48 protein-coding genes and 1 pseudogene are annotated in these 57,671 nt (G+C 48.6%); 32 read left to right on the top strand and 17 right to left on the bottom strand.

The genetic code is table 11. The features are described 5' to 3' along the window. Positions 1-329 precede the first annotated feature (329 nt). From pgk to FTO70_RS11250, 3 genes and pseudogenes are all read left to right on the top strand, one after another. Positions 330-1,568 (top strand): phosphoglycerate kinase, encoded by a 1,239-nt coding sequence (gene pgk / locus FTO70_RS11240; protein WP_255335853.1) that lies wholly within the window; start codon positions 330-332, stop codon positions 1,566-1,568. Between the two features lie 355 nt (positions 1,569-1,923). Beyond that, complete coding sequence (locus tag FTO70_RS11245; RefSeq protein ID WP_255335854.1) at positions 1,924-2,523, top strand: TIGR00296 family protein; 600 nt, start codon at positions 1,924-1,926, stop codon at positions 2,521-2,523. A 169-nt stretch (positions 2,524-2,692) separates the two neighbouring features. Continuing rightward, positions 2,693-2,870, top strand: a pseudogene (locus FTO70_RS11250) (ISH3 family transposase); the annotation flags it as partial. Between the two features lie 30 nt (positions 2,871-2,900). Here FTO70_RS11250 and FTO70_RS11255 read toward each other — a convergent pair. Both FTO70_RS11255 and FTO70_RS11260 read right to left on the bottom strand, forming a co-directional pair. After that, a complete protein-coding gene (locus FTO70_RS11255; RefSeq protein ID WP_255335855.1) occupies positions 2,901-3,884 on the bottom strand; it encodes an alpha/beta fold hydrolase in 984 nt (327 codons plus the stop codon). Between the two features lie 198 nt (positions 3,885-4,082). Next, a complete protein-coding gene (locus FTO70_RS11260) occupies positions 4,083-4,709 on the bottom strand; it encodes a cysteine hydrolase (RefSeq protein ID WP_255335856.1) in 627 nt (208 codons plus the stop codon). A gap of 233 nt (positions 4,710-4,942) precedes the next feature. On the opposite strand from FTO70_RS11260, the gene FTO70_RS11265 reads away from it, so the two are divergent. Further along, positions 4,943-6,211, top strand: a complete 1,269-nt coding sequence (locus FTO70_RS11265; protein ID WP_255335857.1) for an MFS transporter — start codon at positions 4,943-4,945, stop codon at positions 6,209-6,211. A 615-nt stretch (positions 6,212-6,826) separates the two neighbouring features. On the opposite strand, the gene FTO70_RS11270 is transcribed toward FTO70_RS11265, so the two are convergent. The 5 genes from FTO70_RS11270 to FTO70_RS11290 all read right to left on the bottom strand — a co-directional run bounded on the left by FTO70_RS11270 (position 6,827) and on the right by FTO70_RS11290 (position 12,282). After that, a complete protein-coding gene (locus FTO70_RS11270; RefSeq protein ID WP_255335858.1) occupies positions 6,827-7,285 on the bottom strand; it encodes an Hsp20/alpha crystallin family protein in 459 nt (152 codons plus the stop codon). Between the two features lie 763 nt (positions 7,286-8,048). Next, entirely contained in the window at positions 8,049-8,303 is a 255-nt protein-coding gene (locus FTO70_RS11275; RefSeq protein WP_255335916.1) for a type I restriction enzyme endonuclease domain-containing protein, read from the bottom strand. A 975-nt stretch (positions 8,304-9,278) separates the two neighbouring features. Beyond that, a complete protein-coding gene (locus tag FTO70_RS11280) occupies positions 9,279-10,226 on the bottom strand; it encodes a hypothetical protein (RefSeq protein ID WP_255335859.1) in 948 nt (315 codons plus the stop codon). Positions 10,227-10,561: 335 nt separating this feature from the next. Next, on the bottom strand, positions 10,562-10,984 hold the full coding sequence (locus FTO70_RS11285) for an N-acetyltransferase (protein ID WP_255335860.1): 423 nt from the start codon (positions 10,982-10,984) through the stop codon (positions 10,562-10,564). Between the two features lie 875 nt (positions 10,985-11,859). Next, positions 11,860-12,282: a nucleoside 2-deoxyribosyltransferase gene (locus FTO70_RS11290; RefSeq protein WP_255335917.1), complete on the bottom strand. Its 423-nt coding sequence runs from the start codon at positions 12,280-12,282 to the stop codon at positions 11,860-11,862. Between the two features lie 250 nt (positions 12,283-12,532). Between FTO70_RS11290 and FTO70_RS11295 the strand changes: the two genes are divergently transcribed. The 7 genes from FTO70_RS11295 to FTO70_RS11325 all read left to right on the top strand — a co-directional run bounded on the left by FTO70_RS11295 (position 12,533) and on the right by FTO70_RS11325 (position 20,197). Further along, a complete protein-coding gene (locus FTO70_RS11295; RefSeq protein WP_255335861.1) occupies positions 12,533-13,012 on the top strand; it encodes a type IV pilin in 480 nt (159 codons plus the stop codon). A 124-nt stretch (positions 13,013-13,136) separates the two neighbouring features. Then, positions 13,137-14,150, top strand: coding sequence for an N-acetyl-gamma-glutamyl-phosphate reductase (gene argC, locus FTO70_RS11300; protein ID WP_255335918.1), 1,014 nt, complete (start codon positions 13,137-13,139; stop codon positions 14,148-14,150). A gap of 254 nt (positions 14,151-14,404) precedes the next feature. Then, positions 14,405-14,869 (top strand): CBS domain-containing protein, encoded by a 465-nt coding sequence (locus FTO70_RS11305; RefSeq protein WP_255335862.1) that lies wholly within the window; start codon positions 14,405-14,407, stop codon positions 14,867-14,869. Positions 14,870-14,891: 22 nt separating this feature from the next. Further along, positions 14,892-16,079 carry a bifunctional ornithine acetyltransferase/N-acetylglutamate synthase gene (gene argJ, locus FTO70_RS11310; RefSeq protein ID WP_255335863.1) on the top strand — a complete coding sequence of 396 codons (1,188 nt, stop codon included), beginning with the start codon at positions 14,892-14,894 and terminating at the stop codon, positions 16,077-16,079. A 324-nt stretch (positions 16,080-16,403) separates the two neighbouring features. Further along, positions 16,404-17,879, top strand: a complete 1,476-nt coding sequence (gene pfkC / locus FTO70_RS11315; RefSeq protein WP_255335919.1) for an ADP-specific phosphofructokinase — start codon at positions 16,404-16,406, stop codon at positions 17,877-17,879. An 82-nt stretch (positions 17,880-17,961) separates the two neighbouring features. Further along, positions 17,962-19,362 (top strand): ADP-dependent glucokinase/phosphofructokinase, encoded by a 1,401-nt coding sequence (locus tag FTO70_RS11320; protein WP_255335864.1) that lies wholly within the window; start codon positions 17,962-17,964, stop codon positions 19,360-19,362. Then, positions 19,349-20,197, top strand: a complete 849-nt coding sequence (locus FTO70_RS11325; protein WP_255335920.1) for a DNA-3-methyladenine glycosylase — start codon at positions 19,349-19,351, stop codon at positions 20,195-20,197. Before FTO70_RS11320 ends, FTO70_RS11325 begins: the two co-directional genes overlap by 14 nt. Positions 20,198-20,322: 125 nt before the next feature. Here FTO70_RS11325 and cca read toward each other — a convergent pair whose 3' ends face one another. After that, positions 20,323-21,702, bottom strand: coding sequence for a CCA tRNA nucleotidyltransferase (cca, locus tag FTO70_RS11330; RefSeq protein WP_255335865.1), 1,380 nt, complete (start codon positions 21,700-21,702; stop codon positions 20,323-20,325). 449 nt (positions 21,703-22,151) lie between these two features. Here cca and FTO70_RS11335 point away from each other — a divergent pair, with 449 nt between their 5' ends. From FTO70_RS11335 to FTO70_RS11345, 3 genes are all read left to right on the top strand, one after another. Then, on the top strand, positions 22,152-22,871 hold the full coding sequence (locus tag FTO70_RS11335; RefSeq protein ID WP_255335866.1) for a queuosine precursor transporter: 720 nt from the start codon (positions 22,152-22,154) through the stop codon (positions 22,869-22,871). A 585-nt stretch (positions 22,872-23,456) separates the two neighbouring features. Continuing rightward, positions 23,457-26,060: an S-layer protein domain-containing protein gene (locus FTO70_RS11340; protein WP_255335867.1), complete on the top strand. Its 2,604-nt coding sequence runs from the start codon at positions 23,457-23,459 to the stop codon at positions 26,058-26,060. A 380-nt stretch (positions 26,061-26,440) separates the two neighbouring features. Continuing rightward, positions 26,441-26,902 carry a YqaA family protein gene (locus FTO70_RS11345; protein WP_255335868.1) on the top strand — a complete coding sequence of 154 codons (462 nt, stop codon included), beginning with the start codon at positions 26,441-26,443 and terminating at the stop codon, positions 26,900-26,902. Between the two features lie 389 nt (positions 26,903-27,291). Here the strand turns inward: FTO70_RS11345 and FTO70_RS11350 are convergent, their stop codons facing one another. Next, positions 27,292-27,429: a hypothetical protein gene (locus FTO70_RS11350; RefSeq protein ID WP_255335869.1), complete on the bottom strand. Its 138-nt coding sequence runs from the start codon at positions 27,427-27,429 to the stop codon at positions 27,292-27,294. A gap of 299 nt (positions 27,430-27,728) precedes the next feature. On the opposite strand from FTO70_RS11350, the gene FTO70_RS11355 reads away from it, so the two are divergent. The 4 genes from FTO70_RS11355 to FTO70_RS11370 all read left to right on the top strand — a co-directional run bounded on the left by FTO70_RS11355 (position 27,729) and on the right by FTO70_RS11370 (position 31,044). Next, the gene (locus tag FTO70_RS11355; protein WP_255335870.1) at positions 27,729-28,424 is read left to right on the top strand and encodes an energy-coupling factor ABC transporter permease; all 696 of its coding nucleotides are present in this window, start codon (positions 27,729-27,731) and stop codon (positions 28,422-28,424) included. Continuing rightward, entirely contained in the window at positions 28,421-28,765 is a 345-nt protein-coding gene (locus tag FTO70_RS11360) for an energy-coupling factor ABC transporter substrate-binding protein (RefSeq protein ID WP_255335871.1), read from the top strand. Before FTO70_RS11355 ends, FTO70_RS11360 begins: the two co-directional genes overlap by 4 nt. A gap of 125 nt (positions 28,766-28,890) precedes the next feature. Beyond that, positions 28,891-29,673 (top strand): cobalt ECF transporter T component CbiQ, encoded by a 783-nt coding sequence (gene cbiQ, locus FTO70_RS11365; RefSeq protein WP_255335872.1) that lies wholly within the window; start codon positions 28,891-28,893, stop codon positions 29,671-29,673. Positions 29,674-29,682: 9 nt separating this feature from the next. Further along, positions 29,683-31,044: an energy-coupling factor ABC transporter ATP-binding protein gene (locus FTO70_RS11370; protein WP_255335873.1), complete on the top strand. Its 1,362-nt coding sequence runs from the start codon at positions 29,683-29,685 to the stop codon at positions 31,042-31,044. Positions 31,045-31,137: 93 nt separating this feature from the next. Here the strand turns inward: FTO70_RS11370 and FTO70_RS11375 are convergent, their stop codons facing one another. The 3 genes from FTO70_RS11375 to FTO70_RS11385 form a co-directional block, all read right to left on the bottom strand. Continuing rightward, positions 31,138-31,971, bottom strand: coding sequence for a TIM barrel protein (locus FTO70_RS11375; protein WP_255335874.1), 834 nt, complete (start codon positions 31,969-31,971; stop codon positions 31,138-31,140). A gap of 104 nt (positions 31,972-32,075) precedes the next feature. Continuing rightward, entirely contained in the window at positions 32,076-32,408 is a 333-nt protein-coding gene (locus tag FTO70_RS11380) for a hypothetical protein (protein ID WP_255335875.1), read from the bottom strand. Positions 32,409-32,569: 161 nt separating this feature from the next. Then, positions 32,570-33,034, bottom strand: a complete 465-nt coding sequence (locus FTO70_RS11385) for a phosphopantetheine adenylyltransferase (protein ID WP_255335876.1) — start codon at positions 33,032-33,034, stop codon at positions 32,570-32,572. Between the two features lie 411 nt (positions 33,035-33,445). On the opposite strand from FTO70_RS11385, the gene radA reads away from it, so the two are divergent. The 3 genes from radA to FTO70_RS11400 all read left to right on the top strand — a co-directional run bounded on the left by radA (position 33,446) and on the right by FTO70_RS11400 (position 35,303). Then, on the top strand, positions 33,446-34,423 hold the full coding sequence (gene radA, locus FTO70_RS11390) for a DNA repair and recombination protein RadA (RefSeq protein WP_255335877.1): 978 nt from the start codon (positions 33,446-33,448) through the stop codon (positions 34,421-34,423). Positions 34,424-34,500: 77 nt separating this feature from the next. After that, a complete protein-coding gene (locus FTO70_RS11395) occupies positions 34,501-35,181 on the top strand; it encodes a phosphoglycolate phosphatase (protein WP_255335878.1) in 681 nt (226 codons plus the stop codon). Next, positions 35,172-35,303 carry a hypothetical protein gene (locus FTO70_RS11400; RefSeq protein ID WP_255335879.1) on the top strand — a complete coding sequence of 44 codons (132 nt, stop codon included), beginning with the start codon at positions 35,172-35,174 and terminating at the stop codon, positions 35,301-35,303. The genes FTO70_RS11395 and FTO70_RS11400 overlap by 10 nt, the downstream gene beginning before the upstream one ends. A 17-nt stretch (positions 35,304-35,320) precedes the next feature. On the opposite strand, the gene FTO70_RS11405 is transcribed toward FTO70_RS11400, so the two are convergent. From FTO70_RS11405 to FTO70_RS11415, 3 genes are all read right to left on the bottom strand, one after another. Continuing rightward, positions 35,321-35,845, bottom strand: coding sequence for a GrpB family protein (locus FTO70_RS11405; protein WP_255335880.1), 525 nt, complete (start codon positions 35,843-35,845; stop codon positions 35,321-35,323). Positions 35,846-36,406: 561 nt separating this feature from the next. Beyond that, on the bottom strand, positions 36,407-36,661 hold the full coding sequence (locus tag FTO70_RS11410) for a PRC-barrel domain-containing protein (protein ID WP_255335881.1): 255 nt from the start codon (positions 36,659-36,661) through the stop codon (positions 36,407-36,409). 133 nt (positions 36,662-36,794) lie between these two features. Further along, positions 36,795-39,122, bottom strand: coding sequence for a CDC48 family AAA ATPase (locus tag FTO70_RS11415; protein WP_255335882.1), 2,328 nt, complete (start codon positions 39,120-39,122; stop codon positions 36,795-36,797). A gap of 355 nt (positions 39,123-39,477) precedes the next feature. On the opposite strand from FTO70_RS11415, the gene FTO70_RS11420 reads away from it, so the two are divergent. Continuing rightward, the gene (locus FTO70_RS11420) at positions 39,478-40,266 is read left to right on the top strand and encodes an NAD+ synthase (RefSeq protein ID WP_255335921.1); all 789 of its coding nucleotides are present in this window, start codon (positions 39,478-39,480) and stop codon (positions 40,264-40,266) included. Between the two features lie 64 nt (positions 40,267-40,330). Here FTO70_RS11420 and FTO70_RS11425 read toward each other — a convergent pair whose 3' ends face one another. Beyond that, the gene (locus tag FTO70_RS11425; protein ID WP_255335883.1) at positions 40,331-40,483 is read right to left on the bottom strand and encodes a hypothetical protein; all 153 of its coding nucleotides are present in this window, start codon (positions 40,481-40,483) and stop codon (positions 40,331-40,333) included. 578 nt (positions 40,484-41,061) lie between these two features. Here FTO70_RS11425 and FTO70_RS11430 point away from each other — a divergent pair. Further along, positions 41,062-44,901, top strand: a complete 3,840-nt coding sequence (locus FTO70_RS11430; protein ID WP_255335884.1) for a nitrous oxide reductase family maturation protein NosD — start codon at positions 41,062-41,064, stop codon at positions 44,899-44,901. A 60-nt stretch (positions 44,902-44,961) separates the two neighbouring features. Here FTO70_RS11430 and FTO70_RS11435 read toward each other — a convergent pair whose 3' ends face one another. After that, positions 44,962-46,248, bottom strand: coding sequence for a tRNA(Ile)(2)-agmatinylcytidine synthase (locus FTO70_RS11435; RefSeq protein WP_255335885.1), 1,287 nt, complete (start codon positions 46,246-46,248; stop codon positions 44,962-44,964). A gap of 154 nt (positions 46,249-46,402) precedes the next feature. On the opposite strand from FTO70_RS11435, the gene FTO70_RS11440 reads away from it, so the two are divergent. The 9 genes from FTO70_RS11440 (at position 46,403) to cofE (ending at position 57,474) form a co-directional block, all read left to right on the top strand. Continuing rightward, positions 46,403-47,377, top strand: coding sequence for a transcriptional regulator (locus tag FTO70_RS11440; protein ID WP_255335886.1), 975 nt, complete (start codon positions 46,403-46,405; stop codon positions 47,375-47,377). A gap of 247 nt (positions 47,378-47,624) precedes the next feature. After that, positions 47,625-48,233, top strand: a complete 609-nt coding sequence (gene purN, locus FTO70_RS11445) for a phosphoribosylglycinamide formyltransferase (protein WP_255335887.1) — start codon at positions 47,625-47,627, stop codon at positions 48,231-48,233. 752 nt (positions 48,234-48,985) lie between these two features. Beyond that, positions 48,986-50,224 carry a bifunctional serine hydroxymethyltransferase/L-allo-threonine aldolase gene (glyA, locus tag FTO70_RS11450; RefSeq protein ID WP_255335888.1) on the top strand — a complete coding sequence of 413 codons (1,239 nt, stop codon included), beginning with the start codon at positions 48,986-48,988 and terminating at the stop codon, positions 50,222-50,224. A gap of 26 nt (positions 50,225-50,250) precedes the next feature. Continuing rightward, the gene (locus tag FTO70_RS11455) at positions 50,251-51,114 is read left to right on the top strand and encodes a bifunctional methylenetetrahydrofolate dehydrogenase/methenyltetrahydrofolate cyclohydrolase (RefSeq protein WP_255335889.1); all 864 of its coding nucleotides are present in this window, start codon (positions 50,251-50,253) and stop codon (positions 51,112-51,114) included. A gap of 929 nt (positions 51,115-52,043) precedes the next feature. After that, positions 52,044-53,270: a dihydropteroate synthase gene (gene folP / locus FTO70_RS11460; protein ID WP_255335890.1), complete on the top strand. Its 1,227-nt coding sequence runs from the start codon at positions 52,044-52,046 to the stop codon at positions 53,268-53,270. Positions 53,271-53,272: 2 nt separating this feature from the next. Beyond that, complete coding sequence (locus FTO70_RS11465; RefSeq protein ID WP_255335891.1) at positions 53,273-53,887, top strand: methylenetetrahydrofolate reductase C-terminal domain-containing protein; 615 nt, start codon at positions 53,273-53,275, stop codon at positions 53,885-53,887. 24 nt (positions 53,888-53,911) lie between these two features. Beyond that, positions 53,912-54,790, top strand: coding sequence for a methylenetetrahydrofolate reductase (locus FTO70_RS11470; protein ID WP_255335892.1), 879 nt, complete (start codon positions 53,912-53,914; stop codon positions 54,788-54,790). An 828-nt stretch (positions 54,791-55,618) separates the two neighbouring features. Next, on the top strand, positions 55,619-56,464 hold the full coding sequence (locus tag FTO70_RS11475) for a DUF1638 domain-containing protein (protein ID WP_255335893.1): 846 nt from the start codon (positions 55,619-55,621) through the stop codon (positions 56,462-56,464). Between the two features lie 194 nt (positions 56,465-56,658). After that, positions 56,659-57,474, top strand: a complete 816-nt coding sequence (cofE, locus tag FTO70_RS11480) for a coenzyme F420-0:L-glutamate ligase (RefSeq protein WP_255335894.1) — start codon at positions 56,659-56,661, stop codon at positions 57,472-57,474. Positions 57,475-57,671 lie beyond the last annotated feature (197 nt).

Genomic DNA, 57,671 nt, shown 5'->3' on the forward strand with positions numbered 1-57,671 from the left:
ATCTCATAAATTTAAGATATCTGGGCAACGGAAACTCGACGATTTCTGAGTTCCCAAAAAACCGGGCGGGCGGCCCGAAGCATACCCCATCCTTTAGGGTGGGGTGGCCGCCCGCAATTTGATTTTTTTAAGTTGACTGCTTTCCTTTTCCCGAAGTTGCGGCTCGATACTATATTCCTTTTTGCTCTTTTCTTATTAAATCAGAACCCCTCTCGTGAGGATTAAATAAGGACAAACTTATTTATGGAAAAAATCCTATGACAAAGGTAAACACAATTGAACAAACAAAAATGTCTAAAGTTTTATTCACAAAGGTGCGCTGAGGGTACATGACATCCAGAGACTTTCTTACGATCGACGACTTTGACATTGATGGAAAGACAATTCTTTTAAGGGTTGACCTTAACTCTCCCATGGATCCGGACGGCAACATCCTGGATGATATGCGGATCAAGAGCCATATTGCCACCCTGAAGGATCTCGAGAACGCAAAAGTTGTCCTGCTCGCCCACCAGAGCAGGCCGGGGAAAAAAGACTTTACGGTCATGAAGCCCCATGCCTTTCTGATGTCCAAACACCTGGGCAGGGAGGTCCGCTACGTGGATGATATTTTCGGGACCTTTGCAAAGACCCAGATTGCTTCAATGGAAGACGGCGACGTCATAATGCTTGAAAATGTCAGGTTCTATTCCGAAGAAAGTCTCGAAAGAACGGCAGCCGATCATGCCAATACGTACATGGTCAAGAAACTGGCACCTTTTGTGGACATTTTCCTTAACGACGCCTTTGCGGTCTCTCACAGGTCTCACCTTTCCGTTGTCGGGTTCACCGAAGTCCTTCCCACCGGGGCGGGGAGGGTCATGGAAAAGGAGCTCATGTCCCTGGACAGGGGGATTAAAGGAGGGGAAAGGCCCTGCATCTTCGTGCTCGGAGGGGCGAAGGTGGACGATTCCCTGAAAGTTGCGGAAAATGTGCTTGCCAGCGGGGGGGCTGACCGGGTACTCTTAACAGGTGTGGTCGCAAACGTGGCGCTTGCAGCTTCAGGTGTCGAGATCGGAACCGCCAACCTCGAGTTCATCAAATCCCAGGGCTACGAAGACCAGATCCACAAGGCAGAAAACATGCTTGCAAAATTCGGGGACCGGATCGGGCTTCCGAAGGATGTTGCCCTTAACGACGGAAAGAAGAGGACTGAAGTGCAGGTCTCGGAACTTAGGCCGGACTCTCTCCCCATCAACGACATAGGGCTTGAGACCATTGTGGAGTTCACTAACGAAATCGAAAACGCCAAGACCGTTGTCCTGAACGGGCCTGCCGGAGTTTCAGAAATCGATGACTTTGCCCTGGGGACCCATGAAATCATCAAGGCTGCCGTAAAGTCCGAGTTCTCGATCATCGGCGGCGGGCACATCTCCGCAGAAGTCGCCCACCTGGGCCTGGAACACCGCTTCTCCCACATCAGTACGGGCGGAGGGGCCTGCATCGATTACCTTGCAGGGGAAAAGCTGCCCGGAGTCGAAGCCCTGAAAGTTGCGGCCAAAAAATACCAGGAAGCCAAAAAGCTGTGAGGGGTTTTCAAATCCCTTTTTCCCTCAACCCAGCTTTCCCCGTCCGGATTTCTCTTAATTCATATTCACTTAATTCATAGTTTTTGTGCCCATTTTTTGTATCCGCGCAGCTTTTTATCTTCTCCTTGCATATACTGTTCGGGGCATATACTGCTTAACATTCGTACCATACGATACCATAATACTATACAGTACCACAGGTTCGTACCATACGATACCATAATACCATACAGTACCACAGGTTCGTACCATACGATACCGTAGTTTGTACATACTTTCGTACAGTCATTCGTACCACACATTCGTAACTTTAGCACACGAGATTTGTTTTAATATACAAGGGCGTGATCCAGGTATGCTTACAGAATCGGAAGGCAGGACTGCAGTCAAACTCGCACGGGCAACCATCGAATCGTTCCTGGGGGGGAAGGGGCGCATTAAGCCCTCAGAGAAAGGCTTTGAACTCTCCCCGGTTTTTAAGGAAAAGCGGGGGGTTTTTGTCACCCTTACGGAACATGAGCTTCTCAGGGGCTGTATAGGGCACCCATTCCCTGACACCTCCCTTGAAGAGGCGATCCTGGACTCCGCAATCTCGGCGGCGACCAGAGACCCCCGCTTTCCTCCCGTGGAAAATACCGAGATGGAAGAGGTTGTTGTTGAGGTAACGGTCCTGACCCCCCCGGAAAGGATAGATGCCCCTCCCGAAAAGCTCCCCGAACTGATCGAGATCGGAAGGCATGGACTTCTCGTACGGCAGGGCTACTACCAGGGCCTGCTCCTCCCCCAGGTCGCCCCTGAGAACGACTTTGATGCAATCGATTTCCTGAGCCACACCTGCATGAAAGCTGGGCTCCCTGCAGACGCCTGGCTGACAGGGGCTGAAGTCTACTGGTTCGAAGGGCAGATCTTTAAGGAAAAAGAACCCCGAGGCGAGGTTTTCGAGGAGAAGTTCTGAATCTTTGGAAACGGCATCTTCTGAGCTTTTTTTCCCGCGCCGCACAGGGAACCTGAATACCTGGAATACTTCCCCGGTCCCCGAAAACCTTTTTTCAATCCAAATGCGAGGGAGATTCCTCCACCAGCTTGCCTGGCGGCGCCTTTTCAAAAAGAAATGAAAAAGAGATCTGATAACATCGAATGAAAGGACTCTCCTTCAAGAACTTATAAAAACCCTGAAAAAAGGTAAGAGCTACGAATGACATCCTAAAAAAGTCAGCAAACTCCTTTTACTCATACGTTTCTCTTTGCGTCATTAGCAAGAAGGAAAGGTTTACCATATCTGTTTTTCCTGTCGGAAACTCTACCTGAAAAATGTCCGGAAGGCCGTAATACTCAAGTGGTGCTGTTATAGGTGGATTCGTTTAGAAAATCTTTTACAAGCACCCTCGTACTGTTCATTTGAGACAACATCCCATGACCACCGGTATCATATAATACCAGTTGCGATTGGCTTATTTTATTGTGGGCATTTTCCGCATGTTCGTAACTTACCAGCGCATCGTCTTTAGCGTGGATAATCAGTGTTGGTGCACGAAGATTGCCTGCGGGTACGGTATAAAATTCAATCATTTTTTCATCGTTTACGGTGCCTTCATACCTCTGGGACATGGGATGCATTATATCAAGCATTTCCTGTGCCAGTTCTTTCTGTTCCGGATTAAATGCTTCATATACTTCTGTTGGAATTCCCATCAGGTCCAGAATTGTAGCTTGAAAAAATCTTGTGAAGAGCCAGTATGCATAATCAGATTGCTGGATCGTGTGAATGATGCCAACATAAAGCGGATCCTTATCACCCGGTGCCGGACCCATACTTACAGCAGACACCAGTACCAATGCCGAGCACCTGTCAGGATAGTCGTTGGCAAACTGAGTGGCTGACGGACCTCCGGCTGATGCGCCGACAACAATTGCTTTATCAATGCTTAAATTATCCAGAAGAGTTTCGTACGCAGCGGCCTGCGATTCAATCGAAGCATTCTCCGGAATGGATGATCGAAGATAGCCATACCGTGAAACCGAGATAAATTTATACCCGTCCCCGAAAAATACTTTGCCCAGCCAGAGTCCCTGGTCATAGCCGCCTCCTGCACCATGCAGCAATATGACAGGTGTCCCTTCTCCCATTACGGAATACTCAATATCCCCATACTCTGTTTCCAGAATATTACTGTTCGCAAGCAATTGTTTTTGTGCTTCCGTCATCGTATCGTGGTAATTCGGATAAGTTAGAGCGATCAGTATGACGGTTGTGCAGATTAAACATGCCGCTATAATTAGTAAAATCTTCCTGAATCTTCCCTTAACTTCTTTCAAGAATACCACTTCTTATCTGCAACTATATCCCGGGCTTAAGTCCAAAGCCTTTTTGCAACTCCAAAGGCTCTCTGTTTTTGACCCTGTCCGGGATATATTTCTCAACAACTTTCCAACCACTTAGTTGCAGGAATTCTCTCTGTAATATCACATAACTCCAACTTCTTATAATCTTTCAGACTTTCTTCCCCGAATCGTTCACGCTATTTCAAGTTCCTCAGAACTGCAAACCTTACCAAAGAAGGGGAAAATCACATCTACGGCAAAGCTCTGGGCCTCTTCACTGATTGAAGCAACACAGTCACTCAGAACAACACAATTATATCCTCTGTCAAAAGCACTTCTCACTGTACTTTCAACACAGAGGTTCGTTATGGCCCCGGCAAATATCAGGGTATCGCAGTGGAGGGCCCTGAGTATTTTGTCAAGGTCCGTGTTGTGAAAACCGCTCATTGTATGGTGTTTGGCAACCATAAGGTCTTCAGGATGAGGGGTGAACTCATCTATTATCCTCCCCTGGAATTCTCCTTGTTCGGGACTTATTTTCGTGAAGTCCATTTCCCTGAGGTTTTTCCAGAAATCGATGTCCGGTAAGTTATCATTCAGGGCATGTGATATCTGGGGCCGCAGCTCCATTACAACGAAGATTACGGGTATATTTGCTGCCCTGAATCTTTCTATGGCTTTGGCAGTTCTTTTCACCATATCCTTTTCCTGAGAAAATTTCCAGGCACCCCAACCTGCACCAAACCCGTTTTCGTGAAGAACGAAGTTCTGTGCATCCACGATTATGAACGCAGTGCTATCTTTATTTATTTTTGTCACAAGTATCCCCGCCAAAAATAATTTTAATGTATTCCTATAATAGCAACGTTAGTTTTTCAAAAAAATATAATTTTGGAATTCTTTTTTCTAAAATTTGTTACTGATTTGAAATAAGAAAAAGATCGAACAAAACCGATGACTATCTAAACTAGCTTTAAAATATAATATTTAGAACCACCCGACCTTACAGGGTAAAAATCGAACTTACTTTTAAATAAAAATGGGAAAAAAGCATGAAAACCCGCTTCCTGCCCCAAAGCATATACCGTAACTTCTTTGAAGGGATAAAGCCGGAACTTTACGTGCTGTCCTTTTCCAGGTTCTGCGAAGACCTGGGTTCGGGGATGCTGGTGACTTTGATCCCCCTTTATATTGCCGACCTCGGGGCATCTTTTTTCTCGGGCCTCCCGGTGGTTGCAAAAGCAGGGCTTGTGGTGACGGTATTCGGGCTTTTCAGTGCGCTTACCCAGCCCCTTATGGGGAGGCTCTCGGACAGGCTGGACCGCAGGCGGCCTTTCATTGTCCTGGGGCTTATCGGATATACGCTCTTTTCCTTCCTCTACTCCCGGGTGGAAAGCTATGAACAGCTGCTCCTGATCCGACTGCTCCAGGGCATAACCGTAGGCGCAACAATCCCTGCGGTCATTGCAATGGTCACCCATATCTCGACCCCCGATACCCGGGGAAAGGCTGTCGGGGTCTACACCACCATCCGTGGAATCGGTTTTGGGCTCGGGCCTATTGTCGGGGGGGCGATTGCCGGGTACTGGGGCTTCAATGCCGGGTTTTATTTCTGCGCCTTCCTCGGGGTGGTGAGTTTCGTGCTGGTCACCCTTTTTGTAAAAGAAACAAAAAGCTCTCCTGATCCAGTTCCGAAAGATGAGGCCGGAAACGGCTATGTTTCGATTTACCCCCTTGCCGGAGCCATGCTCATGATGATGGTAGGGATCATGATGGTCGTAGCCCTCCTCCCCGAATACGAGCTCAGGCTCAAAGCTTCCGAGCTTTCCCTGGGGGTAGCGGTCTCAGCCTACATCTTTGCAAGGCTGCTTTTCCAGGCCCCCCTCGGCAGCCTCTCGGACAGGATAGGCAGGAAGAAACTGATCGTATCCGGCCTCTTCCTGAGCATCCCTCTTGTCGTGGGCATGGGCTATGTAACAAGCATCAACCAGCTTATCCTGGTCAGGGCCCTCCAGGGGCTGCTTGTTGCGTCCATCGATACCCCTGCCATGGCTCTTGCAGCAGACCTTTCCGACGGCTCTTCCTTAAGCTCCAAACTCAGCATCATCACCACCGCCCAGGCTGCAGGCATGGCTTTTGGCCCCATCTTTGCAGGTTTCCTTGCAGGGTACATGGGCTTTATCACCCCTTTTTACGCCTGCGCCGTACTTATGCTCCTGGCAGGCTTCGTGGTCATGAAAAAGGTGGATGAACCCAGGAAGGCAGCCGAGCCCGGAAATGTGTATGAGCCTCTGGCAGTTAATGAACCGGGCAGGTCCTGAACCTATTTTTCCCGCACCTGGCCTGAGAAATACTTTTCTTTAATACATTTCTTTACCCCGGAAACCATTTTTCAACCCAAAAATTATAAAGTGCCCCCGCCAGCTTGCCTGGCGGCGCCTCCCCAGAAGAAATAAAAAAGGACTAAAAAAGATGTGAAAAAGAGTAGTAAAGATGAATGAAAAAAGGGCGGAGGAAAAAGGTGGAGGAAAAATGTTTTTCTGACACGGGAGTTTTAGGAGTTTTTCTGTGGGTTTTTACTTTTGTTTGAGGATTCACGTTTTGGTTGTTGGTGGACTGGATTGTGGACTGGGGTTGTTGGTGGACTGGATTGGGGACTGGAGTTGAATTTAGTGGACTGGATTGGGGACTGGAATTGAGCTTAGTGGATTGGCCAGGAAGGTTGGCCTGCAGGCCCGGTTGCCTGCAGGTCCTATCGGCACATTTGGTTTTTGTGGCTTAAGAGGTTTTACTGGTACAGGTTTTATCGGGTTTGAGGGGTTGATTGTTTTCATCGTTTTGTGGTATTTAAGGCAGCAGTTTTCTTTGCAGTACCTCTGGTTATGTTTGCATCTTCTATCACTCGATCAGGATTTTATCACTTAAACAGGATTTTATCACTCGATCAGGATCTTTTTCCCTTCCTTCAATTTCAGTTTCGGCAGGGTGACAGTTAATACGCCGTTTTTGAGGCTTGCAGTTGCCCCATCTTCGGTTACGCCTTCAGGGAGGAGGACTTCACGGTAGTAGCGGGTGTAGGAGCGCTCTTTCCTTAGGTAGCCTTCCTTTTCGCTTTCCTCTTCTTTGCCGCGTCCCGCACTGATTACAAGGGCATTGTCCTTCAGGCTCAGTTCGACATCCCCTTTCTCAATGCCGGGCATGTCGGTTGTGACGGTAACTTTGTCTTCCTCTTCCATCACGTCCGTGAGGGGAGATAAGGTCTCGCCGCCGAGCCGGGTTTCCAGCGCCGGGAAGGTCCTGAACATTTGTTCCATGTATTCCTGCATCCTTCTGACCTCTTCAAACGGGTCCCAGTTGTATACATCACGCGGTGTTCTCTTCATCGGCAGTCTCATGTAATGATTTCTCCGTATCTGGTTTCAAGCTTTGTTGGTTTTTGGCATCGGGTTAATTTTTATGTGGTTTTGTTCGGCGATTTCTATCGGCGATAGAAATCGATGACCTGTTTATTTGTAACTGGTTTTGATCTGCAGGTTAAGAGCATTTTTTTCTGTCCCTAAGGAGGTGGCCTGTGAAAAGTCCGGGTTTTGCCGAGGGTGATGATTTGAGAGTGGAGATTTTTTTCTTCCCTTTTCCCGGCTTCTCACTGGCACAATGGCATGGGAGTCTGGATCTTCTTGTCCGCATCTTGAGGAGGCGGAAATGCTCTGTCTTCAGGTGGTACACAATTCCACCTTTTCTTGTAGGTCGCTTGCTAGGGTAACTGATGGTGACTGTCTTACTGGTAATGCCCAATAGTTACTGTAAGGCAGTTATTATCATTCAGTTACTAACCTATAGATAGGGTTTCAAATATTTAAATTTTTCGTTACGTTGGGGATATTTGGGGTTAAATATTCAAAGATGTATGAAAACCGGTATGAGAACAAGCATAAAATAAACAGATTCAGTTAGGAAGAGCAGGTCCGGAAGAACAGATCCGGAAGAACAGATCTGGAAGAACAAATTCGAAAGAGCAGGTCAGGAAGAACAAATTCGAAAGAGCGTATCCGGATAAATAGGTCGGGTAAGCCGGCTCCATAAGGTCCGCAGACATTAAAAATAAGATTCGTGGGTTTATTTGTGGATTCTGTGGGATTTTTGTGAGTTTAGGGGTTTTCAAACTGCTGAAACGCCCATGTCTATGCACAGCAGTTCCGCCTGCTTGAGGATACTCTCTGTCGCAAGTTTCTGTTTGTCGGGTGGGTAACCGTATTTTTTCAGGAGCCGCTTTACGCTGACTTTCATCTTTGCCTGGATGTTTTTCCTGACAGTCCAGTCAACCCCTGCGTTCTTCCTGATGATCCCGACAAGTTCTGCTGCCATGAGCCTCAGGGTCTCGTCGCCCAGAACTTCTACGGCACTTTTTACTATCTTTTTTTCTGTCGGCGTCCCCTCTTCAGATTGACAATAGGTATTTAATTTTGACAGGATACCGAAGATGTCTTATGTTATTGAATTTCCAAAATACTAATCTGGATTAGTACTCTGACTTTCCGCAGATGTCTCCAAAAAATAACATTTTTCCTGTTATCGTTTTTGGAGAATTATTTGAAAATTTGCAGTAATAATCTCAACTGAAGCTTAGGGAAATGGCTGCTGGAAGTTTTCAATGAAGGCAAAAAGCCAAAAATGTTGGAAAATCATCAAAAACACACGTTTGAGTAAACATGGGATTTTTCAGAAAAACGATAGCAAGAAAAATTGTGAAAATTGAAAGGACATCTGCGGAAAGTCGGAGTACTAATTACGATTAGTATTATTTTCCAGCATTTGAGCAATTATCTCTTTTTTCAAATGCGAATGGCGAAGCCTGAACCGCCCCTCCGCCGAAAAGTTCCTCTAAGCCCTGGAACAAAAAGCCCCCCTCGTCCAGTGGCAAAACGAAACTCGCCGCGAAACCTTCGGGCTCCTTACCAGGAAAATAGAAGGCAAAAAAGAACCCCGGAAAAAAGGCTATCTGGTCTTTGACCTGGAGGATTTTGAAAAAGCTCTCTTATGAAACCCGGCGGTCTTTTTGAAGTTTCTCTCAGCTCTGTCCCATCGTGGCTTTTTAAGGCAGGGAGTGGAAAATCAAAGGGGCAGAAAGAAAACGGGGCATGGTTTTTTAATATATTTTTTATGTAGGCAGCCCCTCACCAACTACTCTGAAGAAAGCACAAACAGAGTGAAGCCTCTTGAGAAAACGACTTGAACAAAAAGGGGCAGCCTTATTAGTCGTATTTATGGTGTCCTGGCGATCTCGGATTCCTGCTCGATAGCAGGCTTCTGCTTTCAACCTTTTTGTAACGGGACCAGTTTACGAAAACGGGTCCTGTTCACAACCGTTCACAATAAGTCTTTTTGCAATCAGCTTATTTTCATTATCAGGATACTGAGGCTATCTCTTAATTCCTCTTTCATGGAGTCGGGCAGGTCTTCAAGTTTGTCCAGGACAGCTAACGCCTTTTCATAATAGGACTTTGCAAGGGCAGGGTCCCGATCAAGGTATACTCCACCCATTGCAGCGTAAAGGTAGATGTGTTCACCGTATTTTTCAATGAGCCTGTCATACAGTTCCTGGATTTTTTCGAGTTCGCCTTTTTCCGAAAGTTCAGATATGTAAAGCCCCAGAAGTTCATAGAATTCAGGGCCGTTTTCCAGCAGGAAATCGAATTTTTCGGCGTCTGGCAGTGAAAGGAATTTGCTTTCCATCTCGGCTCTTAGCTCCTCTTCTTCTCCCAACTCTTCGAAAAACTCTAAATAATCCTCCTCTTCTTCCCCTTTCATAAGCATGAGGTCTACATGCTTACTTGAAAGCCCGAGCCTGGAGGCAAGCTTTTTGACACTCTCTTCGTACTCCACCTTCTCCTCTTCATTATAAAAGCCCATCATGTAAGCAGCCCATTTTACGTATGCCTGTTCATCTTCCATCCAGGACCTGTTCTCGATGGTTTCCAGGACATAGTCTATCACAAGCCTGAACTCGTGGTGGGTTATGGGCTCTTCTTCCATGAGCTCAATCATAGTTTCCAGAATTTCTTTTTCAAGGTCCAGTTTAAAAAAAGAGATGTTTTTTCCGAAGTTTTTCCTGATATTCTTTAAAGCCGAAACGACATCTTTGTCCTTTATCTTTCTGTCAGCCTCATAAAAATGCCGGGAAATTGAATATTCCACTTCTCCCAGGTAATCTCCGTATTCGTACTCCTTCTCATGCAGGTCTTCGATTTCCTTTACTTCCGGCGTATCGGGCTTGAGATAGCGGGAAAGTGAGTCATCACCTTCTCCGGTGGATATGTTTTCCCTGTAAGGATTCATGACCTTTGATCTCCAGATTATTTATTCCCTTTCTTAATTCCCTTTTTAATTTCTTTTTAATTTCCTTTTAATTCCCTTTCTTAATTCCCTTTTTAATTTCTTTTTAATTTCCTTTTAATTCCCTTTCTTAATTCCCTTTTTAATCTAGGTTTCTTCGTATACTGTGATAACATTGTTGATTCTAAGCTACGCTCTCTATTTTTCTAGCTAAGGCAGTTTTTCAGTAAACCAGGTTACGGTAAATCAGGTTATTTCCGGGATAAAATGAGTTTTCAGGTACGTATGCCTGTTTTAGGCTTGCTTTTAAATCTTTGAAGGTTTTTAAAATTCAAACCTTATCCCCACTCCATCAAAAGCTGCACGCAGCCGGTATGCCCGTCAATCTCTTCTCCTGCCGCAGTAAACCCGTGTTTCTCGTAAAACCCGGGGGCTTTTTTGTTTTCCCTGTATACCCTGAGGGACAGTTTTCCTTTAAGGGCTTTTGCGTGTTCGAGGAGGGCGCTTCCAATTCCTCTTCCCTGGCTTTCCGGGGCCACGAAGAGGGCGCAGACTCTGGTGCCAACAAGCGATATGAAGCCGGAAACCTTTCCTTCTTCCTCAAAAACCAGGTTCTCGGCTCTCGGGAGGTAAAGGTTCCTCATCGCCTCCCTCTGTTCCGCCCAGAAGTCCGCAGGGACGAAATCGTGGGCAAGGACTGAGGCTTCATACCAGATCTTTACCATATCTTCAAGGTCGTTTTCCAGATACGTTCTAATCAACGGAATCCATTCCCCGGTTTTGCAGTATTTTTCATTTTTATGTTATTTTTCATTTTTATATTATTAAACCCTGCCGTAAGCCGGGAAAAGGCAGTCAGGGGTTAGAAACAGTAGGAAAAATAAACTAGGGAATTTCCATAATTTAAATTAAAGAAAAAAGTTAAAATTGAGTTTAAAAGTAAAAAGTGTCCGAATCAAAAAGACAAATTCGGAAATTCTTTATTTCTTATTTTAGGACTCAATCTGTCGGATTAAGTCGTTAGTATATCTTTCGGATATCCTCACATTTGGACCGCAGGGCACTACCTTGATCATTTCTCCATACTGAGATACGTAGACTCCGGACCCATGTGAAGTTTTTACCTTCATGAAGGTATATCCTTTAGGGTAGGTCATTTTCTTAACCTCGTATATCTAATATGTATGGCTTACCATATAAACATTTTTTAAAGTATTAATCATTATAAATTATGCCTGCAGAACTTGAATTTATAATTTTATTTGTAATCATTGAGGGATAATTTAAATAATAATCATGAAGGGGCTTTGGACCGATCCGAATAAATAAAAGTTATTTTTATGACTATGTTCAATGCCCCTCGATTTCCCTATATCTCAGAAATGTATGAATTTATGAGCTAACCCTCCTATAAATGCCAGAGTAAATGCTAGAGGATGGCATGGAAAACTTGTTAAGAAAAAAATGCCAGCTATGGCTGTGGTATTAACTGTATAAAAATAACTGTAATAAAATGCCTGCAGCTGTGGAAATGACTATGGGAATGACCATGGGAATGACTGTGGAAAAAATGCCAGTTTTATATAGGGCAATGGCTATGGAAATGAAAGAATAGAAGCAGGTAATTATCCGGTAGTTACCGGAATTTTTCCATCACTTCCATAAGCTCTTCTTCGGTCCTGGCAAGGGCATTGGCGGATACTTCGATCATCAGGTTCACAATCCCGTTCGAAAGAGCCCTGAAATCGGTCCGGAGCCCGATTATCGGTTTGCCTTTTGCATAAGCATATCCGATCTCCCAGGCCGTGCCCGAGTCCACGTCCCCGCCGTCCAGGACTGCGACGATGAGGTCCGAACCGTCAACGCCTTCTACACAGCGCCGGAAGATATACTCCTGGTTCTGGCGTTCATGCTCTTCTTTTGCATCCTCGGCGTCTTCCTGGGGTAAAAAGACAGAAAATCCTTTATTGAGGAGCATGTCCCTCAGTTTCCTGTTAAACTCAAGTTCGGCGTGGGTGAAGAGCGGGCCTGCAAGGTAGATTGTCTTTTTTTGATTCAGGTTTTTTCCTCCTGTTGTTTCCGAATTCAGGGCTCATAAGAATTTTCTTACTGGAAAATATGTTTATAAAGATGAAATAGTTTGCCTGCACAGAGCAGCTTTTTCCGGAGTCAAGCTCCTGAACAAAGCCATTATACTGAACAAAGCCATTATACAATATATTTATATATTTAATAAGTCAAGTTTTACTGTCTTAATATTCATAGTTTTAATCTTCATAATATGGCTGTGTTGTTTCGGGAGTGATATGATGTCCAAAAATTTTCCAATACTTAAATCCCTGGACGAAAAGGGTGTGGCTCCGGTTATTGGGACTGTATTGTCAATTGCAATTGTTGTCATACTCACGAGTTTATTGTCCTCTGTTATTTTTTCGGAATCCGCTGACTCTCCAGATGGCGAGGCGCCTTCCGCAAAGCTTGAAATCAGTTTCGCTGATGGAAACCTGATAGAATTCAAACATGGAGGGGGAGATCCTCTCTTTTTTGATAGTGCTTCCATGGCAGTTGTCCTGGGTATCAATGAGACCTCCTATGTGCTCAATTCCTCTTCCCTGGGCAAACTGGAAGTAGGGGAAAGCAAATTCCTTGTATTGAATAATAGCGGCCTGCCTGCAATGGAACTTGAGCCTGAAAAAGAGGTTTCCGTAAAAGTTGTTGATTACGAAAATGGGCTTCTTATCGCATACAGTAAACTTAAGGTTAACGATAAAATAGTCATAACGCCCTGACCTCCTATCCGACCTCAATCCCTGGCTATGAATCAGTGGCCGGACAGTATCCTTTTTTCCTCAGTTTTTTTTCCGATAACAAGCTTAATTATCCTGTGTCAACATTACAATGGCAGTGAATACCATGATCAAGGCAGGAATTATAGGAGCTTCCGGATACACAGGAGGAGAACTCCTACGCTTACTGGTAAATCACCCCGATGTTGAGCTTGAGCTGGCAACTTCCCGGAGTCTTGCAGGCAAGCCCGTGGCAAGCACCCACAGGCACCTGGAAGGTTTTCTCGGCCTCAAATACGAAAATCCCGAGCCCGAAGAAATCAGGGAGCGCTGTGATGTGGTGTTTGTGGCGGTGCCCCACGGGACTGCTATGAACTACGTCCCGCAACTGCTCGACGGCAGCACGAAGGTGGTCGACCTTAGCGCAGACTATAGGCTTGAGACGTCCGTGTTTGAGAAAGTTTATGGGATAAAGCACATCGACCCCAGGAATACCGTGTACGGGCTTGTTGAACTTCACCCCGAAGCCGCAAAAGAAGACCTGGTGGCAAACCCCGGGTGTTTCCCAACAGGAGCGAACCTTGCGGCAGCGCCCCTTGCGGCAGCAGGGCTTATTGATGTGGCGGTCTTCGATTCCAAGACAGGGATTTCGGGAGCCGGCATCGCGCCTTCGGAAACTTCACACTACCCGAACCTGGCAGAAAACATCATTCCCTACAAGCTTACGGCCCACAGGCACAGGGCGGAAATTTTCCAGGAACTGAACAGGCTGGACCCAAACCTTCGGAACATCAGTTTCACTCCCCATGTGATCCCCACCGTAAGGGGCATCCTTACCACGGCCCACCTCTTCACGAAAGAGCCCCTCTCCACCGGGGACGTGCAGGCGCTTTATGAAGAGTTTTACAGGGACAGGCCCTTTGTCCGGCTTCCGGGAGGCGTACCGTCCCTTGCCGCTGTCAGGGGCTCGAACTTCTGTGACATAGGCTTTGAGGCGGATAAGGAAAACAACCGGGTGGTAGTGCTCTCGGCAATCGACAACCTTGTGAAAGGTGCATCAGGCCAGGCGGTCCAGAACATGAACCTTATGTTCGGGATGAAAGAGATCCGCGGGCTCTGGTTACCTGCTGCGGCTCCTTAAGACTCGGTTTAAGTGAGCAGTTAGCTTGATGAGCGCTTACTCCGGTGAACAGTTAGCTTGATAAGCGCTTACTCCGGTGAACAGTTAGCTTGATAAGCACTTACTCCGGTGAACAGTTAGCTTGACGAGCGGTTAGCTTAATGAGTGGCTAAATTTATCTAGTAAGAAAGACTTGCAAGCCGGCAGGCAGGCGAGAACATATAACTCGTGACGTATAAAAATAAAGAATGGAATCCATTTGCAGGGGTAGTCTGATGAAGGTAAGAGATGTCATGAATCCGGACGTTGTTTTCTGCAAGCCCGACGACACCGTCCGCGACACTGCGAAAATTTTGAAAGAAAACGATATCAGCGGGGCTCCGGTCCTCGAAGACGGAGAGCTTGTCGGGATCGTGAGTGAAGCCGACCTGCTGAAACTGCTGGTCCTCCCCGAGAAAGGAGAGCTCTGGCTTCCGAGCCCCTTTGAGGTCATAGAGGTCCCTATCCGGGAACTCCTGGGCTGGGAAGAGACAAAGAAGATGCTCTCGGACGTGGGCTCAAAACAGATCCGGGAGATCATGAAAAAGGACGTGTACACTATTTCTCCCGAAACGTCCGTGGAAGAGGCTTCCGAGCTCATGATCAGGCACAGGATCAACAGGCTCCCTGTTATGGAAGAAGGCCGTCTGGTGGGCATTGTCACCCGCGGGGACATAATCCAGGGGCTTGCAAAAGTCTAAAGGAAGACAGCGGGGGTTTTTCATGAAAATAATTGATGGTGGTATCTGCGCAGTCAGGGGCGTGTCCGCATACGGGATCAAGCCCGGAAAGATGGGGCTTGCAGTCATTCTGGCCCATGGCCCGGCTGCCGGTGTCTTTACAAGGAACAAAGTGATTGCAGCTCCGGTTACACTCAGCAAGGAGCGCATTGAAACCGAACACAAGCTTTCGGCAGTTATTGCAAACAGCGGGAATGCCAACGCCTTTACGGGAGACGACGGTTTCCTGGACGCAATGGAAATGGCTTCCATGCTTTCCGAAAAACTCGGGCTTGATCCCGATCAGGTCGGGGTTGCCTCCACAGGAGTTATCGGCAGGAAGCTTGATGTGGCCTGGATAAGGGACCATCTTCCCGAAGTCCTCGCAGGGCTGGGCGAATCTCCCGAATGCAGCAAAGCTGCTGCAAAGGCGATAATGACCACGGACAAAGTCATGAAAGAGGTGGCCGTGGAGCTCGACTGCGGGATAAGGATCGGGGCGATTGCTAAAGGTTCCGGGATGATCGAGCCCAACATGGGGACGATGCTCTGCTTTGCGTATACGGATGCAAAGGTGCCTGCTGACGTGCTTGACGCAGCCCTTCAGGAAGCAGTTGACAAAAGCTTCAATATGATCGTCGTTGACGGGGACACCAGTACCAACGACATGGTGCTTTTCACAGCCACCTGCAAGTCCGGGGTCAAGCCCTGCCTGGAATGCCTTGACGAGTTTCAGGAAGGGCTCCAGTACGTGCTCACCGAGCTTGCAAAGCTGATCGCAAAAGACGGGGAAGGGGCCACAAAACTGATCGAGGCCCGGGTGCAGGGTGCCAAAAAATACGAAGATGCAAGGCTTGCGGCAAAAGCCATAGTCCGCTCTCCCCTTGTCAAGTCCGCAATTTTCGGAAAGGACCCTAACTGGGGCAGGGTCGTGGCTGCGGCAGGGTATTCTGGTGCCGAACTTGAACAGGAGAGGCTTTCCCTGTCCTTTTCAGGCGGGGGAGAAGAAGTCGAACTCGTGAAAGCCGGGGAAATCACCAGGTCTGCTGACCTTGACCTCCTGAAAAGGATCATGGCAAGCGAGGAAATTTTCGTCACTCTTGACCTGGGGCTGGGAGAAGAGTCCGCGACAGCCTGGGGCTGCGACCTGACCTACGACTACGTCAGGATCAATGCCGAGTACACGACTTAATGGAGTTCGCGGCTTAATTCCGGATAAACAACCGATTGATGCACAACCGATTGATGCACAACCGATTGATGCACAGCTTATAACGGGCTTTGGGACCGGGTTTTACTTCTTGCCGGATTTGAAGCCTGAACAAAGCTAAATAAAATAAGCATGTAATGTGAAGTAATGAAAATCCAGGTGGAATAAAGTCCGGGTCCGTAAAAACCCGGATTTAAAGCCCCTTAATTCCGGAAATGTTCAATTTTTTATTTTTATGTTTCATCCGGTTTCAAATGTTATATGATTTTATAAACCATAAAATTCTTCAGGGGGGTTTTGAAGTCAGTGGACCTCGCAGAATGGGAACAGCGCCACAGGGATGCGTTTAACAGTGTAAAGGAAGCCCTTCCTTATCTGGACGGGATGTTCGTAGCTTACAACAGCAATATCGATGCCATCAAGCACCTCACGGAGGAAGACCTTACCAGGCTTTTCGGGCTTTTTGAGCCGGCTGAAATCCAGGAGAGGATCGCATCTTATCCCCGGGAGGTCGGGGAACCCCTTGATTTCATTGCCCGCCTCATTATCTCAATGCGGGAAGGAAAAGCCGCAGAAGTGCCTGCATACACCGGAGGGCCCCATGAATGGCTGAAGGAGCACCTGGGCTTTGACTATGCCCGCATGGGCGGGCAGGCAGGTATCATCACGAACCTTCTCTCCCGCCTGGGCCTGGAAAAGGTGGTTGCCTACGTTCCCTGGCTTTCGGAAGAACAGGCTGGGTATTTTGCGGAATCAGAAAATCTCCTGCACCCGGCCCTTGAAGGGGGAAAACTCCTCCTGAAACACCCAAGGGAAGCCTTCAGGCCCGGAATCGAGTCCAAGGTCAACTGGATCCTGGAATATTCGAAGGACCTGAACGTAAGCTGCGGGGGAAGCACCTTCAAAGTGCCGAGAGACAACCGCCTGATCATTTCCTCCCGCCCCAAATGGCTCCGCCTGGACATGGACAGGGAGGTCTACTCCCGGCTCGATTCCCTGGGCCCGCTCGATGGTGCGATCCTTTCCGGGTACCAGATGATAAAAGAAGAATACGAGGACGGGTCCACTTATAAGGACTACGTCGAAAGCTCGGTCAGGGTCATTGAAAAGCTAAAAGCCCTGAACCCGGAACTCCGCATCCATGTGGAGCTTACCTCCATCCAGAACCGGGTGATAAGGAAAGCCATCCTTGAAGAAATCGTTGCCGGGCATGTGCATTCCCTGGGCCTTGACACTGTGGAAGTGGCAAACGCCCTTAACGTGCTCGGGTATGAGGAACTCTCATACGCCGTTATAAGGAAAGGGGAAACCGGGATCATGTCGCTTTACGAGGGGGCTGTCCGGCTGCTGGAAGACCTGGACCTTGAAAGGGTCCATGTGCACTGCCTGGGCTATTTCATCTGCACCCTTGCAAAAGGCCATCCCCTCACTCTGAAAGATCACCGTGACTCCCTGCTCTTTTCCTCAGCCCTTGCTGCCACTCAGGCCCTCACGGGCAGGATCGAAAGCCTGGAAGATGTGGAAGCAGGCCTCAAAGTTCCGGTCTCGGACAGGGGGCTTGAAGACCTGGCAAACTTCAAGCTCTACTGTACCGGAAGAAAGTTCTGTTCTCCGGATGAGTTCAGTTACGGTTACATCTACGGGCCTGACCATGACGCGGTCATCATCCCTTCGAAAGTGGTCGAAAAGCCAAAAGCCACCGTGGGAATCGGGGACGCGATCTCGGCCGGGGCTTTTGTTGCCATGCTCGCCAGGATGAAGCAGAAACGGGCAGGGGAATAAATACCCGGAATCGGGCTGTGGGCTCTGCGGCTATCTTCGTGGGCCTGAGCCGTGCCCTGAAAACGAAAAAGGACCTGGTAAGATGAAGATACTTTGCGGTTATAACGTGAACATCGATTCGGTGTACAGGATCAGCGGAACCGAGCTCTCCGAGCTTCTGGAGTCTTTCGAGAGCGCCGAAATCCTGGATAAAATAGAAAACCCTCCGGGCAGGATCGAGAGTGTTTCCGATTTTGTGGCCGGGCTTGCCTATTGCATGAAAAATGGGTGTGGAGCTGAATGGCTGGTTTTTCAGCGTTCAGTTTTTGAGTTCCTGAAAGAACGCTATTTCGAAAAGTCCCTTGTGAGGATGGGGGGAAACGCCGGGATAATGGCAAATGCTCTGTCGGAAATCGGGGCTTCCCTGGTCGTCCCGAATGTTGCCGTCCCTTCGAAAGCTCAGCTTTCCCTTTTTTCCGGAAAGAACATGTATTTCCCCAATAACGTTCTGCCCTCTTCGGGGCCGGAAAGTCCAGGGGGTGGGAATACAGCTGAAGCGGCTTTTCCGGACCAGGACCCTATCCATTTCGTCTTTGATTTTTCCGGAGGGGACAGTTTTTCCCTTTACGGGACCCGGGTCACTGTCCCGCGGGAAAACCGCTTTATAGCGACCTGTGACCAGCTCAATTTCAGGCTTTTTACCAGCCCTGCCTTTGAAGCCTATGCCCTCCGGCATGCCGGAGAGATTGACGGCGCCCTTATCTCGGGTTTTCACCTCCTGCTTGAGACCTACCCTGACGGGAGCAGCTATGAAAAGCTTCTTGATAATGCCCTTGCCCGGCTCCGGGCCTGGAAAGGGGCAAACGAAAAACTCAGAATCCATCTGGAATTCGGGCATTTCGGGAGCAGGGAAATTGCCAGGACCGTTTTTTTGAGGTTTGCCGGGATTTCCTACAGCATGGGAATGAACGAGGACGAGCTTGCAGTGTTCCACGACCTGCACGGAGTTCCGCCTGAGGGAATCCGGCGCATGGAAGCCGAATCCGTGGGAAAAGCAGCTTCAGGCCTTGCTTCCGGGCCCGGGCTCCGAAAACTCCTGGTCCATACAAGGGAATTTGTGCTGTCCGCAGTTGCAGTGGACCCTGGCCGTGTCGAAGCCCCTGCCCTCTTACAGGAGGCTGAAAAGGAACTCGAAGCCCTTGAATTCGGGGTCAGGTGCGCGGGCGTGTATGCTGCAACCGGCAGGCTGGACGGTAGGGAGTTTGTGGAAAACAAATCTGAAAAACTTGAAGAGAGCGTTTTTGGAGGGGAACAGCTTTCCCGCTTCCTTGACGCCTTTGGGGGACAGGCTTTCCGGCGGGGGGCTTTTGCCCTCTATGGAGGGTACATGCTCTGCATGCTTCCCACACTGCTTTCAAAATCTCCGGTGACAACGGTAGGCCTTGGGGATACGCTTACATCGGGGACATTTTTGAGGAGGCTCGAACTTGATGTACAGGTTTAAGCCCGAACTTTTCAACCTGGACTACACCCTTGACTGCGGACAGGTATTCCGCTGGGACAGGGAGGGGGACTGGTGGACTGGCGTTGTCGGAGACCACGTGGTCCGGCTTTCTCAGGAAAAAGACAGCGGGGAGCTGCTTATCGATTCTGAACTCCCTCCTGAGTTTTTTGTGTACTACTTCCGCCTGGATGACGACCTGCCCTCGATCTATGAAAGCATCAACAGGGACCTCCTTATTGACAGGGCAATAAACAGGTACAGGGGCTTGCGCCTTATCCGGCAGGACCCATGGGAATGCCTTATTTCTTACATGCTCGCAACAGCCTCAAGCATCCCCACAATCCAGAAAAGGATTCATCTACTCAGCAAATTTTTTGGAGAAGAGCTCGAAGCCGGATACCGCAGTTTCCCTTCCCCGGAAGCCCTGGCAAATGCGGACCTCTCCATGCTTGACAAATGCAAGCTGGGTTTCCGGACCGAGCGCATAAAATCCGCAGCTCAGGAAGTGCTCTCCGGGGAACTGGACTTTAGAGCCCTCAACCGCCTGGAATACCGATATGCCAGGGAACGCCTCATGAGGGTCCGGGGCATAGGGGAAAAGGTTGCTGACTGCGTCCTCCTCTTCGCTTTCGGAAAAATGGAAGCCTTCCCGGTGGATACCCACATCCGGCAGATCATCCAGCACTACCACATCGATGATAATTTCTTCGATGACTGCTCAAGCCTCAGCAGGATGGGAGACTGGGGCAGGGAATATTTCGGGCATTACTGCGGGTATGCCCAGCAGTACCTCTTTTACCAGAAAAGGGTTGAGGGGTTCGTCTCCCTTTATTAAAACGTAAATTGGCTCAAAAACTGGTAAAAAAGGTTTAAAAACAGGTAGATAATTGATTATAATAGGTAAATTCGGCTCAAAAACCGTAAATAAGGAATTAAGTGAGGAAAGGCTGTTTTCTTTCTTCACAGCCATTTCCTCAAAAAAACCCTGAAATCCGGGTCCTTCAGCCTGCAGATCCCGGCGTCCTCAAGGACTTCGAAGCCCTCTTTTACGCTTTTCTGTATGTGTTTTCCGAGGGAGCAGTTCTTGAGCTGCTTTTCTAATACCTCTTTTGCCGAGGTATACTTGCGCCGGATTTCATAGACGTATTTCCCGTTTTCTATGTAGCCTGCAAACACGTCCCCGTCTTTTTCCTTCATTTCCTTCTCGTACCTGGCCTTGAACCGTTCGGCATGGCTCTCTACCCAGACGGGGGGGCCTACGTGCTTTTTGACGTTAGGGAGGTTGTTTGAGATCAGCTCGAGAATAAGGACGCTTTCGTTTTCCCCTGACCAGACTCCGCTTTTGACCATGGAAAAATCGTGTTCCTTAAGGAGGTTTGAGGCAGCCTCTTCCATCTTGTAGAGCTGAGGGTAAAGTACGTCTTCCACGACGTCCGGGGTTTTGAAGACAATGGCAAGCTGCCCGGTCCCCCGGCGGTTGAGCTTCTCGAGAATTTCGGAGTCTTCCACTGGCAGGGGAGGTTCGGGGAAAAAGAATTCAATTCCGGGGTTTGCAAGGAACTCCCGGCAGTGATCGATGAACATGCAGAATTTGTCCAGGGAAAGGGCGGCTGCAACGTTTCGCTTCGGGTCTGTCGGGTCAACCATGACCAGGGGTTCATCGTGTTCGATTTCGGCATGCTGCATAATGTCGATTTTTTCCCCCGGCTTCCAGGAGCAAGCTGCTTTGATAGTGTTTTCAAAAGAGCCGTAGTGGATGACCAGCAGCTCGGTCAGGTAGCCCGAAAAGCCCCGGGTCCTCAGTTCCGAGCCGTAGACCCCGCCGCCCCGCATGAATTGCTTCATGAGCAGCACATCGTCTTCGCATCCATTTATGCGGGCCTTTACGAATTCATTATGAAACGGGGTCCTGTCCACTGCGGACTTGAGCTGGCAGGCCGAGGCTACCCTGAAGCAGGGGACAAGGTCCACGTCATAGCCCTTGAATATGATGTTCAGGTAGGGGTGTTCGGCGTGGCGGTCTTCGGCATGTTCTGAAAACCTTGCCACATGCCTGGCAATTGCCAGGCCCCGGGTTTCCAGTTCCTGCCTCGACGTTTCCTCCGGAAAACTTATGAATACGTCAATGTCGTGAGTACCCGAAAGCCAGGTGCCCCTGGCAGCCGAACCCACCATCTTTGCAAATACGCCGGGGACGCCCAGTTTCCTTGCGGCTTCATTAACCTCCGAGGCCAGCTCTTCCTGGACAGCCAGGAGCTTTTTTCTTTCAGCTTCGGTAGGTTTTATTTTCTCAAGCACCGCACTTTTCAACTCTTCGGAAATGTTGTTATTTGTTTCCATGCCGGGGACGGCTCCATGTGTTTTTTGACTATACGGGTCTGGTATTGATTCTATGGGACTTTGTTCTTCAGATATTCCAGTTCTACGGATATTTTGTTCTACAGATATTCCGGTTCTACGGAGATTCTGGTTCTGTAGAGATTTTGATCTGTAAGAACTCTTGATTCTACAGGTCAGAAATCATGTCCTGAAACTTATAATTTGTGCATTTTCCGCTGAATTTATAAAGGCAGGAATTTTTTTCACATCTCTGTGTCCTCTGAACCGGTCCTATCCCCGGGCGGTTCAAGGAATCCCTGTGTATGACCCCGGGATTCCTGTACACTTTAAATAAAATGAATAATATCTATAGCTCCCTGATTTGAAGCCCCTCAGTTTATCAGTTTTATTCTTTTTCCCTAATCCCCGATTCCCACTCTAAGTTACATAAAACCCGGTTGTGATTAAAAATGTTTGTCTGGTTATACTGGATTGTCACCCTTACAATTGCCACATATGCATCCGTTTATATTATTAAAAAAATGCCCGAGAACGGCTTTACCGTGCTCACCGCTTTTTATGTGGTCTACCTCCTGGCGTCTCAGGTACTTGCCACCCGCATAATCGTATTTGACCTGGGCTTTTATTCCTTCTTTGCCCCTGCAGCCGTTTTCATCTATCCTTTCATTGCGCAGGTCGTGGACATGATCAACGAGGTCTACGGGGAAAGGAGGACGCATATCTCCATCCTCATAGCCTTTGCGACCCAGGTTCTCTTCGTGCTCTTCATAGGCATGGCAACCACCCTTTCCCCTGCACCGTTTTTCGAGCTTGAAGATGCCTGGATGAGCCTCTTCGGGCTGAGCATCAGGATTACCTTTGCAAGCTGGATTTCCTTCCTGGTCTGCTCAAACCTCGATGCCTGGATCTTTGCATCCCTCAAGAAACGCTTTGCAAAAAGGGAAGAAAACTTCAAGCACGGCACGATGCTCAACCCCTACATCTGGCTGCGCTCAAGTGCAAGCGACATCGTCAACCTGACCCTGGACTCCCTCATCTTCGTCTTTGTCGCATTTTACGGCGTGATGCCTGTTGTCCCCCTTGTCATAGGGCAGCTTATCAGCAAAAACATCATCGGTTTTCTGGACAACCCCTGGTTCGTACTCTACAAGAAACTCCTTAACAAATGAAACTAAGCGCTATAAGAATACCGCCACCAGTTTGCCTGGGAAGTACTATCCCTTGACCCATACCTTGACCCCACAAACCGTATTTCAGTCCAGGTGTCGATAGGAATGCTTCCGCCAGCTTGCCTGGCGGCGCTTCTCCATATTAAAATAAAAAATATGATGTTTCTCTCTAAAAGAAGCACAAAATATAATGGATAAATATATTTTCAGGTTGTGACGGCTAGCGCATTAATTTAAATTGAATCCTGTATTTTTTCCTTAACTCTTCCATTAGTCACCGTGCTAGTCACCGTGCTGCTCTTTTTGGTTGTCCCGGTATATTTTTAAGTCATTCGGGTGCCCTTTTTGGTTATCACAGTGTACTTATCAGTTATCAGACTAATTTTTTTAGCTATCCCAATGTATAATACCTGAAAAAATTATTATAACATTAAAACAATTATTTTGCATATTCTCAGGTTAGGGGGGCAGTTCTAATTCAGGGGAATATCCGGGGCATTCTCCGGGTTTTTGCTTCTGGCATCTTCGGATATCGGAGATATTCTTTACAGCCTCCCGAATTGAAAGTACAAAGGAGGTTTTAGATTGGGGATTAAAAATTATGCAAAAATATTGTGCTTGATTTTTATTTTCGGGTTACTGTGCGGGTCCGCAGCTGCAGCTTCTGGTTCGGTCGGAGACCGTATCTGGGATGAAAATACCGGCCAGAGCCTCAACTATACGTGGACGCCTCAGACCTACTCGGGCTTTTATTACGACCTGGATACCGGAGAAGGGTCGGAAAACCTGACAGTCCAGCTTACTGAAGGGAGCCGGTCCATCGGAAAGGAAAAGCTGCAGTACGAAACAAAACCTATAGAAACAGAGTTCGAATATGGTGATTGGGGCTCTTACCAGGTCATAGGGTTCATGGCGGAGCGCTATTTTGCAGGCTATACGGAAAATTCCGGGTTTGTAAAAGACGACATCAGTGTGATTTCGGACGGGCAGCTTTCGAAGGTCCTGTTTGATGATGATGAGAAACGTTCTTTTTATACGGGTTCCTCCCTCCTGCTTGAAGAGGGCTATACCCTGAATATCCAGGAGGTCGACCTGGAAGGGGACAAGGTCTGGGTCAGGCTTGAAAAGGACGGGGACACTGTTGATGATGCTTTTCTTTCTTCGGGGGATGACTACGTCTATAAAACGGACCTTGGGGACGCTGAGGATGTGCCCATAATTGCGGTTCATTTTGCCACCATTTTCAGCGGCACGGAAACCAATGCAGTCTTCGTTGAAGGGGTCTTCCAGATCTCGGACGAGTACCTCGAAATCGAAGGGGGGGACGAATTCGGAGAGCTTGAGGTAAGTTCCATTTCCAGCTCAGGAATAGAAATGGAGAATAAAAATTCCATATCCCTCAGCAAAGGAGACACCGTCGATGTCATGGGAAAGCTCAGCTTTGTCGTAGCTGATGCCGATGAACTCCGCTTTGCTCCCGTGGTTGAGGTGTCCGAGCCCGGGATATACGAGTTAAGGGGTACGGTCTACGACGAAAACCTTAAGACTCTTGCCTGGACTCCGTTTAACTTCGAAGGTTTCTATTACAGCATTGATGAAAACGTGTCCACGGAAAGCCTGGTAATCGAAGAACTCGATGGCAGGACAATTGATGATGAGATGCTGGTCTACACCACAAAACCTGCACTTGTGGAATTCGAGCGGGAAGCCTGGGGCAGTTATGAGGTCATAGGCTTTTTTGCCGAGAAGTACTTCGCAGGATACCCCGAGGAAACTTTAGGCAATTCCGGGGGGGTAAGTGTGCTTTCGGACAACATCCTTTCAAAAGTCCTGATTGATGAAGACGACAAAAAGTCTCTTTATACAGGCTCTTCTCTTGCCCTTGAAAATGGCTACTCCCTCCAGGTGGCGCAGATCGACGTTAGCGGCGAGAAAGTCCTTTTCGAGCTTTATAAAGACGGAAAACAGCTGGATACCGGAGTGATCTCCCAGAACGGGGACTATATCTACGAGGCCGATATAGGAGGGGCTGAAAATGTGCCCATGATCGCGGTCCATGTAAGTACCGTGTTCAGGGGGCAGGAAGTCGATGCCGTGTTTGTGGAAGGTATTTTCCAGATATCGGACGATTATCTGGAACTTGAGGACGGGGATTCCTTTGAGGAAATGGAAATAAGCTCGATATCCAGTTCGGGGATAACAATGGAAAATCCGGACTCTATCTCCCTTTCAAGGGACGATACCATTGACATTATGGGCAATGTCAAGTTCAGGGTTGCAGATGCCTCTGTCCTGCGTTTCTATCCCTTTGTCGAGCTTGAGAGTGCTGAGGGAGACCAGCTGGAAATCGACATGCCCGATGTCCTCGTGGCCGGAGAGGAAGTAAAAATCCTGGTTACGGCAAGGAATGTTGCGGTAAGTGACGTTGAAGTGTTCTTCGAAGATGGATACATAGGAACTACGGGAGACGACGGGACCCTCACTTACACGCCTGAAAATGAAGGCAGCTTCACGGTTTTTGCCAGGAAGGCAGGTTACGTTTCCGGGAGCAAGGACGTGGATGTTGTCGGGGAAGGTGTCCTTAAACTGAAACTCGCTGTCTCTCCGGAAACCATTCTGGAAGGGGACCAGATCAGCATAAAAGTTACGGATTCCGTGGAAGACAAATCGGTTTCTGGAGCAGATGTTTTCTTCGGCGGGGAGAAAATTGAAGAACAGACGGATGCAAAGGGTACCGTTTCCTACTGGGTGACCACGCCGGGTACCTACGTGATAAATGCCACAAAATCGGGGTACGAAGAAGGGAAGACAACGGTTGAAGTAAAGGAACACAGAGAGGATTTTGTGTTTTCAAACCTGACAATCGAGCCTGCTTCGGTTGAAGCCGGGACTGCCGTTACCATCAAGGTAGATGTCGTAAACAACGGAAACGCCCCGGGTGAATCCGAGGTCGAACTGCTGGTCAACGGAGAGGCAGTGGATTCCGGCAATGTAAGCCTGGAACCGGAAGAGAGCCAGGTGCTTGAGTTCTCCCATGTGGAAGAAGAGCCCGGCACATACACCGTTGAAATCGGGAGCCTGAGCGGGACCTATGAGGTCACGGAAAAAGCTCCGTTTGTCAGTGTTGGGGTGACTCTGGGAATCCTTGCTGCAGCATTCGTGGTCCTGCGGAAAAGAAGGGAGCAATAAACCTGCTTTTCTTCTTTTTTACTTTTTATCTTTCTTATCTTTTTAGCTTTTTCTGGAATTCCCTGTCCTGCATTCCCATATCCGGGCTTTTCTTTTCCCTGTCCGTATCTAGTTCGGCAGGGATATCTCAAATCTGGACTCCCGGCAGGTTGTTTGGTGCAGCCCTGCACAAATATAAATATGCTGGATGGCAGTAGATATGCTGGACGGTATAATTTGTATACAGGATGGTTACCGATACGCAGGATAATAAGTAAGAGTAAAACATATGCAAGAGTAAACCCTGGATACGAAGAAAGAAAACGCATATGAAATAGAAAAAAATCCCATAATCCCGAAAAAGCGGCAAATCCAGGAAATTTGCCCTTAGGATCAATACAATGCTTGAACTTCTGAGTTCCTTTATCATTGATAATGGCTACCTGAACCTCTTCATCCTGAGCTTTCTGGCCTCCACTGTCCTTCCTTTCGGGGCGGAAGCACTGTTAGTTGCGCTTATCTACAAAGGTTTCAATCCTTTTATTGTCGTAATGGTCGCAACCATAGGAAACTATCTTGGTGCATGCACCACTTACTACATAGGTTTGAAGGGCAGGGATGCAATTGAAAAATACTTCTCTCCCTCCCCCGAGAAGCTCAAAAAAAGCGAACGCCTTTTTAATAGGTACGGGGTTTATACTCTGCTTTTTACCTGGGTCCCCGGGATAGGAGATGTTATCACCATGGTTGCAGGGCTCATGAACCTTCGATTTAAGCTGTTTTCCATCCTGGTCTTTGCAGGTAAGTTCGTGCGATATTTTGCTATTGCTTATCTGGTAGCATTTCTGAACCATGGTCTCTGAGCCGTCTCGCATGTGAACCACGGTCTCTGAACCGTCCTGTGAGTGAGTCCTCATCTTCGGGTCATTTCGTTTCCGGGTCTTTTCGTTTCTGGGTCATATCTCGGTTCTGGAAGTCAGGCTCACAGGGAAAGGAAATCTGATCTTTTTTCAAACAGCGTTTTTCCTCCCTTTTCTCTTTTGTTTCTCAACTCAAGTGGATTTTCTCTCAGGAGAGTTATTTTCCTTTTTTCAGGGAAATTGATTCTCAGCATTGTGTTTTTTCATAGAATTCTTTATATTGGGAGCAAATCGGCATGTATATATATCACGAGGTACAATATTTAATTGTAAAATCAAATTTAGTTGATTTTGCTTTGCTTTGCACTGCCATCTTTGACCTATCTTCCGGGTCACAAAACGGGACTATATGCGGATATAACCTCCATTTTTATTTTTTTTATTTTTATTTTTCTTTTATTTTTTCTTATTTTCAGGACAACTTTACTTTTTATGGGGGAAAATTTGCTTTTGCCCTGCCCTTCAGGCAACTCTTTTTTCTCTTGCCGCTGTAATGAGGCCCAAAGACTCGTATTTTTTTCCTTTAATTATTCAAAATATGCATAATATATTTTGCATTTTATATCTTTTATTATTCAAGTTTGCTTGTTTTTTCTCCAGGCCTTTTCTTATCGCAAATCTTAAGGTCCATAAACTTATTATATAAGTCCTTATGCACTCGCTTCTTTCTCGCCGTAACCTTTATTTACTAATTAACTCAATTTAATTTGTCTTAATATCAGTAATGTTTACTTGTTATCCCTCTATTCATACTTCTAATGGTGATCGAATGCATATAATGGAAGGTTTTTTACCCACGCCCTGGTGGCAGATCTGGTTTGCAATATCTATCCCGGTGATAATGTACGGCATCTATAAATTGAACAGACTGGTGAACGAAAAACGTGAAATATTGCCTCTACTGGCTGTCGCGGGCGCGTTTGTCTTCGTGCTCTCTGCCCTTAAATTGCCCTCGGTTAATGGCAGTTGCTCACACCCCACAGGGACAGGTATTGCAGCAATCATGTTCGGGCCGGCAATTTCCGCAGTGCTTGGAACAATTGTGCTGCTCTTCCAGGCGCTTTTCCTGGCCCATGGCGGATTGCTTCCTCTCGGGGCAAACGTCTTTTCCATGGGCATTGTGGGCCCGGTTGTGGCATACCTGGTCTACAAAGCCGGTATGAAAGCAAACCTTAACTTCTACGTTGTTGTCTTCCTGGCCACAGCTCTCGGGGACTGGGCGACCTATGTTACGACTTCGGTAGAACTTGCCCTGGCGTTCCCTGAACCAGTCGGAGGGTTCCTTGCATCCTTCGAAAAGTTTGCGATGATCTTTGCAGTTACCCAGGTGCCCCTGGCCATCATGGAAGGCGCTGTCAGTGCCCTGCTCTTCAAGTATGTTGTCAACCTTAAGAGCGATATCCTTGTGGAAATGAAAGTAATCGAAGAGTCGGTTGTCCGCAAACTCAGGGGGATTTCCGCATGAGCAGGAAACTTGAACTTATCGTGCTTGCCATCTTACTGGTCTTTGCAGTCCAGTTCTTTTACATGTCTTCTACCACGGATGCCGAGTACGGCGGGGCTGACGGGGAAGCCGAAGGCGTAATCAACGAGCTGACCGGGGGGACCTACGAGCCAAATGCAGAACCTTTCTGGGAACCACCAAGCGGTGAGATCGAAAGCCTCCTTTTCGGGCTCCAGGCAGCCATCGGTGCAGGGATTATCGGCTACTTCCTCGGGTATTACAGGGCTAAAAACCGCTATGAAGATGAGATCGGATATAACGACGGGAAAAACCGGTCGAAAAGCGAACCCCGGTCTTTATGACCTGAGTTTTTATCGTTAATTTCTTTTCAGGGTTTACTTTCCATTCCGTTCTGGAAAGGAAAGTTTTTATCTTTTGTCTATTATTTTTACTTTTTAACTTGAATTCATCCGGAGCGGGTTCCCCAATGACAAGTATTCTTGATGATTATGCCCTGATGAGTCCTCTCAGGTCCCGGAATAACTGGCTTAAGCTGATGATAGTAGCTTTCGGCCTGCTTGCAGGAGTTTCAGCCACTTCCCCTATTCCTCCTCTGTTCATAGCGCTCTGCATGAGCCTTGCAACGCTTCTTCTCGGGAAAATCCCGCTCTCATTTTATCTGAAACTCCTGGCAGCTCCTCTTGGCTTTGCCGTGATGGGGGTTTTGATAATCGCTTTTTTTTCGGGCTCGGGGGCTGAACTTTATTCCTTTAATCTTGTCGGCTATTCCCTGGCTATCCGGGCAGACGGCGCAGAACTTGCATCACTGGTCCTTTCGAGGTCCGTTAGCGGGATGTGCTGCCTTTATTTCCTGGCTCTCTCAACCCCCATGATCGAGCTGTTTTCCGTCCTTAAGGCTACCCGGCTTCCTGATTCCCTTCTCGAGCTTTCCATGCTTATTTATCGCTATATCTTCGTTTTTCTGGATATGGCCCTCTGCATAAAGTTTGCCCAGACTGTCAGGCTTGGGTACGGAGATTTCAAAAAGTCCTTCCATTCCTTCGGGATGCTCACAGGTACACTCTTCATCCGGTCCTGGGAACAGGGAGAAAAACTGTTTATATCCATGAACTCCAGGTGCTATGACGGGAAAATGATGTTGTTTGAGGCAAGAAAACCGGTCAAAGCGCCAGAGGTCCTGCTCACATCCATGTATTTCCTATCCACAATCGCACTGCTCTATCTTACAAGGGGCGTATCCGTCATCTGAGGTAAAAACATGACCATTATCGAGACTAAAGGGCTTAAGTACTCCTACCCTGACAGGACCGTTGCTGTCAGGGATATCAATATCAAGATCGAAAAGGGGAAAAAAATTGCTTTTGTAGGGCAGAACGGGTCCGGCAAATCAACACTTTTCCTGCTCCTAAACGGGACTTTAAAGCCTGAAACAGGTGAGGTCCTTTTCCATGGCAAGCCCTTGAAATACGATTCAAAGTCCCTCCGGGAAATCCGAAAGTCCGTAGGGCTTGTATTCCAGAACTCGGATGACCAGCTCTTTGCCCCTACCGTGTATCAGGACGTGGCCTTCGGCCCGGCAAACCTGGACTACCCCCGGGAAAAGGTTGAGGCCTGCGTGAACCGTGCACTTGAATGCGTGGGGCTTTCCCATCTCAGGGACCGGCCTCCCCACCACCTGAGCGGGGGGCAGAAGAAGAGGGTGGCAATTGCAGGGGTAATGGCAATGGAACCCGAAGTGATCGTCCTTGACGAGCCCCTCTCAAACCTGGACCCCGTGGGAGCGGACGACATCATGGACCTTCTCAATGAGTTCAACCATTTCGGAAGCACCATCATCATCTCAACCCATGATGTCGACCTGGCATACCGCTGGTCGGACTACGTTTACCTAATGTCAAACAGCGAGCTTATCGGAGAGGGCGTTCCTGAGGAACTCTTCAGGCAGACCGAGCTCCTGAAACTTGCCGGTTTGAGGCAGCCCTCCTCTCTGGAGGTCTACCACGAACTTGAAAGAAGGGGCCTTGCGTGCGGGTACCAGTCCCCAAAAACGCTTCCCGAGCTCGTAAATGCACTCCGGCCTCCCGAATTGATGTGGGTTGACGCCCCGCCAGGAATCCGGGAAGGAGATACCCTGAACCTCGGAATCCTTTACGGGGAGTACTCCCCCAATTCTCCTTATGAAGCTGTCAATGCAAAAGTCCTTCATATCCATCCCGAAGGAAAAGCCATTGTGGAGCTGAAACGCCGCAGCATCAAGGCAGGGGGAATCCTGCTCTATGACACGGACAGTTATTCCTACCCCGAGATCCTCCACCTTATTGAGGAAGGGGACATCACCTTCGTGGGTGCCATGGGCAAAAAGAGCAAGACGCTGGCCGAAGAGGACGGCATCTTCCTTGACGTCACCACAGGGGTGATAGATAAGTCCATCCTGACCGCCCTCTGCGGGAAACGCTGCATGATCCTGACAGGCGGTGGCATGGTCGAACATGCTTTCAAGCGGATCCGCGAGTATGTGGAAATGAGCGGGATCGAGTTAAACGTGGGCGTGTTCAATAAGGAAGAAGGCCTTCCGTGGATTGAAGCCTTTGAGGATTCCGTGGAAGTTTTCCGGACATGAACCGTGTCCGTCACCGGTGATTTTTCTTCTTTCTTATCTTTCTTTTTCGGCCTGTTTTTGGCCACTTTTACTTTTTGCCTTCAGACAATTTTCTCAAATAGACTGGTAGCAGTTCTTTAGCAGTAGGGCGTCTTCTTCCTGGGAAGGGCTCTCGCAGATGAGCAGCCCTCTGGCCCTGAAATCCTTTAAGGCTTTCATAAGTTCGGGGTAATTGAAATCGGACTCTTTAAGGAGCAGGTGCTTTTTTTCTCCGTTCCGGTCGTATTCGATCCCCGAGACGTGCATATGCATGCTGCAAAGCCCTTCTTTTCCCAGGGCCTCTTCCACCTTTGAGAGGATTGCCGTAAATTCCGGGTAGGAATTTTCCTTTCCTTCCCTTGCGTGCATGTGGGAAAAGTCCAGGCAGGGCCTGACGCCCTCTATTTCCGAGCTTAAGGCAAGCACTTCTTCAAGGGTGCCGAACTGCGTGCGTTTGCCCATCGTCTCGGGGCGCAGGACCGCAGGGATTCCTTCGTCCAGAAGCTGCCCTGTAAGTTCCCGAAGGGCTTTTGAGACTTTTTCATAGGTGCTTTCTTTGCTGCTCTTCTGGTAGAAGGCTGCATGCAGCACAATGGACTCAGCCCCGCAGAGGCTGCCTATCCTTGCAGCCTGGTAAATCCTTTCTACGCTTGCCTTAAGTTTCTCTTCTTCAGGGGAGTTCAGGTTGATGTAGTAAGGCGCATGGACGCTGAGGGCCACGCCTTCTTTTGAGGCACTTTCCCAGACGTTTTCTGCCCCTTTTTCACTCATCCGTACTCCCTGCACGAATTCAAGCTCCATGCATTCAAGGCCGAGTTCCCGGATGCGTTCAATCCCTGAAGTGCTGTTTTTCCCCTTTGCACTCCCCGGGACCCCGGCGGTTCCGAATAACAGTTTTTCAGGCGGCATGTTTTTCCAAAAGTTTATCTAAGAACTTCAGCAGGCTGTAAGTTTCTCCTTCACTCCTGCATGATTTGAGGTTGAGCTTTCTTTCTTTCGGACAGTCCGGTGATTCAGACAACCCCGAGGAAGTTCTTTAGCTCCTTTGTCCTCTCGGGAGGAAGCTTTTCGGCTACAACGGCTACAAATTCTTCGAGGTCTTCGTCCAGGGACTGGATGTCTTCTTTTCCTTCAAGGGCAAGCCCTACAAGATAGTCAAGTTCCTCCGGGTCCAGCCTTTCCAGCCGCTCCCTGAAGTCTTCCGGAGACTCGGCAAATTTGTGTGAGATGGGACGCAGGATGAAGGGGAAACGGTGTCCTGCTTCTCTGGAATAGGTTTCTCCTCCGGCTTCCGGGGCTAGCTTGTTGAAAATCTCAATGTCCTTTTTTGTAAATTCTCTTGGCATGCTAGCAGTTTATAACCCTATCCCGATTTATACTTGTTGAAAACCGTGAACATATGAAAAAAGCGGTAATTGAATCAAGTGGCATCGGGAGAAAAGTGCCATCTGAAAAAGAGACATTTATTTAGAAAACGGCCTCCGGAAATACGGACTCCTTCTGCTACTCACGGTTCTTTTTTTAACCTGCCGTGCCGGTCTATTTCCCCTTTTGCGATCCTCGTGGAGGAGATCGGGATCCCGTCTTCAGCCATCACATATTCTACGTATGCGATTTCCAGGGGTTTTTTCCCTTTTTCTTCCCGGATGCTGTTGATCTTGAGGGCAACGGGATATGTCTCAGGGGAGACAACGATGTAATCAAAGTCGTCTTCAAGGGTGGGGCCGTAAGGATCGTTCAGTTTGGTAATCTCATATTTTTCTGCCGTGATTCCCATTTTTTCTATGCACGCCAGCAGGCGGGACCTTCTGGTTTCATAATCGTCAACATTGTGGTTTTTGCGTAGCATCTCATCCGAGGTGAGCCCTATGTAGACTTTCTCATCCCCGGCTACCTCAAATGCTTTCTCTATAAGTTTGGAATGTCCATCATGAAGATACTGAAAAGTACCGCCTACAGCAACCTTTGGCATGATGGGTGATACTATATCAAGTAAAAAGAAGTTTTTGGTTTTTTTCAGTTTTTTAGAAGCATTTTCTTCTTTTTCTTCTTTTCAACTATCTCTCCGTGTGAAATATCTCCATGTGAAATATGCCTTACTTTTTCCATGTTATTCTTTGTTTTTCCATTTTGTTCCCGTTCTGTTCCCGTTCTGTTCCCGTTTTGTTCCTGTTATTTCCTGTTATTTCCTGTTATTTCCCGTTATTTCCCGTTATTTTTTCTTTTTCTTTTGTCATGCCTTTTCTGCCTCTTGATTGTGTTTCCAGGGTCTCGGTGAATACTTTCACCCCGCCCCCTCCAGCTTTATATACCTGCAAGACAATAGGGAAGCAACTGTTATGCACCTTATGCAAACATGTGCATCTTAACGGAGTTATCCTTAATGAGCGAAATAGCACTGGAAGAGTTGCCCGGAGTTGGCCCTGCAACTGCAGAAAAACTCAAGGAAGCCGGATTTAACACTGTCGAGGCGGTGGCGGTAGCCTCCCCTGCCGAACTTGCAACAACAGCCGAAATCGGGGAGTCGACGGCTGCAAAGATCATTAATGCCGCAAGACAGGCTGCTGACATCGGAGGTTTTGAGACGGGGGATGTCGTGCTGGAAAGGCGGAAATTGGTGGGGAAACTGACCACCGGCTGTACGGAATTTAACGAAATGATGGGTGGGGGCATCGAGACCCAGGCCATTACCGAACTTTACGGTGAATTCGGTTCAGGAAAGACCCAGCTGGCCCACCAGTTTGCCGTGAATGTCCAGATGGACAGGGAACACGGGGGCTTAAACGGCTCAGTCATCATCATTGACACCGAAAATACCTTCAGGCCGGAAAGAATCACCCAGATGGTACAGGGCCTGGCCGATAAATACGGTATGGAACTGAACCCCGAAGAATTCCTGCAGAACATTCACGTGGCAAGGGCATACAATTCCAACCACCAGATGCTGCTAGTAGACTCTGCAACGGACCTGGCAAACGAACTCAAGGACTCGGAAAAACCCGTTCGTTTGCTGATCGTAGACTCCCTCATGGCTCATTTCAGGGCGGAGTACGTGGGACGTGGCACCCTTGCAGACAGGCAGCAGAAGCTCAACAAGCACATGCACGGCCTGCTCCGTTTCGGAGACCTTTTCAACTCCTGTGTGGTCGTTACAAACCAGGTCATGGCAAAGCCCGATGCCTTCTTCGGAGACCCGACCAAGCCCGTCGGAGGGCACATAGTGGGGCACACCGCAACCTTCAGGCTTTATCTCAGGAAGTCCAAAGGGGAAAAGAGGATCATCCGCCTGGTGGACTCTCCCAACCTTCCCGAAGGGGAAGCCATTGTAGCCGTCACAACCGCAGGGCTCATGGACCAGTAAAAAATTAATTTCCAGTTGAAAATTTGAATATTTGGAACGGGGAAACATTTTATTTCTCCCCGTTCTATCTCTTTTCAATGAAATTCAAAGCTATTGTTGTTGACATAGACGGGACGATCACCTGCGAAGCCAGGGAACTCCACCTGGGGGCTGTCAGGAAGATCCGTGCCCTCAAAGTCCCTGTGGTCCTTGCAACAGGAAATATTTTATGTTATGCGCGGACTGCCTCAAAGCTTATCGGCCTGGAAGGAGCCGTGATTGCCGAAAACGGAGGGGCTGTTACAGTCCGCTACGACTTGAACGGGGCCTTCGAAGAAAGCCTTGAAGAATGCGAAAAAGCGTATTCTTTTCTTTCCGAACATTTCAAGCTCACAAAACTTGACCCCTTCTACCGGAAAACCGAGATAGCCCTCAGGCGGGATTTTGACCTTGAAAAAGCCAGGGGTCTCCTGGAAACCCAGCCTCTTGATGTGGAAATCATCGATACCAAGTATGCAATCCATATCAAAAGCAGGAAAATAAATAAGGGCACCGGCCTGGTAAAAATTGCAGGGATGATGGGGCTTGAGCCGAAAGACTTTGTAGCTATAGGTGACTCCGCAAACGATGTTGAGATGCTTGAAGCTGCGGGTTTTGGAATTGCCGTCGGGAACGGGGATGAAGATATAAAAAAGGTTGCTGATTATGTTACAAAAGCAGGATTCGGGGAAGGGGCAGTGGAAGCCTTTGAATTCCTGGAGTCTAAGGAATGGATTTAAAAATAGTTTCAAAAATAGTTTCAAAAATAGTTTCAAAAATAGTTTCAAAAATAATTAAATTTGATGGACGGCACTGCCTTGAATTCGCAATTGCCGGGCGTTCTACTCAAAAAAATATTTAATTTGCCTCCAAGTACAGTTATTCTTTATTTACGTTTTTAAGAATGCTTTGTACAAATTCATGCTTTGCATTTACGTAAGCTGTAATATCAGTTCTAAACTGTTCAGCCAATCTAATTTTGAGTTCTCCGTAAGTTTTCACGGCTTCCGGATGATTCCTTAAATAATCACGGAAAGCAATATGCTCAAGATGCCCTTTACCATTCTTTGGACATACATACATGTGATACGGCAGAAATTCGTCTATAAAGGTTCTTTTGAAAGCTTCTCTGCCTTCAACACCTAAATTTCCTTCATGTTCAAACCCAATTTCTGAAAGCCTGTCTTTCACAGCGGGAAAAACATCATACGAATCAATGACTACATCAATATCAATGATAGGTTTTGAAGCAAGACCTTCAATCGCCGTGCTCCCAACATGATCGATATTGATTATAAGGTCTCCGACACAGTCAGAAATCATTGCTTTTATTTTCGAAAATTCATTTTTCCAATCGGGATCGTATGGTACAACTCTTACAATACCTTTCATTTTCACATCCATACTTATTGCTCCTAAATGCAAAACAATAATGCTTCAAAACCCCTGCATAGCTGGTCCGCACCATGAACAGCGCGGCGGCCTGAATTATATATGGTAAACGGTTTTGCATTCTCGATGCCCCTGAGCCTTAAGGCGATAACAGTGGCTTACATTTTATTTGAAATCTCAGGTCCTGATCCCGGGTCATGTTTTACTTTTGCTGGGGATGTGGCGCGCATACCTCAAACTCCTTACTCCATGCGTCCGTAACAGAAAGTAGGTTTCATGTGAAGTTCTCTGCCTCAGGGCGTAGAGTTAGCTATGGGGACCAGCCCTCATAAATATCTAATTATATTTGCCATAAGCACCATTCCAACTGCCAGCTATTGTATCATGCATCGAACTATCCAGCGGTTTTGAATTTGCGAAATCATTTCAGGATACAACAAAATTTCAGGATACAACAAACATAGAATAGCACGAATTAAAAGAAAAGTCCCTCTAGGCTGAAAGAAATATGGAATGAAAAAGAAAACAAGATATGAAAGGAAAGGAGATCACTTTCCTTTCTTTCCGGTTCAATTATGCCCTGGCTTTCATCTTGTCAATGATGATATAGTCCTTGATGGCACTCACGGAATCGAAGGGCAGGAGTATATAAGTATCCTCTTTTTTGTATCTTGAGATGTCGAGGTTAACATTCGGGGTTACCATCAGGTCAATGATGCGTCCGCCTTTGATTTCCACTACAATGTTGCTCAGTGTTCCTATCTCCGTTCCGTCTGTGGCCATCACCTGCTTGTTGAAGAGAAGGTTCCTTGCAAATATTTTCGACATTTTTATCGTTTCTCCGTCCTCGGTATAATGCGGGCTTGAATAACGCGGGCTTTTTCCACTCTTAAAGATTTGTTTCTTCTTTAAATAGATTTTTTAAAGACTTTTTCCTTTTAAGAGTTACTCCTTTAAATTCTTACCTGTATCCTATATAAGCACTTGGTTCGGCAGGCTTCTGTCCACCCTTGAACTGCTCTTCTATCTTCTGGTAGAACTGGGTTATGTTTTCGGTGAGAGTGGGCTTAACCTTTTTCAGGGCTTCCCTGAAGTGCCTCATCTCTATCTTCTCCACGTCGAAGTTCTCCCGAAGAGCCAGCATCACAGCTTCCCTGCAGATGGACTCAATATCGGCACCCACATACCCTTCAGTTATATTTGCAAGGTTTTCAAGGTCAACGTCTTCGGCCAGAGGTGTGCCCTTTGTATGGATCCTGAAGATCCTGATCCTGCCCGTGCGGTCAGGGGCACCTACAAAGACCAGCCGGTCAAAGCGGCCGGGCCGGATGATTGCGGGGTCCAGGAGGTTAGGGCGGTTTGTTGCGGCAATAACCACCACGTCCTTGAGGGTCTCCAGGCCGTCCATCTCGGTCAGGAGCTGGTTCAGCACTCTCTCCGAAGTCCTGCTGTCCCCGGATTCCATTCCGGGCATGGAGGCAATGGAGTCTATTTCATCAAAGAAAATCACACATGGGGCAACCTGCCGGGCTCTCTTGAAAGTTTCGCGGATTGCTTTTTCCGACTCACCCAGCCATTTCGAGAACATCTCGGGCCCCTTGACGCTGATGAAGTTGGCGTTGCACTCCCTGGCTACAGCCTGGGCTATCAGGGTCTTTCCCGTCCCTGGCGGGCCGTAGAGCAGGATTCCCTTTGGGGCTTTTATGCCCATCTGCATGAACTTCTCAGGCCTCTTTATGGGCCATTCCACGGATTCGATGATCGCCTGCTTTGCTTCTTCAAGGCCTCCCACGTCTCCCCAGCCTACGGAGGGCATCTCCACATAGATCTCTCTCAGGGCCGAAGGCTCGGTTTCCATAAGGGCATCTTCAAAGTTCTTCTTGCTTACCGTGATCTTCTCAAGCCTTTCAGGAGGGATGGCTTCCTTTTCCAGGTCCAGGTCAGGCAGGTTTTCCCTGAGGCAGCGCATGGCAGCTTCCTGTACGAGGGCGAGCAGGTCTGCACCCACAAAGCCCTGGGTCCGCTCTGCCAGGTCCATCAGGTACCTATTCTCTTTCTCTTTCTTTTCCCTTGCAGCTTCCTCGGCTTCAACTTCGGTTTCTGCAACTTCAGCAGCTCCGGGTTCTTCGTCCCTTTCCATGGGCATGCCGCGGGTGTGGATCTGCAGGATCTCATACCTGTCTTTTGTGTCAGGGACTCCGATATGGATTTCCCTGTCAAAGCGGCCTGGTCTCCGAAGCGCGGGGTCGATGGCGTCCACACGGTTCGTGGCCCCGATCACAACCACCTGCCCTCTTTCTTCCATTCCGTCCATAAGGGTCAGGAGCTGGGCAACAACGCGCCTTTCTACTTCCCCTGTCACATTTTCCCTCTTTGGGGCAATGGAATCGATTTCGTCGATGAAAATGACCGAAGGAGCTTCCTGGGTAGCCTCTTCAAAAATTTTCCGAAGCCTTTCCTCGCTTTCCCCGTAGAACTTCCCTACAATTTCGGGGCCTGCAATGTAGTGGAAACTTGCTCCGGTTTCGTTGGCAACGGCTTTTGCTATCAGGGTCTTTCCGGTGCCCGGTGGGCCGTAGAGGATGACCCCCTTAGGAGGCTCAATGTTCAGGTGGCGGAAGAGCTCCGGGTGTTTTATGGGCAGCTCTATCATTTCCCTTACGCGCACGATCTCCTGGCCAAGGCCCCCTATGTCTTCATAGGTGACGCCCCTGGCTACTTTTTCGTAGCCCTGGACCGGCTTTTTACGGAGTTCAATAGCCGTGGATTCGGTTATCAGGACAATGGTGTTCGTCGGATCGGTCTCGACTGCGACCAGCGGGATCACCTGACTTGTGGTCAGGGACTCCGTCATGGGCTGCGCCATTGAATTGATTATCGGGATGATATCCCCCTTAAAAACGGGCCTTTTCAGGATATGCCGCTTTATAATCTCGTTTGCGTGTTCCCCGAACTGAAGCTCAGGCCCCCCGGCCTGGGTCATGCTCTCAGGAAGCGCCAGGATGAGCTTTTTTGCCTCAGGTGCTTCCACTTTTTTGATACTGACCCTCTCTCCGATGGAGACTCCGGCATTCTGCCGGATGAAGTTGTCAATCCGTACGATTCCCTGTTCCCAGTCCTGCCGGTCTGCTCTCCAGACTTTTGCGGTGGTCTTTTTCTTTCCCCTGATCTCCACAATATCGCCAGGCGAGAGCTGAAGTTTCAGCAGCGCTGTCGGATCAAGCCGTATGATTCCTCTGCCAAGGTCAATAGGATATGCCTTTTCAACCTTCAACTGTATTTCGTCCATGGGTCATCCCGAAAATAGTTGTCTTTTTGATTGTAATTTTTATCTGGTAAGCCGTAAAATGAACGGTATCTAATAATTTTTCCTGAAATTCCCGGATTGCGAGATTCGGGCTCTATTTTGCTCTATTTGCTATCTATATTATATGCTTCTTTTATTTCAAAGATACCTGTCACCGAATAAGGGTGCATATTTTATAATAAACGTGCTATATTTCCCCAATATATCCTCTATTTATTAAATAAGTTTACCCTCCTTACGTTTTCCACGCAGGATTATTATATACGGCTTACGTACTACTATAAAATGGTTTTACAGCATCTGACTTTCATATATTTTTCAACATATATTATCGCGAATCCAGGAATTTGAGAGCATGGACCTTAAAAGAGCGCAGAATACGATTATTGATTTTATCCGGAATGAAGTAAACAAAGCAGGGTTAAGCGGAGCTGTGGTGGGCATCAGCGGGGGCATCGACTCCGCCCTTACCGCGACCCTTGCAGCAAAAGCCCTTGGGGCGGATAAGGTTCTGGGAATCCATATGCCCGAATCCGGCCTTACTCCTGCCGCAGACATTGAAGATGCAAAAACCCTTGCAGACTGGCTCGGGATTGAGTTCAGGACAATTGATATCTCGGGGATTATCCGGGCGTTCATGGATGCGGTCCCGGAAAGCGAATCTTCAGACAGGCTCTCAAGGGGAAACCTGAAGGCAAGGATCAGGATGTCGCTTCTTTATTTCCATGCAAACCAGCTGGACCGCATGGTAATGGGGACCGGAAACAAAACCGAGATCCTTCTGGGCTACTACACCAAGTATGGGGACGGGGGCGTCGACACCGAGCCCATAGGAGGACTATATAAGACCGAGGTCTGGGAACTTTCCCGCAGCCTCGGAATCCCCGAGTCCATTATAAACAAAAAGCCCACCGCAGGGCTCTGGGCGGGGCAGACCGATGAAGCCGAACTTGGAATGCCTTACGTAACCGTTGATGAAGTCCTCAGGATGCTTGAAATGGACGCAAGTCCCCTGAGCATCAGGGAAGCCCTCCTCCTCTCCGAAGAGCAGCTCGTCTCGGTCCTGAAGCGCATTGAGAGAAACGAACATAAAAGGAAAGTTCCGCCAGTTCCTGAACTAGTATGAGTTTTTTGATGAGTTCTTTTAAAGGGTGGCGGGCACAGTCATTCAGGTCCGCCTCTACTTCCTCTTACTCTCCCTTCAGGCCTGTTGTTCCTGTCAGGATATTCCCTACGCTTTTACTTTTTGTTCTTGAAACTTTTGTTCTTGAAACCTTTTGATCTTGAAACCTTTGTTCTTGAAACCTTTTGATCTGGACCTTTATCCCCACATTCCAGCTCATGCTTTGGTTTCTTTTTTGATTATTTTTTGACTTGACAATTTGATCCGAATATTTTTTTCAATTTTACAAATACTACTCTTGACCTTATTTAGATGATCTATTCTATTTAATTTCTAAATATTTGAATATTTATTATTTTTATAATTATTGAAACAAAATCATATATTTTATATATCCAGTGTCATAACTATTTGATAATACTTTGTAACTTATAAAACGTCTTTTCCATAAAATTGGTAAACCTGGTTTCCTGTTCCCTAACTATAGAGGCTCCCGGTTTCCTGTCTCTCCTGTTCGGGTCTGTTAATCTGTTGAAATAAAGAGGGGTTGACGTCATTTTGTTCCGGAATTTTCCATATCTGTGTAGCTTGTCCTCCTGCAGGCCTTGCTCTTTGTCCTGCTCATGGTCCTATTCTCATTCCGGGTTTTACGGGCAAGATTCATCAATTTACCTATCAATTCCATCATTTCTATCGTGGGTGTTGCGGGTGCTGTACACTACAGAAATAATGCTAAAGATGTTCCTGAAGTTTGTGCTAAGTGTAGCTTTATGCGTATCCGTTGTTTTTTTCTTATTTTTGCTCTTTAGTGGTCCCTGCTCAGGTGCCACGCTTAATGTTAGTGGGGAAGGTAGTCCAGCGGGCTATACTTCTATCCAGGAGGCTTTGAATGACTCCGGGCCCGGAGACACTGTTCTTGTGCATAGCGGTGTGTATGCCGAAAACCTCAGGGTCTCCACCTCAAATCTCACCCTCGGGGTTCCGGGAAATGAGACGGTCATCCTCAAAGCCCTGAATCCGGAGTTTCCCTTAATTGTCGTCGATGCCGACAACGTTACAATTTCCGGTTTTTCCCTGAACGGGACCGGGGGCTGGGGGACAGGCCTCGTCCTTGAGGGGAGAAAAGGGCTTATCCTGGCCAACAACTATATTGAGGCTTCTTACCTGGGCATTGCCCTGAAAAGAGGGGAAAGGTGCCTGCTGGAAAACAATAGTGTTTCAGGGGCTGATTATGGAATCCTTTTGGAAGCTTCATGCAACGATACCCTTGCCGGAAACACCGTTACGGGCTGTTCGGAAGCTCTTGCCCTGAAAAATTCCTGCTCCGGGAATACTCTCTCCGGCAACAGCTTTTCGGACAATTTCCGGGGCATTTATCTGGGGTATTTCTGCAGCAACAACCTGCTGGAATCAAACGCTCTCCTGAATAATTCCCTGGGCATCTCCCTTGAAGACAGCTGCAGCGGCAACATCATCAAAAACAATACCGTGCAGGGAAATGCAGGGACGGTACAGGGAATAATAAGGGAAAGCCAGTACAGGGAAAGCCAGTACGGCTTCTACCTCGATAACTCCTGCTCCGGCAACACCCTGGGGTGGAATAATGTCTCAGGAAACAGGTATGCTTTTTACCTGAAGGCTTCATGCAAAAACAATTTCCTGCACAACAACAGCGCAGCCGATAACCTCTATGGTTTCTATCTCGGGTATTCCTGCGATGGAAACACCCTTTCAGGCAATTCGGTCTCTTCCGGGATCAGGGGCATCCGCGTGGAAACCGCCTGCAGTAACAATACCGTGCAGGAAAACAGGATTACAGGGCAGACCTTTGAGGGTATATGCCTGGTAAACAGTTCGGAGAACCTTATTGCCGGAAACGACGCTTCGGAAAATTCCGAAGGTATGGAGCTTGAGGCTTCCTGCAGCAACAATACCCTTACGGGCAATAATTTATCCGGTAATGCCAGAGGCCTGCTCCTCAGGTTCTCGGGGTCCAACCTCCTGAAAGCCAACAACGTTTCATTTAACGGGAAGGGAATCCTTTTTTCAGCTTCGGGTGAAAATGTCCTCTGTGATAGTTCTGTCACCGGGAATTCGGAATTCGGGCTCTCCTTTGAGGCCAGTGAAAACAACACTGTCTACAATAACCTGTTCAACAATACGCTAAATGCCCTGGACGCTTCCCTGCCGGCCGGTTCCGGAAACATCTGGAACGTCAGTTCTTCTCCGGGGCCCAACATCTACGGTGGGCCTTACATCGGGGGGAACTACTGGTCCGATTACGAGGGCAACGACTCAAACGGGGACGGTTTCGGGGACGAGCCTTATGTTTCGGGCAATATAAGCGATGCCCTGCCCCTCTTCAGGGACCTGGTGCCCCCGGTTATATCCATTCTCTCCCCGACAGAAAGAACCTATCCGGGCAGTTCCGTGCCTCTCTATGCCTCCTCGAATGAGGTGATTTCGAGCTGGTGGTACACACTTAACGGGGACGAATCCCTCAACTTCTCAGAGAGCCTCAAGTATTCAGCCGAAGCCCTTCTCGCCCTTCCGGACGGCAGTTACACCCTCCGGGTATACGGGACCGACCTTTCGGGAAACGTCAACTCGAGCACTGTGGGCTTTTCAGTCGACTCGGGCATTTCTCCTGCTGACCGCAGTGCCCCCCTGATCAGCATTCTTACTCCGGAAGAAAACAGGACCTACACCGGAAGCTCTCTTTTCCTCTACGCCCATGCAAACGAGAGCCTTTCGGAGTGGTGGTATACTCTCGACGGGTCAGGTGTCCTCGGGTTTGATCAAAATTCCTCATTCACCGCCGAAACCCTCCTCGAACTTTCCGCAGGCCCTCACAGCGTAAGGGTTTACGGGTTTGACCTTGCCGGGAACCTCAACTCCACGGCCGTAAACTTCACGGTAAGCGAAGGTGTCCCGCAAGACGGAGTCCCGCCCCTGCTCAGCATACTTTCCCCGAGGAACATGAGCTATTCCGTGCCAGCCGTTCCGCTGTACGCCTCTTCAAACGAAAGGCTTTCCAGGTGGTGGTACACCCTCAATGACTCGGGCATTTTCGAATTTAGCAGCAGCACGGAGTTTACGGCAGAAGGGCCCCTCCAGCCCGGGAACGGAGTTTTCTGCCTTGAGGTCTACGGGCTTGACCCTGCAGGAAACCTCAACTCAACAGCTGTGGCTTTCAAGGTTGAGGTAGAGGACCCTCAGGTTTCCGACCCACTCCCCCTTATTTCCATCAATTCTCCTGAAAACAGGACCTATCCGGCTTCCCTTGTCGAGCTGAATGCCAGTTCAAACGAGCCGGTCCTGGACTGGTGGTATGTGCTTGACGGATCTTCCGCCCGTCCTTTCAACGAAAGCCGGGAATCTGCATCCAGGTCTTTCCTCAACGTTTCGGACGGGCAGCACCGGGTCGCGGTCTACGGGCTTGACCTTGCGGGCCAGCTTAACTTTTCGGAAGTGAGCTTCAGGATGGACTCCATACCTCCCGTTTTCTCAATCCTCTCTCCTGAGAATAACAGGACCTATCTGATCTCCGGGCTTACCCTTTATGTTTCCGCAGACGAAAAAGTAAGGAACTGGTCCTACAGGCTTGATGGGGAAGGGCCCTTTAATTTCAGCGAAAACACCGAGTTTACGGCCGAAACTTTCCTTTCCCTTCCAGAAGGCGGCCATCTGGTTGAGGTTTCGGGCTTTGACCTTGCCGGAAACCCCAATTCTACGACCGTAAACTTCAGCGTGCAGGCCGCAGTTCCGGAGGACACCATTTTACCTGTAATTGCCATAATGTCCCCCGAGAGCCGGGCGTATGCCGCCTCCACGATTCCTCTGGAAGCAGGGGCAGATGAATGCATCTCAAAATGGTGGTATACACTGGACAACTCCAGTGCCATGTATTTCAGTGAAATAGGAGAGTTTGAAGCCCGGGATATTCTCGAACTTCCCGACGGGGCCCACAGGGTAAAAGCATACGGTATTGACCTTTCCGGAAACGTAAACTCTTCCCTGGTCGGTTTTGGTGTGGACACGCTGCCCCCGATGCTCAGCATCGTTTCCCCCGAAAACGGGAGCAGGTATGAAACTGAAAGCAGCGAACTGAACTGGACCTCCGTCGACCTGGAAATCCGGATCAACGAGCCCGGTTTTATCTGGTATCGGCTGGACAACGGGAGCAACTCGACTCCTGCAGGCCTCATGGAATTAAAAGAAAGCCTCAGCCTTGAAATCGGGCTCCACAATATCACCTTCTTTGCAGAAGACCTTGCCGGAAACCTTAACTCCAGTGCTTCTTCCGTGAACGTGTCAAAAAAGGCCGAGGACGGGGATATCGGACCCGGAAGTGCCGGATCCGGGGACGGTGGGCTCCCGGCTTATTACAAGCTTAAAAGGTTGAAAGAAAAACTGGAGCAGTCAATTGTCCTTGAACCAGCTGTTCATGGCCCGGATGAAAGCCTTTCCCCTCAGGGAAGGGAGGCAGGTTCAGTTTTCGTCCCGGAGTCAGAGGACAGTGCATCTAAAGGAATTTTAGGCTGGCTGGGTTCCGGCTTGCTTTATTCGTTGCTCGCCCTGCTGCTTGCCCTCTTCTTCCTTTTCATATTTTATGTTAGGAGGGATATGGAAAGGTAATCAGCAGCCTTTCTTTTCTTTCTCTCTTTTCCTTTCTCTCTTTTCCTTTTTCCTCTCCTTTTATCTGGCCGGATGGACCTTGCAGTCCTGGCATCCTTCCCTTACAAGGGGCTTTGCCAGGTGCCTCCGGGCGCAGGGAGGAACTTCGTAGAACCCGGGTACGAGACTCCTTTCGGTTTCGCACCTGACTTTTGAGGGGGCTGCAGTCCCGCATTTTTTGCAGCGGAAGCCCTGTCCCTGCCCTGCGGACTTCATATGCTTGCCGCATTCCGGGCATTTCGGGTTTTCTTCCGTGTAAAGGGGGGCCAGGGCTTTGATCTCTATTTTTTCAATGTTCAGGGTCCGGGACATGACACTTCCCGAGAGGGCTATCCTGTCTCCGGGCATAAGTTTTCTTACAAGCGCCCTGAAATTTTTGGTGGGCTCAAAGGCGGCGCAGTCGATTTCATTTCCTTTTCTGTCCCTGAGAGAAAATATTACATGCCCTCCCTGGATGGTTTTCGGGGCTGCGGATACCGTGCCTTCCGCCCTGTACGAGTGCATGTCCCGGATTTCGGCAAGGTTTGCGGCAGGCAGGAGGTGCATGTCCGTACCCTGGTTTGTCCTGTAGACTGCAAAGCGTGCTGCAGGTTCGGCCCTGACCATGGAGGCAGCTCTTGTGACGGTTTTTGGGCTTTTTCCCCGGATTCCGAAGAGAACGGGGTCGGCAGAGTGCGGCACGCAGACCACAAGCCCGTTTGCAAGGTCCACCGTGTCCCAGGTCTCGGGATAGGTCTCCCTGTCAGCTTCAAAGAGGCTTTCTTTGTCTACGAAGCGGGGGGTGCCCCAGTTCTCCTGCTGCCTGTATGCCAGGTACTCGAAGGTGTGGTCCCATTTCTCAAGGTTCAGCATGGCCCCGCAGGCTGCAAGGGCCCCTATAAGCCCTCTCCCGTTCTTGAGGCCTTTTGCTGGAATTCCCAGTTCCGAGATCAGGGCTTTTGCCCTTTCGATTTCGATAACGTCCCTTACGGCTTCTTCCATGAATGCCAGGAGGACGGGTTTTAAGCGTTCACAGGCTTCTTCCGGGATAAATACGGCTCCAGGGTTTGTTTTCTCACATTCCAGGCGTGCAAGTTCCCTTATCCTGTTTATAACGTGGCCCATGACCTTCTCGGGGCAGTCAGTCCTTAGCTTGAGGGCGACTGCAGCATTTCCCCTGGTTTTGTAGGGAATTGTGGGGTTCAGGCGGACCAGGATCGGGGGAGTTTCCACTGTCCCGAAAGCCTGCAGTTCTTCCAGCAGCAGAGCTCCCAGATACGTGGTGCACATTCCTTCATTTGAGTCAGTGTCGTCAATTCCGATGATCATTTTTTCTTCTTTTCCTCTTTCCCGCGGCTATCCATGCCCTTCGGCTTCCTGCAACGGGAGTTTTTAGGGGGTACTCCTGCTTGTTTTGACCCTGTAAACATTATCGACAATAGAGGAATATATATATAGATGTTCAAACAGAGATTGGTATGGAATGACAAAAGAAGTTCTCATACATCAAATTATTGATGTATTGTCACATGCGGGTTTCGTTCTTTCGGACCGCTGCAACATCCGGCCCCGGAGTTTTGATATTGCCGCGCGGAAGGATGAAACACTTTTACTTTGCAAGGTTTTATTTAATATTGACGGGCTGAACGAGGAGACTGCCCGGGAAATGAAATTCCTGGCCGAGTATCTGGGAGGGTCAGCTATCGTCGTTGGGGCCAAGACGAGGGACCAGATGCTTGAGGACAGCGTGGTGTACATGCGCTATGACATCCTCGCTTTAAACGTCCAGACCCTTCACGATTACTTTATAGAAGGTATCCCTCCCCTTGTCTCTGCAGCTCCGGGAGGGCTCTATGTTTCAATCGAAGGAGACCTGCTGAAAAAAGCCCGGACTGACCAGTCCATGTCCCTTGGAACCCTTGCGTCCATGGTCGGGGTTTCAAGGCGGACTATCAGCAAATATGAAGAAGAAGGCATGGACGCATCCATAGATGTCGTGCTCCAGCTTGAGGAGATCTTCCGGGTTGAGCTGGCCAGGCCCATTGACATCCTGAGGCCTTACGGCAACAGGAAGTCCAGGAAAGAGCCTGAGAATGAAAAAGAGGAAACTGAAAAGTACCACATTCCTTTCCCGGAAGACTCGGTCCTCAGCATGATCTCCATGCTCGGGTATGATGTCCTCCAGACTTCCCAGGCGCCTTTCAAGGCGATTTCAAAAGATAAGTCTTCAGTTATCCTCACAGGGATAAGCGAGTTCAACACCACCGTGATCAAGCGGGCCCATCTCATGAGCAGCATTTCATGCGTTACGGAGACCCAGTCCGTGTTTATCATCAACGGGCACGCCAAAATCAAGTCCGTGGAAAACACGGTGTTGATCGAGAAAAAAGAACTCGGGAAAATCAGCGATTCGCAGGAGCTTCTCACTTTCATAGAGGAGCGCAAGGAAGGGAGCTGAAAAATCCGGCAGTTTCAATTTTTCTGCTTTCCGACCTTTTTTATCTCTCTTCTTCTTGTTTCTCTTCCTCTTGTTTCTCTTCTTCTTGTTTCTCTTCTTCTTGTTTCTCTTCTTCTTGTTTCTCTTCTTCTTGTTTCTCTTCTTCTTGTTTCTCTATTTTTTCCGGTTTTCTTTTCTGCAGTTTCTTTTTCCGGCGCTTTGAAGTTCCAAAACCCTAATATATCACTGTTTCAATCTAAAAGCTTCAATGACGGTAAAGATTGCAGTGCTGGTCTCCGGAAGGGGCTCAAACCTCCAGGCGATCATAGACAGCATTGAAAAGGGCCATATAAATAATGCCAGAATCAGTGTGGTCATTTCTAACAAGGCCGATGCCTATGCGCTCGAACGCGCCAGGAAGTACGGGATAGACGCTGTTTTTCTTGACCCGGCCGGGCACGACAGGGCCGGATACGACAGGGAAATCTTAAATATCCTGGCCGAACACGACACGGACCTTCTCCTGCTAGCAGGCTATTTCAGGCTCCTGGGCAGTGAAATAATTGAAGCATACAGGCACAGGGTCCTGAACATCCATCCCTCCCTTCTCCCGGCGTTCAAAGGCCTTCATGCCCAGCGGCAGGCTTTCGAATACGGGGTGAAAGTCGCAGGTTGCACCGTGCATTTCGTAGACGAAGGGTTAGATTCGGGGCCCATAATCCTCCAGAGCTGCGTGCCCGTACTCCCGGGGGACACGGAAGAGACCCTAACGGCCCGGATCCTCGAGCAGGAACACATAATTTACCCTGAAGCTGTCAGATTATTTGTGGAGGGTAAGCTTAAAGTCGAGGGCAGAAATGTAATAGCCCTTGACTGAGCCTGTACAGGGAAATCATTCTGGTCCGGTCATTTGCCCTATTAATCGAATTATACCCTTAATCAAATAAAATTATATCCTGAATTGAATTATATTAAATGATACCCTGATACTCGATAATCATTCTAAACCAGAATTGACTAATTCCCTGCTAAAGATAATCACCCCGAAACCGGAATTGATTTTACCCATTGTCCTCATTAATACCCTAATGTTTATAAGCAGTTCAAAATTATAAGTATTCTAAATTATAAGCATTCTAAACTAGAAGTAGCTCAAAAAAGTTTATAACTGGGCAGAGCTTCTCAGATTTCAAAGTTTCAGGGGCTTGAAAAGCCTGCTGGAGGCTCCACCGGACCACCCGGCTTTCTGTAACAGAAAACCCTTTCTGGTAGCTATCAAATATGTCGGGTAACTCCTGCCTTCGAGTGGCTGTCAGCCTCAAACGGCTCTCAACCCCCTCAAGTAGCTCTCAACCCCTCAAGTAGCTCTCAACCCCCTCAAGTAGCTCTCAACCCCCTCAAATAGTTATTAATAATCAACTGCTTTTGAACAATCAGAAGCTTTTGAGCAATCAACTGCTCTTGAATAGTCAGAAGCTCTTGAACATTAGCTTGGACATTAGTAGCCCTTGAACGGCTACTTAACTAGCGTTAATCGATTCACAGGCAGTCTATCAGTACATCAAAAAGTACGTCAAAAAATTCGTGATTCAATACAGATTTAAATGCATGGATTACCAGGTGACAGTCATGTCTTACATAGAAGAGATTGATCCGGAAATTGCAGCGGCTCTCAAAATGGAGGCCGAGCGTCAGGAATACAGGTTAAACCTTATCGCGTCCGAAAATTATGCGAGCAGGGCCGTTATGGAAGCCCAGGGCTCAATAATGACCAACAAGTATGCCGAAGGGTATTCGGGCAAGCGCTACTACGGCGGCTGCGATTTCGTGGATGTTGCCGAAAACCTTGCAATTGCACGGGCCAAGGAAATTTTCGGGGCAAAATTCGTAAACGTCCAGCCTCACTCGGGCTCGGGCTCCAACATGGCCGTGTACTTCTCGGTGCTGAAGCCGGGAGACACAATCATGTCCATGGACCTCTCTCACGGGGGGCACCTTTCCCACGGCAGTCCCGTGAGCTTTTCAGGGAAGCTCTATAACATCGTGCCCTACGGCGTCAACAGGGAAACCGAGACACTGGATTATGCCGGGCTCCTGAAAATGGCAAAGGAACAGAAGCCTAACATGATCGTCTGCGGGGCTTCAGCATACCCCAGGGAGATCGATTTCAAGCAGTTCAGGGAAATCGCCGACGAAGTGGGAGCCTACCTCCTTGCAGACATCGCCCACATCGCGGGGCTTGTGGTTGCAGGTGTGCACCAGAGCCCGGTGCCTTATGCAGACTTCGTGACCACCACCACCCACAAGACCCTCAGGGGACCCAGGGGTGGAATGATCATCTCAAGGGACGAAGAGCTTGCTGCAGGCGTCAACAAGGCAGTCTTCCCTGGCATCCAGGGCGGGCCCCTTATGCACATCATAGCTGCCAAGGCCGTGGCTTTCAAAGAAGCCATGAGCGATAAGTTCAGGCAGGACCAGGCCCAGACCGTAAAGAACGCAAAGGCCCTCTGCTCCTCCTTAAAGGAAAAGGGCTTTGACCTGGTCTCCGGCGGCACTGACAACCACCTCATGCTCTTAAACCTCAACAACCTGGACATCACCGGAAAGGATGCAGAAGCAGCCCTCAGTAAGGCCGGGATCATTGCCAACAAAAACACCGTGCCTTTCGAGACCCGCAGCCCCTTCATCACCAGCGGGGTAAGGCTCGGGACTCCTGCCTGCACCACAAGGGGTATGAAGGAAGAGGAAATGGAAGTTATTGCCGATTACATCGAAACCGCAATCAAAAATGCGGCAAACGAACAGCTCCTGTCGGAAATTAATGGCAAGGTAAGGGAACTCTGCTCAAGATTCCCTGTCTACCTTTAATTAAATAATCTAGGATGTTTCTACCAATGTCAGCTGAAGGCTATGAATCAAGGATCATAGACGGTAAAGCTCTTGCACAGCTTGTCGAAGAAGAAGTAAGGTCAGGGGTCGAGGAACTTGAAAGCAGCCGGGGTGTTACTCCCGGGCTTGCCACAATCCTTGTCGGGGATGACCCTGCCTCAAAGATGTACGTCCGCCTGAAACACAAAGCTTGCGAACGGGTGGGCATCAAAGCCGAAGACTACCTGCTCCCTGCGGAAGCCAGCCAGGAAGACCTGCTTGCCCTGATCGAGGGCCTGAACAAAAACAAAGACGTGCACTCAATCCTGCTCCAGCTGCCTCTTCCTAAGCACTTCTCTCCCCAGGAGGCAATGGAAGCAATAGCCCCTGCCAAGGACGCGGATGGGTTCCACCCCTATAACATGGGTAAGCTCATGATAGGGGACGAAGGCCTGGTGCCCTGCACCCCCAAAGGGGTCATAAGGGCTCTGGAAGAGTACGGTGTTGAATTGAAAGGCAAAAATGCGGTCGTTGTAGGGCACAGCAACGTGGTTGGAAAACCCATGGCTGCCATGTTCCTGAACCGGAACGCCACGGTTTCTGTCTGCCACGTATTCACCGATGACCTGAAGAAGTACACCCTGGAGGCCGATATTCTGGTCGTTGCGGCCGGGGTCAAGCATCTTATAAAAGCCGATATGGTAAAGGAAGGGGTAGTAATTTTCGATGTGGGGATCACCAAGGAAGCCGACGGCGTCTACGGAGACGTGGACTTCGAAAACGTGATCAAAAAAGCTTCTCTCATCACTCCCGTGCCCGGCGGTGTGGGCCCAATGACCATTGCCATGCTCATGAAGCACGTGCTTATGTGTGCTGAAAAGAGTCTCTGAATTCGGCGTCTAATAACTTTTTCTTTCCCCTTACGGGGAATCTTTTTTTCTATTTTCCTAATTGTGGAAAATTATTGACATACATCAATATTTTTATGTATTATTGCAGCCTTCTTTAATACAATCTGGATTTCCCACATTAATAAATATTCATAATAAGTTTCTAAAAATGTAATTTATAGTTCAATCTCAATAATATCAGGCCTGGTACCTGCAGACATTTACATATTCGGCAGTTTATGTATTTCAGTACCACTTCAAAGTTCATGTATTCAATACCTCCCTAAAGTTTACACATTTAGTGCCGCTTTAAGTTTGCATCCATACCAACGCTCATAACACTGCTCCAGATCCCCATTCCCGGAGAATCTCCCTGCTCGAGCATCTGCGGCTTTGAATTTAAGTCAAGAGGCATACCCCGAACCTCTCTTTACTTCCTCCCATACCTCCGCTTCCCGGCCGGAAACCCTGTTTCATTTCTTCTGTATGCCCGGGTGCCTTTCAGGTGCTGGAATAAAAGAGGTTTTTTGAGGACATGTTTCTCCGGATTCGCGGAGTACGCTGCATGTTGCAGGGCACTGGAAGCATGCCGCTAAAATGCTTCATAATTGAAAACGATTCATAAATCCGATGCATTCGAATGGTTTGGTTTGCATGATTGAGTTTGTATGATTAAGTTTGCATGATTAAGTTTGCATGATTAAGTTTGCATGATTAAGTTTGCATGATTAAGTTTGCATGATTAAGTTTGCATGATTAAGTTTGCATGATTAAGTTTGCATGATTAAGTTTGCATGATTAAGTTTGTATGGTTAAGTTTACATGGCTAAATTCATATGCTTATTTATTTATGAACATCTATGAGTGCCTTTGGATGTTAACTGGTTTAAAATCTATCAAATCTCTATATATTGATCTGGTTGTCAAAAATGGTTGTTGATACTACAATCTGCGGTCTGAAAGTTGGGGACAGGTACCCTGCGCATGTAATGGGCGTCATTAACCTGAGCCCGGAGTCTTTTTACGACGGTTCGGTCGTGACTCCGGATTCAGTGCTCGAGACTGCCCTGAAAATGGTTGAGGACGGAGCAACTTTCCTGGACCTGGGGGCCCGTTCCACCTGGCGTTTTGCCGAGCCGATCAGCAGAAATGAAGAACTGGACCGTCTCCTGCCTGTCCTGGAGGTCCTGAAAGGCAACGTAGATGCGGTGATTTCCGTGGATACTATGTTTTCGGAAATAGCAGAAGCAGCCCTCAGGTATGGGGCTGACGTTGTAAACGACGTTTCCGGTTTTACCGCTGACCCGGGAATGATCAAGGTGGTGGCTGATTACGGCTGCCCGGCTGTGGTGATGGCTTCTGAAAAGGTCCCCGGAGACCCGCTGGGAATGGATGCCATCATCGCAGCCCTTGATTCCATCATACAGGCTGCCGAATCAGGGGGTATAAGCCCGGAAAACCTGATCCTTGACCCTGCCATCGGGCGCTGGACCGAGGAAAAGTTGCCTGTCTATGATTTTGAAACCCTTGATGATTTCGAACGCCTGAAGATTTTTGAAAAACCCCTGCTTGCAGCTCTCTCAAGGAAGTCTTTTATCGGGGACGTGCTGGAAAAGCCCGCAGCTGAAAGGCTCAACGGCAGCCTGGCTGGGGCGGCTATTGCGGTTTATAAGGGAGCTCACATCATCCGGACCCATGATGTGCCCGAAACTGCGGACGTTGTGAAACTTGCAGGGGCTTTACGGAGCCGGCCAAGTGTTGTAAAGGAAGGCAGGTACGAAGTTTCCGTGCTTGAGGTAAGGACCCCGCAGGACGCAGCAATGGCGATGCGGAAGCTGGGGGCCACGGGGACAGGCTCGCAGGTGATGCGGGACAAGAGCGTCCACCTGGTGCTCAGGATAAGGAACCTTACGACCACCGAGGCCCTGATCATGAAACAGGAGATGCTTGCCAGGGGCGGGGATGTTGCCCTTACCCGGGATGCGGTTTCCCATGAAACGGAGATGACTGACGTACTTGTGATGGGAACCCTGTTGCAGTTCGGGCGCCTGGCCCGGAAACTGGCTGGGCAGGCCCGCTCCCTCCCTCTTATTGCCGAAATGATCCGCGAGTGTATTGCAAACCGGAACGATCTGGAATACCGATATTCGAGGTAAGTATGATCATAACTTCAGCAAAACCCTTTGAAGAGATCCTGGAATTATTAAAAAATGAGGACTATATCTTTGTTATCGGATGCAATGTCTGTGCTGCAAAGCTGAAGACGGGTGGAGAACCCGAAGTCCTCGAAATGTGCCGCCGGCTGGAAGAAAGCGGAAAGCATGTTGTGGGCTGGGCCCTTCCCACCGCAGCTTGCAGCATCCGCTCATATGAGACCCTGCTAGAGAAAAACGATAAGCTGGATGAAGCTCTCTGCGTCCTTGTCATGGGCTGCGGGAGTGGGGTTTCCGCTGTGGCCAACGTGGTGGACCTTCCCATCTACGGCTCGAATAATACCCTTTCCCTCGGGGGCTCAAGCGGCGGGAAACTGCTCAGCAGCCAGTGTGTGATGTGCGGGGACTGCACCATCAGTGAATTCGGAGGCCTCTGCCCGAAAGCCCAGTGCCCGAAGGGGCTTTTGAACGGGCCCTGCGGGGGGGCGGTTGACGGGAAGTGTGAAGTCGACAGTGAAAAAGACTGCGTATGGTCGCTCATCTATGAACGTTTAAAGAAAATTCACCGGCTTGACCTTCTTTATACAATACATGCACCAAAAGAGCATGCTTTTAAATAATTTCATTTCTAATATACTTATTTAATGCTTTTTAATTTTCGAGAAAAACTGAATTCCAGCAAGTTTCTTATTACTGCTGAAATTTCTCCTCCGAAAGGGGTGAATGTTTCTGTTCCCCTGGAGGACGCCCGCCAGTTGAAGGGCATTGCGGATGCCGTCAATGTCACCGATAACCAGTGCTCCATCATGCACATGAGTTCTCTGGCTTTCAGCAAGCTCCTGCTTGATGAAGGACATGAGGTGATCATGCAGCTTACCTGCAGGGACCGGAACAGGATAGGGCTACAGTCCGACCTTCTTGGAGCGTATGCTTTAGGGATCAGGAACATTTGCGTGATGACAGGGGATTTTCCATCCTGTGGAGACCACCCCGGCTCAAAACCCGTATATGACCTTGATTCCGTGCAGCTTATGGAACTTGTCCGCAAGCTGGATTCTGGCATCGATTTTGCCGGGAACATGCTGGACGGCGGGACCTCTTTTTGCGCAGGAGCAGTCTCCGGGATAGACCCTGAAAAGACCCTTCAACTTATAAAACTTGAAAAGAAGGTCAGGTGCGGAGCGGATTTTATCCAGACGCAGGCGGTCTATGATGTGGGCATGTTCGAAGAGTTTATGGAATCCGTAAACCATCTTGAAGTTCCGGTTATCGCCGGGCTGATCCCCCTGAAGTCCCTGAAGATGGCAGATTACATGAACAGGAATATATCTGGAATTCATGTGCCCGAGGAAGTCATGGCCCGCATGAAGGGAGCCTCCGACCCCCTGGAAGAAGGCCTTTTGATTGCTTCGGAAACCATAAGGGAACTTATGAATCTCTCTCGAGGAGTTCACATAATGCCAATAGGCTCTCACAAAAATACTCCGCGGCTGCTTTCCATGGCCGGGCATTCTCTTAAGTAAACCTGAAAGGACAGGTTAAGGGTATCTGCCCGGGATCATCCGGCCCAAGACCATACAGCTCGAGACCATTTATTTCATATCTACGGATTTATTTCTCCTGTTTTACCATTCAACTTCCCGGTCTCCCGGTCCCCTCTGGCTTGCAGCTTTAACTTTGTGAATTCTTCTTTCTTTCATGCCGTTAACTTCTATCACTTATCTGTTGTGTAACAGTGTTAACTTATGTGGCGTTCGGCCAAATATTTTTGCATATATAACTTTCTATATTCTTTTTTTAGCCTGTTTTTAAGTAGTTATATCTCGTAACTATAAGCAGTTATTATCGGCACAGTTTACATTGTTAATTGCATAATAAATGTAAATACAAATCACTCTTAATTGCGAAATCACTGTTAAACATAATATTACGGGCATGTGACATGGTAGATCGGCAGGATCGCATAAAACGTGCATTCTTCTCCTTTCTCCCGAACCTTCGCTGCTATGTTTCTTAATCTTACATGTCGCCAGGGAGATGATGTGTCAGGCAATTGCTCGGAAAAGGCATCTGAGGGAAAATCGGTTTGTACATTCCTCTTAAGGTATTATTCAAAGGCGTTGCATAAGAAAGGTCTGGTAGTCGAAAAGAGCTTTTTTGTCTGTATCTTTTTTTGGGCATAAGTTGAGCAGCTGCGGACAGGAGTGCTGAAAGTGGTGCATTCCTTTTCGGAGTTCGATTTCCTGGCCCGGACTCCGGGAGACAGGAAACACGGTCCTGCCCGGAGAGTCGGGTTATTTGAATAACCGAAAGCTTCCGCCGGGTCCGAGGTGCTCGAAAAGGAGGTTCGTATGAGGGTAATTGGTATCATATCTTGTAAAATCTTTGAAGATGAAATTGTTCATCTTGTGGAACAGGATGATGAGGTGGATGAAGTCCTGATAATAAAAAACGAAAGTTCGGAGGGCATTGTCCGAAAGCTGGGTGAGGTCGGCTGCCCCTGCAGGGAGATCACTCTCGAAAACGTGGAAGCCCACAGGGGGCTGAGAGAGATGCACCTGGAAGGCGGGGAAGGCCTGGCGCTTGTGCTGAACGTGCTGGAAATCGTCGGCATGGGTAAAAGGCGCACCAGGCTTAAACTGAACGTCTATGAGGCTGTCCTGCGGATGTCCCTCTTCTCTGACGGGCTGCTGCTTTTCTACGGGCTTTGCGGGAACATGCTTAAAGACCTTGAGGAAGATTTCGGGCATCTGGACTGCCCCCTCCTCTTCCTCAGGGATGCCGAAGGAAACCTGGTAGACGACTGCATCTGTGCAACCCTGGGGGGAAAGAAAGCTTTCGTGGATACCGTAAAAAGCTTCACGGGTGCCCGGACCTTCATGCTGACCCCCATGTGGGCTGCCAGCTGGGAGAACATGATTGTAGCCAACGGCTTTGCCAGAAGCCTCGAAAAACTTGAAGAGTCCAGGATGGTATTCAGGGCCGCCCGGTATACACAGGTTGCAAAAATCGATACCGGCCTTAAGTATCAGCTGGATTTCGAGGCCAGGGTGCAGGAATTTGCAAGTTACTACGATTTCAATGTAAGGGAGATCGAAGCTGCCCCTGTCCTCTTTGAAAGGTGTTACAGGGAACTTAAATGCACTGTTGAATCAGCTGGCCTGAATGTCATTAACGGCTGTTCCAGGTTAGCCTGAATTCCCCCTGCTCTAAGACAGCTTTCCGGGTACATTTACTGATACGGGAGTTTTCGGAAATTTCCGGATACATTCGGGGTATATTTTGGATACATTTATCAATAACTTCCGGTATTTTACGCTGGATTCCCTCTCTATCGGTTTTTCAGTTCCGGGAATTGTAAATAAGTATTGGTTTTCAAAGGCATCAAAACATGAATTCAGAAATTACTTCCATCCAGATGTTTGGGATTAAGACCCCGATTATCAGGGCAGGGGACGACATCATGCAGGTCCTGGAAGCTTCCCTGAAAGAAGCCGGCCTGGAGCCCCTTGAAGGGGACATTTTTGTCCTGGCCGAGTCTGCGGTTGCAACAGCGGAAAAGAGGATAGTGGAGCTTGCAAGCATCACGCCCGGGGAAAGGGCCCTGATCCTTGGAGAGAAGTACGAGCTTGACCCCAGGGAAATGGAACTCGTGCTCAGGGAATGTGACGAGATCTTCGGGGGCGTGCCGGGGGCTGCCCTTACCATTACAAAGGGTATCCTTGCCCCTAACGCAGGAATCGATGCCTCCAACGCCCCGGAGGGCTGCGTAGTCCTCCTCCCCGAAGACCCCCGGAAAAGTGCAGACGATCTTCGGAAACGGCTTGAGCAGCGCCATTCCTGTCGGCTCGGGGTGATTATCGGGGACAGCAGGACCCAGCCCCTCAGGCTCGGCTGTACCGGGCTTGCCCTTGGGGTTTCCGGGTTTGTGCCCGTAGAGGACGCAAGAGGCAGTTCCGACATCTACGGGAAACCCCTTCATATAACGCACAAAGCCGTGGCAGACAACCTTGTCTCGGCTGCCGAGCTCCTTATGGGGGAGGCCGGGGAAAGAGTGCCCTGCGTGCTTATCAGGGGCGCCCCCGTAAAATTGGTGGACGAATCTCCCGAGATGCCGACTATCTCCATGGAAGGCTGCATGTACTTTGGAAATATCATCAAAGTGCAGGCCGGAAATTCTCAAACTCAGGACAGGGACAGGTCCTGAATTTTACCCCCTCTGGAAAGGTTTCAGGTCTTCAGGAAATTTCAGGTCTTCAGGAAAGGTTCAAGCCCACACCTGTGGGTGCAGGGTTGAGTTAAAGGTGTCCTGCTGGAAATTGGCCGGGGTCGGATTTCCGGTCCTGCAGTAAAAAGCCTGAAGGCGTTCTTTTTTCGGAATACGCTGAAAATGAGACCCCTTAT

It is taken from the genome of Methanosarcina sp. KYL-1, assembly GCF_024372725.1.
Classification (GTDB): Archaea; Halobacteriota; Methanosarcinia; order Methanosarcinales; family Methanosarcinaceae; genus Methanosarcina.

What these genes read in the sequence shown, in the direction of transcription:
- FTO70_RS11280 (WP_255335859.1), bottom strand. Translation starts at nt 10,226, where the DNA reads ATGAATCCTTACAGGGAAAACATATCCACCGGAGAAGGTGATGACTCA.
- purN (WP_255335887.1), top strand. Translation starts at nt 47,625, where the DNA reads ATGACGGTAAAGATTGCAGTGCTGGTCTCCGGAAGGGGCTCAAACCTC.
- pgk (WP_255335853.1), top strand. Translation starts at nt 330, where the DNA reads ATGACATCCAGAGACTTTCTTACGATCGACGACTTTGACATTGATGGA.
- cbiQ (WP_255335872.1), top strand. Translation starts at nt 28,891, where the DNA reads ATGACAAGTATTCTTGATGATTATGCCCTGATGAGTCCTCTCAGGTCC.
- FTO70_RS11380 (WP_255335875.1), bottom strand. Translation starts at nt 32,408, where the DNA reads ATGCCAAGAGAATTTACAAAAAAGGACATTGAGATTTTCAACAAGCTA.
- FTO70_RS11470 (WP_255335892.1), top strand. Translation starts at nt 53,912, where the DNA reads ATGCTTTTTAATTTTCGAGAAAAACTGAATTCCAGCAAGTTTCTTATT.
- FTO70_RS11415 (WP_255335882.1), bottom strand. Translation starts at nt 39,122, where the DNA reads ATGGACGAAATACAGTTGAAGGTTGAAAAGGCATATCCTATTGACCTT.
- FTO70_RS11295 (WP_255335861.1), top strand. Translation starts at nt 12,533, where the DNA reads ATGTCCAAAAATTTTCCAATACTTAAATCCCTGGACGAAAAGGGTGTG.
- FTO70_RS11395 (WP_255335878.1), top strand. Translation starts at nt 34,501, where the DNA reads ATGAAATTCAAAGCTATTGTTGTTGACATAGACGGGACGATCACCTGC.
- cofE (WP_255335894.1), top strand. Translation starts at nt 56,659, where the DNA reads ATGAATTCAGAAATTACTTCCATCCAGATGTTTGGGATTAAGACCCCG.
- FTO70_RS11360 (WP_255335871.1), top strand. Translation starts at nt 28,421, where the DNA reads ATGAGCAGGAAACTTGAACTTATCGTGCTTGCCATCTTACTGGTCTTT.
- FTO70_RS11370 (WP_255335873.1), top strand. Translation starts at nt 29,683, where the DNA reads ATGACCATTATCGAGACTAAAGGGCTTAAGTACTCCTACCCTGACAGG.
- FTO70_RS11405 (WP_255335880.1), bottom strand. Translation starts at nt 35,845, where the DNA reads ATGGATGTGAAAATGAAAGGTATTGTAAGAGTTGTACCATACGATCCC.
- FTO70_RS11245 (WP_255335854.1), top strand. Translation starts at nt 1,924, where the DNA reads ATGCTTACAGAATCGGAAGGCAGGACTGCAGTCAAACTCGCACGGGCA.
- FTO70_RS11320 (WP_255335864.1), top strand. Translation starts at nt 17,962, where the DNA reads ATGAAGATACTTTGCGGTTATAACGTGAACATCGATTCGGTGTACAGG.
- FTO70_RS11385 (WP_255335876.1), bottom strand. Translation starts at nt 33,034, where the DNA reads ATGCCAAAGGTTGCTGTAGGCGGTACTTTTCAGTATCTTCATGATGGA.
- FTO70_RS11425 (WP_255335883.1), bottom strand. Translation starts at nt 40,483, where the DNA reads ATGAGCTGGAATGTGGGGATAAAGGTCCAGATCAAAAGGTTTCAAGAA.
- FTO70_RS11465 (WP_255335891.1), top strand. Translation starts at nt 53,273, where the DNA reads ATGATCATAACTTCAGCAAAACCCTTTGAAGAGATCCTGGAATTATTA.
- FTO70_RS11335 (WP_255335866.1), top strand. Translation starts at nt 22,152, where the DNA reads ATGTTTGTCTGGTTATACTGGATTGTCACCCTTACAATTGCCACATAT.
- argJ (WP_255335863.1), top strand. Translation starts at nt 14,892, where the DNA reads ATGAAAATAATTGATGGTGGTATCTGCGCAGTCAGGGGCGTGTCCGCA.
- radA (WP_255335877.1), top strand. Translation starts at nt 33,446, where the DNA reads ATGAGCGAAATAGCACTGGAAGAGTTGCCCGGAGTTGGCCCTGCAACT.
- FTO70_RS11400 (WP_255335879.1), top strand. Translation starts at nt 35,172, where the DNA reads ATGGATTTAAAAATAGTTTCAAAAATAGTTTCAAAAATAGTTTCAAAA.
- glyA (WP_255335888.1), top strand. Translation starts at nt 48,986, where the DNA reads ATGTCTTACATAGAAGAGATTGATCCGGAAATTGCAGCGGCTCTCAAA.
- FTO70_RS11375 (WP_255335874.1), bottom strand. Translation starts at nt 31,971, where the DNA reads ATGCCGCCTGAAAAACTGTTATTCGGAACCGCCGGGGTCCCGGGGAGT.
- FTO70_RS11265 (WP_255335857.1), top strand. Translation starts at nt 4,943, where the DNA reads ATGAAAACCCGCTTCCTGCCCCAAAGCATATACCGTAACTTCTTTGAA.
- FTO70_RS11325 (WP_255335920.1), top strand. Translation starts at nt 19,349, where the DNA reads ATGTACAGGTTTAAGCCCGAACTTTTCAACCTGGACTACACCCTTGAC.
- FTO70_RS11455 (WP_255335889.1), top strand. Translation starts at nt 50,251, where the DNA reads ATGTCAGCTGAAGGCTATGAATCAAGGATCATAGACGGTAAAGCTCTT.
- FTO70_RS11435 (WP_255335885.1), bottom strand. Translation starts at nt 46,248, where the DNA reads ATGATCATCGGAATTGACGACACTGACTCAAATGAAGGAATGTGCACC.
- folP (WP_255335890.1), top strand. Translation starts at nt 52,044, where the DNA reads ATGGTTGTTGATACTACAATCTGCGGTCTGAAAGTTGGGGACAGGTAC.
- argC (WP_255335918.1), top strand. Translation starts at nt 13,137, where the DNA reads ATGATCAAGGCAGGAATTATAGGAGCTTCCGGATACACAGGAGGAGAA.
- FTO70_RS11355 (WP_255335870.1), top strand. Translation starts at nt 27,729, where the DNA reads ATGCATATAATGGAAGGTTTTTTACCCACGCCCTGGTGGCAGATCTGG.
- FTO70_RS11440 (WP_255335886.1), top strand. Translation starts at nt 46,403, where the DNA reads ATGACAAAAGAAGTTCTCATACATCAAATTATTGATGTATTGTCACAT.
- FTO70_RS11475 (WP_255335893.1), top strand. Translation starts at nt 55,619, where the DNA reads ATGAGGGTAATTGGTATCATATCTTGTAAAATCTTTGAAGATGAAATT.
- FTO70_RS11270 (WP_255335858.1), bottom strand. Translation starts at nt 7,285, where the DNA reads ATGAGACTGCCGATGAAGAGAACACCGCGTGATGTATACAACTGGGAC.
- FTO70_RS11345 (WP_255335868.1), top strand. Translation starts at nt 26,441, where the DNA reads ATGCTTGAACTTCTGAGTTCCTTTATCATTGATAATGGCTACCTGAAC.
- FTO70_RS11305 (WP_255335862.1), top strand. Translation starts at nt 14,405, where the DNA reads ATGAAGGTAAGAGATGTCATGAATCCGGACGTTGTTTTCTGCAAGCCC.
- FTO70_RS11410 (WP_255335881.1), bottom strand. Translation starts at nt 36,661, where the DNA reads ATGTCGAAAATATTTGCAAGGAACCTTCTCTTCAACAAGCAGGTGATG.
- cca (WP_255335865.1), bottom strand. Translation starts at nt 21,702, where the DNA reads ATGGAAACAAATAACAACATTTCCGAAGAGTTGAAAAGTGCGGTGCTT.